This window comes from Geothrix sp. PMB-07, assembly GCF_030758935.1.
Taxonomy (GTDB): Bacteria; Acidobacteriota; Holophagae; order Holophagales; family Holophagaceae; genus Geothrix.
On the sequence record NZ_CP132333.1, the window covers coordinates 1367844 to 1425370 of the forward strand.

Below are 57527 nucleotides of genomic sequence, written 5' to 3' on the forward strand. Positions count from 1 at the left end.
ATGGATCTGGCCTCGCCCGACAGCCCCGCGATGCCCAAGGCTGTGACGAGCGCGACTGACCTGCTGGCCCTTTTCGATGGGCAGCAGATCGGCGCGCGGGCGTCCCTGGAAGCCTCCGATGAATCGACGTTCTCCCTGCCGTGGTCCCTGCGCGCCGGAGAGCAAGTCTTCTTCACGCAAACCCGCGGTGAAGTCCTGCGGACCTTCGTGATGAACCACCTCATCCACCATCGAGGCCAGTTGGAGGTGTACCTGCGTGTGAACGATGTGCCCTTGCCGGCCCTCTATGGTCCCAGCGCAGACGAAGGGGGGATGTAGGCGTTTTTAGGAACCGGTCTCAAGAGCAACTTTGGACAATGGTTGCCAAAACCAGCCGCAGCCTGCTCTAAGACCCCCTAGGTGTCGCGAGATGCCCCGGAGCTCCGGGGCATTTGTGTTACTAATGACAATAAAGTCGTTTTTAATTACCACCTATGGGTTGACTATGATCTCGAACGGGCGGATCCTTCCCTCGGATCCTCCGGGAGCTCCTTCCGGAATGGATAGACAGGACGGGGTTTCATGCCCATGGACCTACTGCACAGAGATACTCGCCCAGGCGATGCGGAGGGTTGCGCAGATTTCATGAAGGCATCTCAGGCCCCATGTCCTTGCCGGGGTGGTCGAGCCGACCGCGCCACTCCAAGCACGCCTGCACCTGGCTTCTCCCTCTTTGATCGGAGTGTTCGATGATTCAAAAGAAAGCCATGCTGATTGACATCTCCATGTGCGTGGGCTGTAACGCCTGCCAGGACGGCTGCAAGGCCGAGAACAAGCTGGCGCCGGGCGAAGAGAAGCGTCTGTCTCCGACGGCCTACACGGCCTTGAGCGAGCACAATGGCAAGTTCGTACGCCACATGTGCCAGCACTGCGACGTGCCCACCTGCGTGTCCGTGTGCCCCGTGGCGGCCTTCACCAAAACCGCCGAAGGGCCCGTGCTCTACGATGCCAACAAGTGCATCGGCTGCCGCTACTGCATGCAGGCCTGCCCCTTCAAGGTGCCGCGCTACGAGTGGAGCAGCACCAAGCCCCGCGTCCAGAAGTGCATCTTCTGCGCGCCGCGCATCACCAAGGGTCTTCAGCCCGCCTGCGCCGAGGCCTGCCCCACGGGCGCCACGAAGTTCGGTGAACGGGATGAACTGATTCTCGAAGCCCACAACCGCATCAACGCCGAGCCAGGCAAGTACGTCGCCAAGATCTACGGACAGAAGGATGTGGGCGGCACGTCCATCCTCTTCATCAGCCCCGTGCCCTTCGAGGAATTGGGCTTCGACACGCGGCTTGGCGACACGCCCATGCCGCTTCTGACGCTGAGCGCCATGTCCAAAATTCCCAACGTCGTCACCATGGGCGCGGTCATGCTCGCGGGCATCTGGTGGATCACCAACCGTCGCGCCGAGGTTCAGCACTACGAAGCCTCCCTGCAACATGACGCCACTTCCAAGACGCAGGAATAGCCATGGCCTCCTTCAAATTCCCCCGCATCACCGTGTGGAGCGTCATCGCCACCACCCTAATTACCACCGGCATCGCCGCGGCCATCGCGCGGTTCACGTTGGGCCTTGGGGCCACCACGAACCTCAGTGACACTTTCCCCTGGGGCCTCTGGATCGGCTTCGACTTCCTGGGCATCGGCCTGGCGGCGGCAGGTTTCACCATCGTGGCCGCGGTGCACCTCTTCCACGCCACGGAGTACGAGCCCATCGTGCGGCCTGCGATTCTCACAGCCTTCATCGGCTACCTGCTGGTGGTTCTGGTGCTGGTCATCGACCTGGGGCGCCCTGAGCACTTCTGGCATCCGCTGGTCATGTGGAACCCCCACTCGGTGATGTTCGAGATCACCTGGTGCGTGATCCTCTACACCACCGTGCTGTCCATGGAGTTCGCGCCCATCGTGCTCGAGAAATTCAACATGCACGCCCCCATCAAGTGGATTCACAGCGTGTCGCTGCCCCTCATGGTGATGGGCGTTCTCCTGTCCACGCTGCACCAGTCCTCTTTCGGTTCGCTCTATCTGATCGTGCCCAACCGGTTGCATCCGCTTTGGTACACCCCGCTGTTGCCGGTGCTCTTCTTCGTGTCCTGCATCGCCTCGGGCATCTCCATGGTGCTCATCGAATCCCTGATCTTCTCCCGCAATGGACGGCGCCTCCTCCCCACGGCGCTGCGGGCCAAGCTGGCCAAGATCACCGCCATCGCCCTGGCCATGTACCTCGTCATCCGTATCCAGGACATGGCCTCCCGCGGCGTGTTCCACCATGCCAAACACCTCAGCTACCACAGCATCGCCTTCTGGGCTGAGCTGCTCATCGGGTTCGCGATCCCCTGTGTCCTGCTGCTGTTCAGCCGGATCAGGACTTCCCGCCGCGGACTCTACAGCGCTTCCCTGATGGTGCTGGCCGGGTTCGCGCTCAACCGCATGAATACGGCCATCACCGGACTCGAAGACTGGCCCGCGCGGACCTACTTCCCCTCGCTGATCGAAGTGCTCATCACTCTGGGCATTGCCGCCATTGGCTTTACGGCCTTCACCCTGATCGCACGGTTCCTGCCCATTTTCGCGCCTGAACCTTTGCCAGCCCAGACCTGGAGCCACTCTGAGGATCTTCCGGGGTGATGAACGGCGCTTCCCTGGAAGTGAATGCCTAGTGCAGCAAAGGTTTGCTTTGATGGATGAAGGATTGGCGGATTGTCAAAGCTTCGATCAATTACTACCAAAGGGTTGACTATGTTTCGGCGAGGGCGGATCCTTCACATGATTCCACCCGGGACTTCCTCGCGGGCTGGATTGACAGAGCGGGAATCCATGACCATGGAACCTCCTACCGCGACACTCAACTACGCCACTCGCGCTGCCCATCGGCCGCAGGTCCTCACTTCTGGACGGGGAGTCTGAAGCATGCGCACCCGCATCGGCACCCGTCTCATCCTTGGCGCTGGCCTGACGACGGCCGTCGTCATCGGCGGCATGGCCTTCACGGTCATCCGCTCCCATACAGCGCAGCTGCTGGCGGAGCGCACCCGCAGCGCGGACCAGCTGAGCGAGACCATCAAGAGTTCCACCCATTTCGACATGCTGGAAAACCGGCGGGACAACCTGCACCGCCAGATCCGCTCTGTGGGCGGCCTGCAAGGGCAGGGCATCCGCAAGGTGAGGGTGTTCAACAAGGAAGGCCGGATCATGTTCTCTTCCGCCAGTGAGGAGATCGGCACCAGCCTGGATACCCGGGGCGAGGCTTGCTACGCCTGCCACCAGGAAGGCCGCCCCCTGGATCGGCTGGAGATCAACGCCAGGGCTCGCGTCTTCCGCGCCCCCGATGGCTCGCGCATGCTGGGGCTCATCGCCCCCATCCCCAATGAACCGTCCTGCTCCACGGCCGACTGCCACGCGCACAGTTCCAAGCAGAGCCTGCTGGGTGTGCTCGATGTCAACGTTTCCCTCGCCGAAGTGGACCGGGAAATCTCACGGAGCCGGATGGTCATCCTCTCCTCGGCGATCCTGGCCATCCTGGCGGGCAGCCTCATGCTCTGGTGGCTCAACCGCCGGCTGGTGGTGCGTCCGGTGGCGGCATTGGTGGAAGGCACCCGGCGTGTCAGCGAGGGTGATCTTTCGGCGACCATTCCGGTGAACGGGCGGCATGAACTCAGTCAGCTGGCCCGGGCCTTCAACGACATGACCAGCAACCTCGCCGATACCCACCGTCAGCTGGCCCAGGCCGACAAGCTGGCCTCCGTGGGCCGCCTGGCCGCAGGCATCGCCCACGAGATCAACAACCCGCTGACGGGTGTCCTCAGCTATGCTTCGCTGCTGCGCAAGCGCATGGAGCACGATGCCTCCGCGTGTGAGGATCTGGACGTGATCGTGCGGGAGACGGTGCGCTGCCGGGGCATCATCCGCGGCCTGCTGGATTTCGCCCGGCCCGCCGCCCCTGCCCGCAAGCCCATGGACCTCAACGATGTGATCCGCCGTTCCGTGTCCGTGGTGATGACGCAACTCTCTCTCCACCAGGTGGACCTTTCCCTGGGGCTGGCGCCAGATCTGCCCACAGTTCAGGCGGATGCGAACCAGATCGAGCAGGTGGTTGTGAACCTGCTGTTGAATGCGGCCGATGCCATTGGTGAGGCGGGTGGTCACATCCGCGCCACCACCCGGCTAGGTCCAGGCGATACCATCGAGCTCCTGCTGCAGGACAGCGGCCACGGCATTCCGGCCGAAGACCTTCCCCGCATCTTTGAACCGTTCTTCACCACCAAGGGCAACCATGGCACTGGCCTGGGGCTGGCGGTGAGCTGGGGCATCATGGAGGCCCACGGCGGCGCCCTGGAGGTCCAGAGTGAACTGGGCCAGGGCACCTGCTTCACCCTCCGGTTGCCGACCCACCCTGACCCCGAAGGCCGCAAGCCTATACTTCCCACCATCACCTAGGAGGTCGCCATGACCGCCGTATTGATCCTCTTCATGTTCGCGGCCTTCGTGGGCATCGACTATCTGGTGCGCACAAACCTTCGGCGGGTGCAGGAAAAGAAGGCGCGGCAGGCCCGCGAAGCCGTTCTGAATACCTCCATCCGTCTGGATTTCACCCACGAAGCCAAGAGCCTCAAGCGCGTCGAAGTTCCCAATCCCAAGGCCCGCATCCTCGCCGTGGATGACGAGGGCGTGGTGCTGGATTCCTTCCGCCGCATCCTGGTGCTGGAAGGCTTCAGTGTGGATACGGTCGAGCATGGGCCAGAAGCCTTGGGCCTGGTGCAGCGCAACGACTATGACTTCGTCTTCACCGACCTCAAGATGCCGGACATGGATGGCGTGGAAGTGGTGAAGGCTGTCAAGCACCTGCGGCCCGATGTGGATGTGGTCGTCATCACCGGCTACGGCAGCATCGAAACCGCCGTCCAGACGCTGCAACACGGCGCCTGTGAGTACGTGCAGAAGCCCTTTACCGCCGATGAACTGGGTGAGTTCGCCCGGAAGCTGCTCATCAAACGCCAGGCCCGCATCGAGGCCGCCAGCCTGCCCAATGTCCGTGTGGTGACCCCTGAGATGGCCGAAGTGGTGCCTGCTTCCGAGTTCTGTGTGCCCGGCGGCGCCTTCCTTTCTCCAGGCCATGCCTGGGTCACCATTGAACCTGAAGGCCAGGTGCGCGTCGGCATCGATGACTTCATCCGCAAGGCTTTGGGCGGGGTGAAGGAAGTCATCCTGCCAGAGCGCGGCAAGGTGGTGAAGCAGGGTGAGACGCTCTTCACCCTCAAGAGCGCGGCGGGGACCGTCCATGTGGCGGCGCCGGTTTCAGGCCGTGTGGAGCACGACAACGCGGGCCTGAAGTCTGATCCCGGCATGCTGACCCATAGCCCCTATGATCGCGGCTGGGTCTGCCTGCTGACGCCCACTGACCTGGCGAACGAGCTGACCAGCCTGAAGATCGGCAAGCCGGTCATCGAGTGGTACCAGGAAGAGATCACACGCCTGCGAGCGAACAAGAACCCCGAAGGAACGGCCACGCTGGACTGGGCTGCCTTCGAGCAGCAGTTCCTGGGAGCGAACGCTTCCGTTTAGGTGCGATGGCGCCTCATTGGAAGGCCACGGGGGCTCAGCTCCCGTGGCCTTCGCCCGCGTGGTAGCTGGAGCGCACCAGCGGCGCTGATTCCACCCGAAGGAATCCCATTTCCTGACCCTTCTGCTTGTAGAGGTCAAACTCAGCGGGTTCCACGAAGCGGTGCAGTGGCAGGTGCAGGTCCGAAGGGGGAAGGTACTGGCCGATGGTGGCGATGTCCACGCGGTTTGCCCGCCAATCGGCCATCAGTTCCAGCACTTGTTCGGGGGTTTCACCCAGGCCCACCATGATGCCGCTTTTGACACGCATGGCGGGGGCGTGCTGATCCCGCCACCCCGCGGTGCGGCGGAGAACCGTCAGGCTTTGGGCATAGTCGGCGTCGGGCCGCACGCGCTTGTAGAGGTGGGGAACGGTCTCCACGTTGTGGTTCAGCACGTCCGGCCTGGCTTCCAGCACCGTGAGCAGGGCCGCCTCGTTGCCGCGGAAATCGGGAATGAGCACTTCGATGCCGCAGTGCGGCGACAGTGTGCGGATCCATTGGATGGTGGCGGCGAAATGGGCGGCGCCGCCATCGGGCAGGTCATCGCGGTTGACAGAGGTGACCACGGCGAATTTCAGGCCCAGACGTGCCACGGCCTCGGCCACGCGCTGGGGTTCGCCTGGATCCAGTTCGCCTGGCCGCCCCTTGCCCACATTGCAGAACCCGCAGTGGCGTGTGCAGATGTCGCCCATGAGCATGAAGGTGGCGGTGCGGTGAATGCCCCAGCATTCGTGCAGGTTGGGGCAGCGGGCCTCTTCGCAGACGGTCACCAGGCGCTGTTCCCGAATGAGGCCCTCCACCTCAGCCACCACCTCTGGTGCCGGCACGCGGATTTTCAACCATTCAGGACGGGGACCAGGGAGAACAGGAGGGCGAGCCATAGCCCTCCATTGTGGGGGATTGGCCACGGATAAACACGGTTGAACACGGATGGATAGCATTGGTTGGAGCACATCTTGTTCTTTATCAATTTTTATCGAGGTTTGCTTGTGGCTTGATCGCTTTTTCATCGGCGATGCATGGGCCCAAGTCCCAGGTAGAATGGAGCCATGTCCGAAACACCCCAGGAAACCTCAGAAACGGCGGCTGAATCCCTGCCCGAGCCGGAGACTCAGAAAGCCCCCGAGCCGGAGGTTGCGAGGACGTTCGAGCCGCCCAAGGGCTTCGAGACCAAGTTCGCTGGCTTGGCGCTGCACCTGTCGGCCTTTGACGGCCCTTTGGACCTGCTCCTGCACCTCATCCATGAGCAGAAACTGGACATCCTGAACCTGCCCATGGCCGATGTGACGCGGCAGTACATGGACTACCTGAAGCTCATGGAGGAGCTGAACCTGGAGATCGCCGCGGAATTCGTGGCCATGGCGGCCCAGCTGTTGCAGATCAAGTCGCGGCTCATGCTGCCCCGGCCCCCACAGGAATGCGGGGAGGAAGATCCCCGCGAGGCCCTGGTGCAGCGGCTGCTGGACTACCAGCAGGTGAAGGCCGCGGCCATGGCGCTGTCGGACCGCGAATCCGATTGGCAGAAGGTGGCCTTCGCGCCAGGCATCGATCTGGAGGACCACAAGCGCGTGGAGGACGAGCCCATCCGCGCCACCCTCTTCGATCTGCTGGGCGCCTACCGCGAGGCCCTCAAGCGGCTCATGCCGCCGCCGCCGGTGCAAGTTCGCACGCAGCCGAAAACCCTGGAGCAGCGCGTCATGGAAGTCCTCAGCAACCTCCAGGATGGCCTCTGGAAGCCCTTCCAGGGCCTGCTGGGCCAGGTGCGCACCCGCGAAGAGCTGGTGCTCACGTTCCTCGCCCTGCTTGAGCTGGTGCGCACGGGCCGCATCTCCCTGGTGCAGGGTGAAACCTTCGGTGAGATCCGGGTCAAGGCTTCTGAGGCCGCGTGAGCGGCCCGATGGATTCTCTCCGCTCAGTCCATCGCAGAGCCTACGGATTGGGCTTGGCGCTGTGCGCGGGAACCCCCGCTTTCATTGCCCTGCTCCTGCTGACGCGGGTGGTGCCGCCGGGATCGCAGGCGCCGGAAGGGGGTGCTCAACAGGTGGGCTACCTCTTCACGGGGCTGGTGTTTCTTTCGGGGGCTTGGGTGTGGAGCCGCCGTGGGCGGGTGCTGAGGGGATTCAAAAGCGTTGCCGAGGCCCAGCGGCCCTCCCTGATTCTGCGCGAAAGCCTGCTCTATGCCGCGGCCTTCGAGGCCAGTTCCGTTTGGGGCCTGATTTACTGGACCTTGGTGGGTGGTCAGGCGGCCCGCCATGTCTGGGGCTTTCTCCTGCTGACCCCCATGCTCTTCCTGGCCCTGGTGCCCCGCTTCGGCCACTGGGCGAAACGCTTGGAGGCTTGAAGCATCCAGGTATGCTGGGGGATCCCGTCCGTTGAGGAGGGTTTATGCCCGAATCCGAACCCCATGACCCCACCCAGCCCGGCCTTTCGCCCGACGCCACAGTGCGCCTGCCCATTGGGGTTCCAGAGGATCCCCGCGCCACCGTACCCCTGAAAGTCGGTGACTATCTTTCCCTGGACAGCACCCAGAGGCTGCCGGTTGGCGTGCCGAAACCTCCCGCTGATCAAACTCAGAAAATCGCGTTGTCCAGGCCAGACGAGCCTCCTCTCCGAACCCAGCGGGTGGCTGTTCCGGCGGAGGCCGAAGGCCAAACCCAACCCGGCCCGGTGGCCCCTCTGGTTCGCAAGCCCCTCGGCTGGAGGCTCCCGGCGGCCCTCGTGGGCCTCGCCGCCCTCGCGGTGGCGTCCTATGCGGTGCTCACCCAGAGGCCGACGCCGCAGGCTTCCCGCGCAGAATGGGCAGTGACCCCGCCAGAAAAGGTCCCTCCTGAGGTACAGGTCTACATCGACCAGGCCAAGGCCGGAGATACCCACGCCATGCGCATGCTTGGCACCCTGTACCTCCAGGGGCTGAATGTGCCCAAGGACCGGGAAAAGGGCCTCTACTGGTATCGCAAGGCCGCCGAGAAGGGCAGCGATGCGGCCCGGACGGAACTGAGGCAGATCGAGGGCGGGAACTGACTATTCGCCCTCAGGGGCTTGGCCTGTCTGCCAGGCGAGCACCTTCTGGGAGGCCGAGGGGCCAATGGCCTGAACCAAGTCGGCCTCTACGGCTTCGCGCACCCTGGTGACGCTGCCGAAGGTCTGGAGCAGCTTCTTGGCAGTGGCGGGGCCGATGCCTGGAATCTGGGTGAGCTCCGTCTGCAGCGTACGCTTCGCCCGCAGGGCCCGGTGGTAGGTGATGGCGAAGCGGTGGGCCTCGTCGCGGATGCGCTGGAGCAGCTGCAGCACCGGTGATGATTTGGGAATCTTCAACGGTTCGCTGGAGGCGGGGCGGAACACCAGCTCCTCCTTCTTGGCGAGGCTGGCCAGCTCCAGGTGCTCCAGGCCCAGCTCCTTCAGCGCCGCCTCGGCGGCGTGCAGCTGGCCCAGGCCACCATCGATGATCACGAGGTTGGGGAATTCCTGGCCTTCATCCCGCATGCGCTTGTAGCGGCGTGTCACGGCTTCAAACATGTTGGCGAAGTCGTCGTTCTGCTCGTTGCTCATCTTGAAGCGGCGGTAGCGGGCCTTGTCAGGCACGCCGTCGCTGAAGACCACGCAGCTGGCCACCACCTCGCGGCCCTGGCCATGGCTGATGTCGAAGCACTCCAGGCGGCGGGGCAGGTGGCTGAGGCCCAGGAAGGCCTGCAGGCCTTCGAGCACGGCTTCGTTCAGGCGGGCGGGCTCGAACTTGCGCTCCAGGGCCAGCCGCGCGTTCTCCTGAGCCATGGCCAGCAGATCCACCTTCTCGCCCTTCTGCGGGACATGAATCCGGGCCTTGGTGCCGCGGAGGCCCGAGAGCCATTCGCGGAGCAGATCGCCTTCCTCGGGTTCGATTTCCACCAGGAGCTTGGCTGGCACGGGATCGGCGCTGTAGACCCGCTGGATCACCTGGGCCAGCACGGCGCCATCAAAGGTTTCGATGTCGTCCAGCAGGTATTCCTGGCGGCCCACCATGCGGCCCTCGCGCAGCATGAGGCGATGCACGCAGGCGCGCCCATCCAGCACAGCGCTGCCGTAGACATCGGTGTCATCCAGATCGGCGCTGGCCGCCTTCTGGCGCGTGAACCAGGCATCCACCTGCTGAAGGGCGTCGCGGTGCTGGGCGGCCTGCTCGTAGGCGGCGGCCTCGGCGGCCTTCCACATGGCGACCTCCAGCCGCGCCTTCAGCTCGTCGCGTTTGCCCTCGAGAAAGAGCCGCGCCTCCTTGGCCTGCTCGCGGTAGGCCTCCTGGCCCACGGCGGCGATGCAGGGCGCCGTGCAGCGGTGCAGCTGGTATTTCAGGCAGGCCCGGCCCCGCTTGCCATCGATCTCGATGTCGCAGTCGCGGATCTGGAAGAAGCGATACACCAGCTCCGCCGTGCGGTAGGCCGTGCTGGCCGGGAAGAAGGGGCCGAAGTAGAGGCTGCCATCCTTGCGCACCTTGCGGGTGACGTAGACCTTGGGAAAGGCCTCCTTCCAGGTGAGTTTCACGTAGGGGTAGCTCTTGTCGTCCTTCAGCAGGATGTTGAAGGGCGGCCAATGCTCCTTGATGAGGTTGTTCTCGAGGATGAGGGCTTCCAACTCCGTCTCGCAGACGATGAGCTCGACGTCCCAGATGCGGGCCACCAGGCGCCGGGTTTTCGCATCCAAGTGTTTCTGCTGGAAGTAGGACTTCACGCGGTTGCGCAGTACCTTCGCCTTGCCCACGTAGAGCAGGTTGCCGCCCTCATCGCGGTAGAGGTAGCAGCCGGGCCGCTGGGGCAGGTCCGCCAGCTTGCGCGCCAGGGTGGGCGATTTATCGAGGTTGGTGCGAAGGGCAGCCACGGGGATCCGGTTCAGGCCTCAGGCGGCGCGGAGGGTTTGTTCAGGACGCGCATCAACAACCAAATCCCCACGGGACCAAGGATGAGCAGGACGACGACGAGCCAATCGGGCATGGGCTAGGACTCCTTGGAATGAATGCGGAAGCCCGTCACGGGCGCATGGGCGCCGTGGCCCGGAGGCAGGGCGGCATCGTGGCCATCCCGCAACTGCGCGTAGTGGGGGCTGAGGATTTCCACGCCCGCTTCCGCGAAGGTGTCCTGGATGTGCTTGTGCAGCTCCGAGTAGAGCCAGGGCAGCCGCTCGGGGTGGCGGGTGGCGGCGTTGAGTTCGTAGGTGATGTAGAAATCGTTGAGGGCGGTCTGGAGCACGAAGGGGGCTGGTGTCTTCTCCACCAGATCCGCTCGGCGGGCTGCTTCCAACAGCAACTCGTGCACCTGCCGCCAGGACGTGCCATAGCCGATGCTCACCGTGGTATGCAGCAGCGGGCCCCCGCTGCCGATGCGGGCGCTGTAGTTCTGAATGGGGCCGCTGAGCACCGCCGCGTTGCTGAGGACGATCTCCTCCTGCTTGAAGGTGAGGAGCCGCGTGATGACCAGGGTGTGCTCCACCACGGTGCCGGTGTGCTCGCCCAGTTTCACCACGTCCCCCGTGCGATAGGCGCGCATGTAGGTGAGCACGCCGCCCGAGATGAAGTTGCCGATGGTGCCGCTGGAGCCCAGCGAGACCAGCACGCCCACGAAGAGGGAGACGGCCTTGAAGGCCTCGGAACCCGACCCTGGGAGGTAGGGCACGGCCAGCACCAGCGCGAAGGCCAGCACGCCCAGGCGCACGAGGGTATAGGTGGGCTTGGCCCACTCCGCATCAAAACCCTCCGCCCGGGTTTCGCCCCGGCCCAGGGTTTCGAAGAGCGGCTTGAGCAGGCCCAGGAGCATGCGGGTGCCGAGCACGATGAGGACCAGCACCAGGCCCCGGGGCAGGTAATCGAGCAGGGCCCAGGCGAAACGGCCCAGGGGCTCGTTGAGGCTGAGCAGCAGGCGCCCAGCCATTCCCTGGGTGGCGGTGAAGAGCCCGAAGGCCAGGGACAGCAGGATGTAGGCGAGGATCAGGGACACCAGCGCCAGGAACAGTCCCGCGATCCGATGGAGCAGGGCGCCCAGCCGCTCGGCGGGCAACACTTCCAGGCTGCCCAGGCGGAGCGCAGGCAGGTGGGCCTTCCATTCGCCCTGGAGCCGGGCCTGGAGGCCCTTGCCGCTGCGCCGGAGGCGATCCAGCAGGAACCCGCCCACCAGAAGGATGAGTGCCAGCACCAGCAGGCGGTGAAGCAGCGGAGCGCCCTCAGGAAGCAGGGCCCAGGCGCGGATGACGGGAGTCGGGGTCATGGGCCCACTTTAGATGCCCGGAGGGGCAAAGGGAATGGGCCGCCCCAGTCCTCGCCGCGCCGCAGCGAATTTGCGACACTGGAGCCATGCTGAATCTGGAAACCTTCCCCGTGGGCCCCCTGGGCTGCAACTGTTCGCTGCTGTGGGATGCGGACACGGGCCAAGGGGTGGTGGTGGATCCCGGCGGCGATGGCGCGAAGATCCGCCAGCGCGTGGAGAAGCTGGGCTTCAAGGTCACGGCCCTGCTGCACACCCATGCCCACTTTGATCACGTGGGCGCCACCCGCGAGCTGCAAGAACTCTGGCAGTGTCCGGCCCACCTGCATGGCGACGACGCCTTTCTCATCGAGGCGCTGCCGCAACAGACCGGGATGTTCGGCATGCCGGCCATTCCGCAGCCGGACATGGCCGCGCTGCATGCCGGGGATCGGCACCTGGACCTCACCACGCTGCACACGCCGGGCCACACGCCCGGCTCCTGCTGCTTCCACGGCGCCTTCGCCAAGGGGCAGGTGGTGCTGGCGGGCGACACCCTCTTTCGCGGCGGTGTCGGCCGCACGGATCTTTGGGGCGGCAGCTGGGAGTTGCTCGAGCAGAGCATCCAGCGGGAACTCTATGATTTGGCCGACGCAACGCTCGTGATCCCCGGCCACGGTCCCATGACCACCATCGGAGCGGAGGCCGCGGATAACCCTTTTGTTCGTGGTCAACGATCCAACTTATGAGCACAGCACCTTTGAAATGCATCCTCGTTCTATCCCTTCCCTGCACTTCTGTGGGGCTCATGGCTCAGACCTCAGTTGGTTCCCCGGCCCCCTTTTCCCTCCTCACCCAACAAGCTCGGACGGCTTTTACGGTAGAAGGAGCCGGGGCCAGAGCCATGGCGATGGGAGGGGCCTTCACCGCCATCGCCGACGACGCCACAGCGGTATCGTACAACCCCGCTGGATTGGCTCAACTCATCCGTCCTGAGGTTTCCGTGGTCACCCAGGGGTACAGCCGGGGAATGGATTTCACGGGGTTTACGGGTGGAAATTCTGGAGCGGCCACCGCGTTTGAAGACACCTCCAATTCTGAAAGGGCTGTCTCTCCAGGTTTCGCATCCTTCTCGGTGCCATGGAAACTCAACGGAAGAAACATCGTCTTCCTCTTGAGCTACCAGAAGGCCTTCGATTTTGCCTATAACAGCGACGTGGATTACTTGGCATCCTCCAACGGCGGAGCCACGTCTCAGGCGATCAGCCAGCAGGTTCATCAGACGGGTGGGGTGAACGTGTTTTCGGTCGCTTTGGGGGCTGAAGTCTCCCACCGCATGCTGCTGGGAGTGGCTGTTAACAGCTGGCAGGGAAGGTCGACTTTCAGCTCCTTTTCTCAGCGGACCACGTCGGGCGTGAACTTGTTGTTCGATTCCGAACTCTCGCAGGAGAGCACGTTCCATGGTTTGAACGCCACCCTTGGATTGATCTGGCGCTCCCAGTGGTTGAACATCGGCATGACCTACCGCACCCCCTTCAGGGCCTCTTATGTATTCACGAACGACTACAAGTACGTGGACTCGGTGACCGGGCTCATCAAACAGGAGACCGGCCTCGCCACTGCGGCTGAAATCAAATGGCCTGAAACCTGGACTGGGGGATTCGGCCTGCACCTTGGATCTCGAGTCCTCGTCACGACGGATTGGAGCTTCACCCCCTGGTCGCATGCCCGACTCACGGGGACGGGCACATCCTTGGATGGATCCAACTGGTTTGACCTGGAACGGGTGAGTGTGACTCCAAAGGCCACCACGAAGAGGCTGGGGGTGGAGTGGTTGGCTTGGGTTAGCCCCAGATCGGTCATTCCCTTGAGGGCCGGGCTATTCCGAGAGCCTCAACCCATCGTGGACACCTTGACCGGAGCGCAACGGGTGACTGAAGGCTGGACCCTTGGCACTGGGATCAAGTTGAAAGACCTTACCTTGGATGTGGGGTTGAAGGCCACGCATGAACACCGGTTCATTTCTCGGTTCAATACGGACGCACCCATCGGAGGCGTGGCATCCATCGCCTACGGGTTCGAGCGGCTGAGGGAGTATCGGTACTATGCGTCTTGCATTTATCAATTCGATACAGACTCCGTTCACCGTGCCATTACCTGGATCTTCGACGGAGAGTGAAGGCCATGCGACGTTCAGGGTTTGCATTCCTCCTGATCTCGGGGCCGACGTGGTTCACCTTTTATTCCGCCTACCAGGACGGGTTGGAAGCTCAGCGTCGCGGGGACCATTCACTGGCGATCCAGGCCTTCACTCGGGCCATCGCCATGGAGCCCAAGCCGGGGGAGCAGGTGAAGACCTATGGGCTCAATTTTCTTCCCACCTACTACCCCTACCTGCATCTTGCGGAGTCCTATTTCTTCTTGGGTGACACAACTGGAGCTGAAAGGGCCTTGGCGCTTGCTGATCGCCATGGCGTTGAGCCCGTGGCCGCGCGGGAATCCCTGAGGAGGCAACTTCAGAAGCGCTCAGCTGCGCTCCCGGCTCAGAATCAGCCCATGCCTTCAATACAGAAACCAGGCTCAGCGGAAATGCCACCCTCCGTTGCCTGGCCCCTTCCACCTCAGACGGCCATGCCGGCTGCTCACCTGGAGCCTGTGGCTCAAGAAGCTTCTACAGGGAAGCAGGCCGAACCGGTTCCGATCCGAGACAAGCCCACTTCGATCCCGCCCAGGTCCTCACCCCGAATTGAAGGGGTCGTCGTGGATGCGGCCCCACCGCCTTCCGCGCCTGATCAGGTGGCGATGGCTTCACCCACCAAACCGGCGAGACCCACTTGGACCTGGATGCTGGGTGCCATGACCATGGGCGCAGCGGGACTTGCCTGGATGTCGCGGAAAAGGAAACGCCCAGCATGGGATGCTCCACCGATCGGGTCGGATCCGAATCTGCATCGGGATTTCGGTCCATACCGTGCGCTGCGGCTGTTGGGGGAAGGTGGCAGCGCCTCGGCCTATCACGGGATCCATCGGGTCACTGGGGCGGAAGTGGCCATCAAGGTTCCCCACCGCCATTTGGCGCAGGATCCTCTATTCCGAGCCCGATTTCGCCGGGAAGCCTCTCTAGGAGCGAGGCTGCAACACCCTCACCTCGTGAGCATCCTCACCCCCGACATCCGGGAGGATGATCTTTGGCTCGCCATGGCTTTCGTCAAAGGCATCACGCTGGAAGGCTACTTGAGAAGGGCGGGACCGCTTCCCATTCCCCAGGTCATTCACCTCGCGATTGACATCGCAGAGGCCATTGCGCATGCCCATGAGCAGAGCGTGGTGCATCGGGATCTCAAACCCGCGAACATCATGCTCAACCAAGATGGCGCGTTGGTCATGGATTTCGGGATCGCCCGGGTGTTGGATGCGGGTGGAGTGACGTCAACCATGTTCCTTGGGACGCCTGCTTATGCTGCCCCGGAGTGTTTAGTCAATCCCCAGGTTGGACCTCCGGCGGATCGGTACGCCCTTGGGCTGATTCTTTTCGAGATGCTCACAGGTCACCCTCCTTTCAGCGGCTCGTCTCCATTTCAGATCCTCGAATCCCACCGTGTCGGCCCTTTGCCGGATCTTGCCGAGATCCGGCCCGAAACCCCACGGATGCTTGTGAATCTGGTAAAACGCCTCTGTCAGAAGGATCCCTCGGAGCGCCCTGAAGATGGGGAGACGCTCGTTTGCCTGAGGGGCATGAAGGCTATCGCATCATGGCCACCGCCTTCTGGAGTTCTTCCGGTGTAAAGGCCGTGAATCCCAGTCGGGTGGCCGCGAGGTCAGCACCATCAAGTTGATAGTAACGGCCGGGTCGGAGCTTCATTCCCCGGGCCTGACAGGCTTTGACCCAGACGTTGAAGGCCAGTGGATCAGACAAGAATCCCTTGCCCTCCATCCAGAAAGCCATGGCGCCAGATCGCCACTTCAAACAGTCACCCATCCCATGCCTAAGAGCGTCCTGGAGGGCTTCGCTGCGCTCCCCGGCGGCCTTCCTGACGCGAAGGATTTGGCGTTGGATTTCACCATCCAAAAAAAGTTCGGATAAGGCCCATTCCTGCGCGGGATCTCCTTGCCAATCGAGGTGCTGTTTCGCGCGAGCGAGGAGCGCGGCCAGAGCGCTCGGTACTACCAGGTAGGATACCCGTAGGCCTGGAGCGAAGATTCTGGAGAGGCTTCCCACATGGAGCACTTGTCCGGGATCCAGAGCTGCCAGAGATTCAGGAGCGGAAAGATAATCGTGTTCGGCGTCCAGTTCCAAGATGGGGAACCGGTAGCGCCGGGACAGCTCCAGGACCTGGGAACGGCGAGGCGTTCCCAGGCGACCCCCTGTAGGGAAATGGCACTGAGGTGTGAGGATGAGCAGTTTGAGGGGGCCTTCCTCAAGGATCGCTTCGAGGGCATCCACCTTTACTCCCTCTAGGTCCACAGGAACGCTGCGGAGATTGGCCGTGCAAGCCTGCCTGAGGGTTTCCCAGACCTCCGGATGACCCGGATTTTCGACCGCCACCACGCCACCTTGGCTTCCAATGAGGGTCTGAGCCACGAGGGTCACAGCCATGGAAGTGCTACGAAGGATCAGAATCCGGTCTGGGTCGACGCTGAGGCTTCGGTGGCTGCCCAGATGATTTGCCAGTGCCTCTCGAAGACGAGATAGTCCCAGCGGATCGCGGGTTCCCATCAACTGGGCGCCTTTGAGCCTGAGTCCTCGCTGATAGGCCCGGCCCAGGGCTTGGAAGGGGGCGAGGCGGGCGTCGCCGCAGCCATCCGAAAGGTCCATTGCCACATTGGCCGTGCTTGTGACGGGTCGAAGATGCGCTGGTAGATCAAAGCCTGGGGGGTCGGGCTTGTTCTCGGAGGGATGGCCGGCTTCAGTGGGGTGGGTGCCCGTCACGAAGAACCCACATCGTTCCTGGGAGGTGAGCCAGCCTTGCGACTGGAGCTCACGCAAGGCTGCCAAGATGGTGTTGACCGTCACACTCAATCGCTCGGACATGACCCGCACGCTTGGCAGCGCCATGCCTGGATGGAGGCGTCCCTGCAGGATGGCCTCCGTGATCGCCTCCGCGACCTGGAGATAAAGAGGGGCGTGGGAACCAGGAACGAGGTTGAGTTCCAGATCATTTCCCCGTTTCACTGTACCCCCGCAATTGTCGGAATTGTACCTCCCAGGGGAGTGGTGCTCCGTTGAAAATCAGGTTCTTCCATGACTTCTGGAGGTTCCGTGATGCCACTCAATTTGCCCTTCGCTCGACTTCTAGGCATTGCTGTGCTCGTGCTAATGAATGCCTGCACTGGGTCCCATCATGGAACGCATACGCTGCCACCCTCCACTGGGAACGTTGCCCTGTGCTTCACCGGAAATGGCATCGACGATTGGCAGGGCGTTGATATCACCCTCCAGAGCATTGAACTCACGCCCAAAGGGGGCGGGAAGCCGGTGGCGCTGTTCACGGCACCCTCGCCTGGACTCCCCATCAACCTCGCCCTGCTCGATCACACGGAACAGTTGGTGGGCAATTTCTCGGTACCCGTGGGCACCTACACTGACGCGACATTGACCATTGTGGGACCCACGCTAGGAACTCCCAGCGCTGTTGAAATCGATCCATCAGAAAACCCGTCGGTTGGATTCCCAGGCATTGCATCAGGTTCCTACGACACGTCTGTCTCACTCTTGGGCCTGGATTCCTCCACGGGAAGACCCCTCCTGACCCGCACCATCCCCCTTCAGGCTCCCCTGGTGGTTACGACGGACAAAGGGAACCTGCTGGACCTGGCTTTTGATCTCTCCAGGCCGACCTTCCTGGTGGCTCACGGGACGCCGGGTTACAACCAATGGAGCTTGGATTTGGATGGTGTGCTTAGCCAGCGCCTCATTGGGGACGTGTCCCAGGTGATCCTGCAGCCCATGTGGGGGACCATCCCATCCATCGCAACGGACGGCAGTTCCATGCTCCTTTCCCAGCGCATCGGAGCAGGTATTGTGGGAAGTGTGGTGATCCCTCAATTCCTGAAGATCCGCCCTGATGTCACCAACGGCACCCTCTTCCGGGATGGCTCTGCGGACACCAGTCGTGTCGTCAAAGATTTCTCAACGCTGTCTTCGCTGCTCTCGACCAGCCAAGTCGTGGTTTCGGGACGGCTTCAGGCAGACGGGAGCATCGTGGCTGCCCGAGTGTGGACTCCCGGGCAGGTGTTCGGAAGCCTGGTGGATGGGCATGTCATTCAGCTTATTCCCGGCCAGAACGTGCTTGTTGTGGAAGGGACATTCGGGTGGACCTCTAACGGCGGTGGTTTTGGCGGCATGAGTGGCGAGGTGGATGCTCAGACCCAATTCTTTCTGCGGAACCCAACCAAACCCGAGGCCGATGCGATCCCCATCGGTTCTGGGCCCTCCTTTCTGTCGTCTAACCGCTTGGCCAAGGGCTTCAGGGTCTTTGTTTCCTCCGGTCGGTCGGGCAAAAGTTTTGTGATCCGCACGGTGGAAATCCTGGCGGCCCGGTTCAGTGGGAGCCCATCCATGGTCACTGGAACCCAGTTCACCTGCGAGAGCCAGCAGTTTACTTATCCCGAGCCTTATACCGGGCATTACATCGTGGACCTGCCTTTTGCCAAGGGGTTCACCTGGTCGAACGACCTGTCCAAAGCAACTGACGGAGTGGATTTCGCCGGATTCGCGAGTCGGTCCGTGGATTTTGGTGGTACGGCGGGTGTCTTCGTCCCCTGGACCTCCACGGGTGCGGTTTGGGGCGATGCCGCCAATCCCAATGGATGGACCGCTCAGACTACGGAATTCCAGAGCCTGCGACTTCCTGATGGCAGCGTGGCCTCGCCTTGGATTGCCGCCGCCGGCGGTGGATCCTTCGGCTTGTCCTTGCCTGGAGGCACCCAGACCATCACGGTGGATGTGAGTGTGGCGACCACGAAGGCTTACAACAACCGTGGCATCAACCCGCCGCCGTACGGGGGGTTCGGCATTGACACTGAACCCTTTGATCTCTCGACCGCATCTGGACTCAACTCGTTCCAAAGCTATCTTGCGCGGGGGTGGCCGATCAGGGTGTTCGGATACCCGGACGGCCGCGGACACATCACAGCCACCACGATCTTCATCCAAAATCCCACTTAAGGTTCAAACCGGCAATCCCACCCTAGGTGGGCCCGCCGGGCGTAGACTGGATCATTCCATCCCAAGGAGATCCACCATGGACGCCCTGCTCACCCCCTTCGGCTGCCTCGGCCCCGTGGCGGTTTTCGTCGTGATCTACCTGTTCTCCTGCCTCAAGGTGGTGAACGAGTACGAGCGGCTGGTGATCTTCACCCTGGGCAAGGTGGACGAGCATCCCAAGGGCCCCGGCCTCTGCTTCGTGTGGCGCCCCTTCCAGACCGCCGTCACCGTGAGCCTGCGCACCACCGTGCTGGAGGTGCCCAGCCAAGACGTGATCACCCGCGACAACGTGAGCCTGAAGGTGAGCGCCGTGGTGTATTCCCGGGTGCTCGATCCCAAGCAGGCCATCATCGGCGTGGAGAACTACTACTACGCCACCAGCCAGATCGCCCAGACCACGCTGCGCTCCATCCTGGGCGAAGTGAGCCTCGACGAGTTGCTGGCGGACCGCGAGAAGCTCAGCGCCCGCCTGCGCGAAATCATCGACCGCTCCACCGAGCCCTGGGGTGTGGAAGTGAGCAGCGTGGAGCTGAAGAGCGTGGATCTTCCGGAACAGATCCAGCGCGCCATGGGCAAGCAGGCCGAAGCCGAACGCGAGAAGCGCGCGAAGATCATCGCCGCCGAGGGCGAACTGATGGCCTCCCAGCAGCTGCTGGAAGCCGCCAACAAGATCAGCCAGAACCCCACGGCCATCCAGATGCGCTACCTGCAGACCCTCACGGAAATTGCCGTGGAGAAGAACAGCACCATTGTCTTCCCCCTGCCCATGGAACTGATGAAGGCCTTCGACAAGTTCACCGAGAAATAGGGGCCCTCCAGCCCCGCCAGGCCGCGGCCTCTGCCTTCGCCAAGGTGGAGGCCGCATCATGTCCGGGGCCGTAAGCCTGGGCATCCGTGGCATCGGCCAGGGCCAGGAGGGCTTCTCGCCGCTCCGGGCGGTGCCCACTCAGGCGCAGCAGCCAGGCGCGAGCGGTTTCACCGGGGAGGGGCGGCGTGCTCTGGCGGGTGGCGCTGAGCAGGGGCCGCAGGGCTCGGATGCGCCCAGGGCCTGTGGGCGCAACCTGCCACCGGCCTCGGGTGCGCCAGAGCAGGTAGGCCGATACGAGGGCGCCGAGCCCCCATGCGACTTCCCGACGAGGCGCCTTCCAGCGCCACTCCCAGTCCTGGACTTGGCTCTGGAACCAGGAGAGGCCGGTCTGCTGATCCTGGTCTGAGAAGCGCACCACGTAGCGGTCCCACCGGTAGCGGACCGCATCGGCCCAGCGCTCGAGCAGGTTCAGGCCGCCCGCTTGCGAACCCTCTGTGCCGACACCCCGAGGTGTGGGGTCCGCCGTCCACCAGCGCCCGTCGTCCCAGTACTCCACCCAGCTGTGGGCCTCATTCTGGCTCACGCGGAAGTAGCCGCCCTCGGGAACCCAGGGCCCCAGCCGGTAGCCATTCACCACCCGCGCCGGCACACCCCGGGCGCGCAACATGAGGGCCAGGCTCGAGGCGAAGTATTCGCAATGGCCGGCCCGGGTGTGCTCAAGAAAATCCTGCAACGGGTTGGCGGCTTTGCCGGAGGGGTTCTCCAGCGTGTAGGTGAGACCTTGCAGGGTTTTCTCGAGGGCGGCCGCGAGCTGTCGTGGTGGCAGGTTGGCCGGGGCCCACTGCTGGCTCGCTCGGCGGGCTGCTTCGTGTTCCGGGTCCAGATGCGTGAGAAGGCTCCAACGCCGGGGCGACAACCGGGGTTCCCGCGGTTCACCCAGGCTGGGATTCCAAGTGGCCGTGATGGGCAGGGTGCGGGCGCGGACCGAGCGCCAGCGGATGCTCCCGCCATATCCCGCGGTCAGGTAGGGATCCCAGGGATCCAATTGGGTGAGGCCAGGGGGCAGGGCCAGCAGGCCCTGCGGATTCGGTGCGAAGAGGAACTCCGCTCTCCGGTTGCCCGCGGCAGAGCCCAGTGCATCGAAAGTGGTGGGCCGGTATTCAGATGGTTCCCACTGGAAGCCCCGCACCGTTTCCAGCGTGATGCCGCGCAGCAGGCTGAGGCCGCGACTCCATTGGGATTCACGGACAGGATCCACATCCGAAGGGGGGGTGATGCGCAGGGCTACCTCGGGGTTGGAGGCGATGGGCCCTCCGATGGATAGGTCCAGGCGGTCACCCAGTCCCGCCTGGCCGAAGGCCTGCGAGGCCCCGAGCAGGAAGCGGGGCCGCAGGCCGAGGTTCAGGCGCGGCATGATGACAAACAACCCGCTGGCCAGGATCAGCGCGCCGCCGATCCACAGCGGCACCCGGCCGTAGGGTGGGCGCGAGAATGCGCCCCTGCGCAGGGCCGCGGATGGCTCCCAGCTTTGCTGCAACAAGGCCAGGGCGGCCACGCCGAACCAGGCCAGGGTCCACAGGAGGAAGGTCACATCGCTGGGCCCCATGGCCGTGGTGAGAAACAGCACGAACCCGATCAGGACCACTTGGCGGCGCTGGGCAACCTCCCGGGGCAGGGCGAGGCGGATGGCGCCCAGCACATACAGGGTGTGAATGGCCACCATGAAGGGGCCGCCGCCCCAGGCGAGGTGGGCCAGGAAGTAGAGCAGGGCGCCGAATTCCAGCCAGCGATGGCGTGGGCCGAAATCCCAACGGAAGGCCTCGACCACGGCCGCCACTCCCAGCGGAAGGGCCATGAGCGCCAGTTCCCGGGGTTCGTAGATGCCTGCGGAGATCGTGGCACCGAGGGCGACCCACAGGGGCAGGTGGTCGATCCAGCGGCCCCACCTCACGGCCATACCCAGCTCCCCAGCACGGCTGGCTTTGAGGCGCCGGTGACCTCGGGCAGGTTGCCGGGAATGCCCAGGGCGCTGGCGGCGCCCAGCAGGGCCCAGCTCACGGCTTCCCGGGCGCCCGCGGGGAAGACAGCGTCATCTTCCAGGCGCAGCGGCAGGCGCTGGGCCAGCTCTTGGCGCAACCTCTGGTGCCGCGCGCCACCCCCGCTCACGAGGCCACGAAGGTTCGCAGGCCAAGGCCGGAGGCGCTCGGTTTCGTGCGCCACGGAGGCGGCTGTGAAAGCGGCCAGGGTGGCCAGGCGGTCGGGCCTGGGCATGGCCTCCAGGGCCTGGAATTCGGAGGCGATCCAGGCCTCGCCGAACACTTCACGCCCCGTGGATTTGGGTGGTGCAAGCTGGAAGTAGGGATGGCGGAGCCAGCGTTCCAGAAGGGGCTGGGCCACCTGGCCCGTGGCGGCAGCGCCTTCCGGATCGAAGGGCAAGTGCAGCCAGCGCTGGGCCGCGAGGTCCAACAGGGACATGGCGGGGCCTGTGTCCCAGGCGCGGGTGCGCTGTCCATCCCAGAACGTCAGGTTGGCGATGCCACCCAGGTTCAGGGCCAACCAGGGGGCCGCCCCGTGGAGCCAGCGCTCCGGCAGGGGGACCAGAGGCGCCCCCTGGCCGCCCAAGGCCAGGTCGCGGCGGCGCAGATCCCACACCACCGGGCAGCCCAGGCCTTCGGCCAGCACGTAGGGATCCGCCAACTGAAGGCTGGCGCCCTGGTCCGGGTGGTGCTGCACCGTCTGGCCGTGGAGGCTGGCCAAATCAGGGCGAAGGGACAACTGCCCACAGAGGTCGTTGGCGGCTTGGGCGTGATGATCGCCGAGGCGCCGCTGGAGGATGCAGAGGTCCGCCGGGCTCAACCGATTCGAGGCCGCGGCCAGCACCTGGTCGCGAAGAGCGGCTGGATAGGCCCAGGGATGGTGCCCCAGCAGGCGCAGGAAGGGCGTCCCCCCCTCGAAACCACCGGGGGCCACTTCGATGAGGACGGCGTCCACGCCGTCGGCACTGGTGCCCGACATCAGGCCCAGGACGCGCCAGGGCCGGTCCTCCGGAAGCGGAATGCGTGGCTGCATGCTGCTGATGATGCCAGCAAGTGCCGCGGAGCGCCGAAGACGGAACGTTTGGCTGCCCCGAACGGTCTTTCGGGATCCTGGAGGGAGTTCCTGCTACGCTTCCCCTCGCATGCTCCGTAGCCCATGCGTGGCACCCTCCACGCCAACCGGCGCGGGTCTTTCATAGGTTCATCCCATGACCATGCTTCTCATCCTCATCATCATCGGCGTCGGGCTTTACCTGGTGCTCCGGGGCAAGCAGGACCAGCCTGAACAGCTGGGCGCCTCCCGCCGGGCCCTGCCCACGGGTCCGCTGGAGCCCCACACCTTTCCCTGCCCCTACCCCAAGTGCCCCACCTGCGGCGCCTCCGGCGACAAGATGAAGCAGGACTGGGACGGTTTGCGTTCGGTGAAGTGGACCTGCGGCTACTGCGGGGCCCTGGCCGGTGTGCAGGCGCTCAAGGATGAGGAATTGCCGCCTTCAGCCCGGCGCCTGCTGGGGGTGGATGGCGGACCGATGCAGGGCTCGATGCCCATGCAGCAGGGCGGCTACGGCCAGTCCGGCGGCGGCATGGGCGGCCTGCTCACGGGCATGATGATCGGAAGCATGATGGGTGGCGGTGGCCATCATCACCATGATCACTCCGACAGCGATGGTTGGGGCGGTGGCTCCAGTGACAGCTCTTCCAGTGACTGGGGCGAATCCAACTCCAGCGGCTGGGGGGATTCCGGTGGTGGTGATTCGGGCGGCGACTGGGGCGGCGGTGATTCGGGCGGCGGTGATTCCGGTGGTGGCGACTGGTAGGTCACGCCTCTGCCGAATCGCGCGCTACAGCACTTTCGGTACCACGAAATAGCCACGATCCTGGGCCGGGGCATTGGCCAGGGCCTGCGCCTGGGTGAAGGTATCCCGAGGAATGTCCTCCCGGCGGGGCAGGGGACGGCCCAGGCCCGCCAGCATGGGTTCCACCTGGTCCAGGGGCAGCTCATCCAGGCTGGCCGCGTGGGTGAGCATGCGCTCCATGGCCCGGCGCATGGGCTCGATCTCTTCCTCCTGAAGGCTCAGCTGGGTGAGCGCGGCGCAGCGCAAAACATCGGCTCGGGTCACTTCCATGTCAGGCTCCCAGTTTCAGATCGGCATCGGCGTTCTGGATCCAAGGATCCGACTCGGGTGTCAGCAGCGCTCCCGCGGCGGCGATCATGGCGCCGTTGTCCGTGCAGAGACGGGGTTCGGGGATGGCCAGGGCTAACCCCGTTCGCGCGGCCAGGGCCGCCGCTTCGGAGCGCAGGCGGGAATTGCAGGCCACGCCCCCGCTGATGACCAGGCTGCGAGCGCCATGGAGGTCGGCCAGGCCCGGCACGGGCTTCAGAAGCCAGGTGGCGATGGCCTCCTGAAGGCTGCGGCAGAGGCCCTGCACCTCGGCATCCTCGGCCCCTCCCTCGGCCAGCCGCGGGTTCCGCTCCACCCGCAGCTTCACCCCGGTCTTCAGGCCGGAGAAGCTCCAGGAGGCCTTGCCGTCGCGGAACTTGGGTGGGGTGAAAGGCTCGGCGGCCTGTTTCGCGGCCTGGGCGCAGGCATCCACCAGGGGGCCGCCGGGATAGCCCAGGTTGAGCATGCGGGCGGTCTTGTCGAAGGCTTCGCCCGCGGCGTCATCCCTGGTTTTCTGCAGGAGTTGGAGCGAGGTCCAGTCCTGGGCCAGGTAGAGGTGTGTGTGTCCGCCGGACACCAGCAGCACCAGGGCCGGGAAAGCCAGATCCGGCGAAGCGAACCGCGCCGCGTTGAGGTGCCCCAGCAGGTGGTGGACGCCCACCCAGTCGAGGCCTTCGCGCCAGGCCACGGCCTTGCTGGCGCTGAAGGTGGCCAGCAGGCTGCCAACCAGGCCAGGCCCCCGGGTGACCGCGAGACGGTCCAAATCCTGCAGCCCGATGCCGGCCTGGGCGAGGGCTCCAGCCATGACCGCGCGCACCTGCAGCAAGTGTTCGCGGGCGGCAAGTTCGGGCACCACGCCGCCGAACGGACCGTGGATGGCATCCTGGCTTTCGCGCACCAGGGAGCGCAGCACCGGGCCTGCGGCCGTCTCCTCCACCACCGCGGCGGAGCAGTCGTCGCAGGAAGATTCCAGACCCAGGACCAGCATGCAGATAGTGTAACTTGGCAGCCGGAGCCTTCCCATGCGCAGTCCGTTGCTGATGTTGATGCCAGCCATCCTGATGGCCCAGCGATCAGCCCTGCCGCCGCAGGAGGCCTTCAACCGTGAGCTCAAGCAGAACCGCCTGGGCACCTGGCTGGTGGTGGAGGATGATGGCGCCGCCTGGGGTGCCGCGGTGCGCACAGCCCTGGACGACGACAGTTTGGTTCAGCTGAATCTGCCGTTGAAGGTGAGCTCAGGAGGGAAGAAGCCGGATGGCCTGAGCCCGATTCTCCGTGATCGCTACAACTGGCCCAAAGGTGCGCACTGGGCTCTGGTGGATGGCAAGGGCAGAATCCTGGTGGAAGGCGCCTCCCAGCCCACGGTGCCCATCCTGGTTGCGGCTGCCGAGCAGGCAGGCGTGAAATCGAGAACCCAGGAACTGGAGACCTTCCTGAGGCAGAACCCCGATCACCTGGAAGCGCGCTCGGCCCTTCTGGGCGAATTGATGGCCGTGGCCAACCGACGAACCAACAGGGCCCTGGCGGGCGCCGCCACGTCCAAAGACAAACCGGCAGGAACGACCGCTGAAGCGCCTGAACCAATCCGCCTGCTGGAGCCGGATCAGGATGAAACCTTCTGGTCGGCCGCTGTTCAGCAGATGGACCAGATCCTCCAGAGCCGGTGGGAATCCGTGGGAATGGAGCTGGGGGTGCGCCTGAGGAGTTCGGCAGCAGAGCATTCCCCTTCCATGGTGGCCCTTTTGAATCGGTACCGGAGCGATCTGGAGGAGGCTGTTCGGCGCAGACCGAACGGTGTCGAGGCCTGGATGCTCTGGCTGCAGGCTTCCCAAAAGTGTGGTGGCTGGCCGTTGGTGCAGCTGCTCCAAACCGTGCAGCCCCTTCCCGGCACATCGCCTGGAGACTGGCCTCCGAGCATGGCCCTGAGTGAGTTCGTGAAGGATGCCCGGGCACGGAAGGACTGGCCGGCCATCCGTGAAGTCATGGAGGCCCGCTGGGAGGACGTGCGGGCTGGGGAGTACCGCTGGGGCGGCGGCGAGATGATCTGGAACCGCATGATTTCGCCCCTGATGGAGGCTCTTGTCTCCTTAGGTGACGTGGGCGCCGCGGATCAGCTGATGAATGAAGTCATGGGCATGGAGGCCTGGTCTGGCCTGTCCGCACAGGCCAGGGATCTGGCCACGCGCTTGAATCGGCCCGACTTGGCCGCCCGCTGGGGCGCTCTGTCCGCGAAGGGCCGATGACTCGATGATCTTGGTACCCGCGCGCGTCCAGCTCAACCGGCCTCTCCCGCCCCTCACCTACCTGGCCCCGGAAGGTCTTCCCGCCGGGGTGCGTGTGCGGGTGAAGGTGCGCAACAGCGTGGCCGTGGGGCTGGCCATGGGCATGGACCCTGCGCCACCTGCGGCGAGGCTGCGCCCCATCGAGGCCGTGCTGGATCCCTTTCCGCTCTTGCCTGCAAAGCTGCGGGAGCTGCAGGCCTTCGCGGCCCGTTACTACGGTTGCCTGGAAGCCCAGCTGCTGCCCCTGAGCCTGCCGCAGGCGTTGCTGGCCCAGTGGGAGGCGGACGAGGATGGACAGCGATTGTCCTTTCACCGCGATCGCGGCGCCTGGGATGTGCTGGCGGATCTAGGCGAGGCCTGGCACCGGGACCCCTCCATCCTTCCGACGCTTCTGCACCGGACCGCCCTGCGTGGTTCCGGCTTCACGGAAGTTCGCCTCACGGGTGCGCCGCACCCGCCCCGGGTGACGCCTGCCCAGGCCAAGATCCTCCTGGCGTTGGAGGAGGCTGGCGGCGCCCTGATGGAACTCGAGCTGCTGGAATCCGCGGGCGTCGGCGCTTCCGTGCTGGGCACCCTGGAAAAGCGCGGCCTCGTCGCCCGCATGAAGCGGGTGGATCTGCTGGCGCAGCGTCGGGAGGCTGGCACCGATCGCACAGTCGTGCTCAGCGAAGAACAGTCGGCGGCACTGGAAGCGGTGACCCTCGGCGCCTTCGGAGTGCATCTGCTGCAGGGCGTCACGGGTTCCGGCAAGACCGAGGTCTACCTCGCCTTGGCTGAGCGTGTGCTGGCTGCGGGGCGCCGCGTGCTCTGGTTGGTGCCCGAGATCGGTCTCACGGCCCGGCTGCTGGATCGCTTGGAGGCGCGCTTCCCCGGGCGTGTGGCGGTGGGGCACGCCGGCCTCAATGTCGGGGAGAAACACGGCGATGTGGTGCGCCTGCTCTTCAATGGCGCGGATCTTTTTGTGGGCGTCCGCAACGCGGTCATGGCACCCCTGCGCGACATCGGGCTCATCATCGTGGATGAAGAACACGAGGGCTCCTACAAGTCCGAAGAGCACCCTCGCATCCATGCGCGGGACCTGGCCATCAAGCGGGCCCAGCTGGAGGCGTGCCCCATCGTCCTGGGCAGCGCCACGCCCAGCCTGGAGAGCTGGCAGGCGGCGAAGGTGGGCCGCTACCGCCTGATCCAACTGAGACAGCGGCCCGTGGGCGTCACCCTTCCGAAAGTGGAAATCGTGGATCTCCGCGACACCTACCGGCTATTGCGGCGCAAAGTGATCCTCTCGCCCACCCTTCAACAGGCCCTCACCGACACCCTGGCCAAAGGGGAGCAGGCCCTGCTGCTGCTGAACCGGCGTGGCTACGAGAACTTCTGGATGTGCCGCGCCTGTGGGAAGACGCTGGGCTGCCCGCACTGCGCCATTTCGCTCACCTATCATCGAGGTGATTACCGCCTGCGCTGCCATCTCTGTGGCCACGAAACCGTGCCGCCTGAGGCCTGTCCCGATTGCGGCGCGGACCACCTTCGGGGCGTCGGTGAGGGCACCGAGCAGGTGGAGGAGCACCTCACGCAGCTGTTCCCCTCGGCTCGCATCCTCCGGTTGGACCGGGATACCACCCGTCGCCGCGGCTCCCTTGAAGCGGGTCTTCTGGCTGCAGAGGCGGGTCAGGTGGACATCCTGGTGGGTACGCAGATGCTGGCCAAAGGGCATACGTTCCCGGGGCTCACCCTCGTGGGCGTGCTCAATGCCGATCAGGGCCTCAAGGTGGCCGATTTCCGAGCCTCAGAACGCACCTTCCAACTGCTCACCCAAGTGGCGGGACGGGCCGGGCGTGCCGAGCGTTCCGGTCGCGTGATCCTCCAGACCTATTCACCCGAGCACCCCGCCATCAGCTTCGCCCTGGCCCAGGACTTCGAGGGCTTCGCTGCCTCCGAACTGCCTTTCCGCGAGGGGTTGGGCTACCCCCCCTTCACGGCCCTGTCCCTTTACCGGGCCGAGGCCGACTCGCTCTCCGAAGCCCGCCAAGCCCTGGAGGGTTTTCGCCAGCGGTTGTCTGTGCCCGGTCTCCGCGTGCTCGGCCCCCTCGAAGCCCCCGTCCCAAGAATCCGAGACCGCTGGCGCATGCACCTGCTGCTGAAGGGGACTCGCGGCGCCCTAAGTGAAGTGCTCGCCCGCCAGCCGCTGGATCCGGCGGGTGCCGTCAGCCTGGACCGGGATCCGATTCAATTTGGATGATGTATAAAAAGTATACACACAAAGAGAGGGGATTTCGGTTTTAAAATTTGGAATATATTTAAATGTTTGATATATTTTTACTTATGATTAAAGTAAATTTGTCGGTCTCCAGGTCGATCCTATACCTCGATGAAAGGCCATCCCATGAAAACATCCCTTCATCCGGAAAGTTCGCGGGGTTACTCGCTCACTGAACTTCTTGTTGTATTTGCAATTGTCGGAATCCTTGCGATTGTTGGTATTTCGATGCTTGGTGATCGAAAAGGCAACGCTGTCCGGGGAGTCATGGATGAGATTGAAGGTGTTTTGCTTAGCGCTCAACGAAATAGCGTGGCAACCGGGACGGATGTAAACCTTTTCGCGACAGGTGACTGGGTCGCGGGAACATTGACCATTGACGGTCGCCGCACAGATCCAGCGGATGCGAGTAAACGTCTTGGCTCAACCAGTGAATTGTTTCAATCCCACTATACTAGGGGACAGACCATTCATACATATGCTGGAGTAGCAACGGTTGCTGGATATACGACTGCGTTGGGAGGGGCACCCGGTTTGGTGACGGTCCCTCCCGGAGATTCAGAACCATTTCTGACCGCTTTGGGTAACAATCTGTGCCCAGGAACGGACAAGACCGTGGTGATCAGTGGCGCCACAAAGCGCTTCCAGACTGGTTTTTGTGTCTTTGTAACGGGTCTTCGAGGTGGTGGGGTTGTTAGGGGAGGTCCCGTTGGCGTCATTGTGGTTCCGGGGAACATGGCAAATGTATTTAAATTCTATAAGCCAGAAGGTGCAACAACCTGGAGGCGTTTATGAACACTGAACATACCTCAAGGCTTTGGCGTACCCGGCAATATGGTTTCAGCATGATCGAGTTCTTAATTACGGCCTTTGTTTTGGCTGTTGGCGTTCTAGGGCTCGCATTGCTACAAGTTATGTCCATACGTTCTAGTTCAGGTAGTAGAGCTCTTAATACGGCAGTAATGGTTGGAGAAGGGGTTCTCGAGTCCATTCAATCCGAAGGACGACAGCGAATGCTCTTTCTTAAATTTTCCGGTACTGCGCCTGCAACAACCTATTTTGGTCCGGATCCCATCACTCAATACTACGCCTTTGATGGTACGTTGATGGCGAGTTCAACCAACTCCTTCTTCACGGCTGTCATTTCTAGCGTCGACGTCGTGGCAATAAGTGCCGCGGGCGGTACGAAGCGTTTCACCTTGGTGCTTACATATACTGATACACCGAACCCCGCCAATCCGACGGCCACCATCACGCGAACCGTGACACTTACGAGGCAGGTGGCTTATGCGTAATCGACTGATATCCCCTAGGGGCTTTTCGTTGGTGGAGTTGCTGGTTGCTTTGGTCTTCACCGGGATATTGATGGCCGGAATGTCCTCGGTATTCAAATCGAGTCTTTCTTCGTTTGTCACCTCAGGTGAGGGAATATCTTCAGCAAGAAGGAACCGTTTGGCCATGGATCTACTAAGTGACGATCTCAATTCGGCCGGTCAGTATCTTGCGCTTGAGGCCCCACCTCGCGGCATCATGGACGCGAATCCAGGGTTTTTGATCAATCCGAAGGTTCCCTTTCCTGGGACTGATATCCCTGTCGCTGATGCAGTTACTGACGAGTTATTATTTTATTATGACGAACCCCTCCCATTCGAGGGCACATTCAAATCGGATACGCTCGGGACGGCCTCATATGTGGCAAGCGGTGCTGCTGCCCCTGTGGGCGGTGGGGTTGATCTTAAATTTCTCGGAAGTGACCAAGCTGCTCAGGTTAAAGCTGGTATGATGTTGATTACTAGGGGCAACTACGAACACAAAAAGGTGATTTCGGCATCCCCTGGTACAGATGGGAAAACCACTACGGTTACTCTTGATGGGCTCTTCGGCGAAAAACACTTGGCCACCGAGGGGGTTCTCATTGCCAAGCCCGCCCAGTACGTCCGGTATCGAATCTTTAGTCAAAATTGGGATCCCCAGAAACCGACGGGGATTGGGATACCTTGCTTGGTTCGAGAACAAGGCAATTATCCCGGTAGTGGGCCTTTTGTCCCAGATGCCACATTGACTACGATCGTGGCTGAGAATGTATCTCGGTTTACCGTCTCCCTAAGTGCGGACCGCGGTACAACTTGGACAACGGGTAATAGCTGGGCTGAGATCAAGGCGTCCTTGAATTCCCAACTCACTACTGCAGGTGCTCCCGGATTTAATGCGGTTGAAAACAGTCCTCATTGGTTTAGGTCGGTGCCGCTATTGGTGAGAGTTAACGTGACCACTCGCACAGCTCAGGCCCGGGCAGAGTTTTCGGCTACCAGTACTGCCTTGGCCTACAAGGAACAAACTCAATCCTTAATACTCCTGCCTCGTCATTTTGGTCTCAATTTTTAATTTAGGTGTCTTATGCAAACTTGTAATCGCACAGCATTTGACGCCCAAAAGGGTGGGATCACCATTGTGGTTGCTCTGATGATGCTGGTATTGCTAACCGTTTCTGGTGTATCTCTAGCCCGCAATTCCTTGAGGGAAATTATCATTTCGGGGACCTCTCGCCAGGGCACGGAGGTTCGCAATGTGGCCGACAATGGTCTCGAGTGGTCTTGCTATTGGTTAACGCCTGATACGACGGGATTGGCTAAAGCGGCTCCCGATACAGCGGCTAGCGCTTTTCGGACCCAGGTGAAGACTCTAAGTGCGAGTATGGATCGTTCCGGAGAAGTGCTGCCTATTTCCGCGGTAGGAGTAATGACTCACTCCGGGAGCGATGGGGCCACGCGTGCCTTTAACCTTTCTCTAATCCGAATGGGTAAGCAGCAATTGGATTTAACAGGCGGGGCTCCAAGCACAGGGGCCGGTGGGATAAGCCAAACAATACCGCCGGAATTACTACCAGATATTTGGTCAATTCGTTCCACGGGCACATTAAGTGTATCTAGTGTGACTTTTCAACACATCAGAGAAGCCTGGGTGACGGCTCCGCCCCAAGGGCAGTAGGTTTCTTCTATTTCGCGAGATCGTTACTTTCCCGCATCGAGGTCCATCATGTGCCGTATCCAACTCCTTCTGAGAAACCTGCTCTCCCCACTTTTGGCCATGGTTGTTGTCTCACCCTTGGCTGCGCAATTGAATCCCAAATGGCAAGCTCCCAACTCACCTGATTTTCTGGATCTCTACCAGAGATCCAGTGCCACAAAGGTAAAGCCTGAGATTGCGACGATATTCGACTTCTCCGGGTCAATGCAATGTATGATGTACCATCCCTGCTATTTCAATAACGACCCGAATGATAATGGTGATCTCTCGGGAATTACTTTTACACTTTCGGGCCCTGCGGGGGCGATGAAGGTGACTGCTTCGGTAGGCCTGGCCTGGTACACAAGTGCAATATTGATTCGCCCCGACGGCTCGCAGGTGACTGAAGCCAATGTAAATACGACGGCTACCGGCACTGGTCTATGGGGTGATAAAGCCCTTAACGGAGCTTCCACCCAGGCTTGCGATGTTCGCAATTGGGTTCGGGCTGCCTCCCATATCCGTCTTACTGGAATGGATGGAACACGCACTCGCACCATCGACTTGCCGATCCCATGGAAAGTTATGGATCGCAATTCCACTGGCTATCCGTTGAGTTCTATGACTGTGATGGACTCATACAGCGAGGTCGATGCCAATGGGGTGACCACTACCTATGGAAGTGGGAGTTCTATCGAGGTAGACACCCGATACAAGATTCAAACTGGTTTTGGTGATATCGCACCTAGCACTGACGTCCAGGATAACAACATCGTGCTTTCTGGCAACCCGGGTGATATTGTCACCACAACCAAGTATATGGTCCGCCTGAATAAAAAATACATTGATTGGCTTTTTAGTGGGAAATACCAGAATACGGATAGCACGCTACCGGATTACAGTGCCTCCTTGAGTGGCAAGTACATCATTTTTGATGCACTTGATATGTCGAATGTCGGGTTACAAACGCGTTTAGAACAAGGCAAAGGCTTTGGCACATTCACCCTTCCAAGTGAAGCTGCCCTAAAAGCTAATGTTGTTCCCGCCAGAGACCGGGTGCAAGCCGTGAAAGAGGCCGCCATTCGGACTTGGATCAATTACCAGACCCGGGTTCTTTGGGCTTTCCGCTTTCTGGATGATGAGGTGGAGGCTGGCGGTACCACGCCCGCAACCAGAATCAACTATGACTCTAGATCGACAATTGGTACTGCAGGCGTTCCTACCACTTGGACGAATGGCAATGCTTCCGGCTGGACACTGCTAAACAAGAATTCTGTCCAGGGTATGCAGCGAATCGCGGCCTTGTTCCCTTATACCAATACGCCACTTTGTTATGCTACTGCACGTGCTCTCGCTCAGTTTACGGATCCAAACAACGTATTTGGGGACGCAGAAACAGGGGCAGATGCACCAGTTGAATGTCAGAAACGCTTCTTGATTATTTTCACAGATGGTGTACCAAGCTCTGACAATGGTAGTGAGAAAAAGCAGGACACACCATATTTGACAACTCTTGGTGGAAACACAGGCAGCGCCCAGGAAGGAAATGCTCGGCTTATTGCCGCTAAAACAAATATCAATCCGGGCAACAGCTGGTGGAATATCTTTACCTATGCCGCTGCTGCGGCCCACCTCTCCGATGACACCAAGACGGCCTACGGCGCTGATCTACCGATTACGAGCTTCATGGCGCCTCCTTCAGCCTATCCTACCGGTAGCGACGTACCCAGCGCTTTTCTACCATTCGCGGTTACCAAGCGGCTGACAGTGCCAATTCCTCAACCTTATAGATTGATCACCACGATGACGATTGGGGTTAGCCTAGGTGGGAAATATACCGATGCGAACAGCCCCAAGCAGCGCCTGTTTTTGTCCGCTGTTTTTGGTGACCCGGAACGCACCAGTTGGGATATCAGCAAGCTCAAGCCGTTTACTTTGAAGGATCCGACCAAGCCGGATGATCCAACTAACTCCAAGTCAACTGACAGTGTGTATTTTTTCGATGCAACAACACCAGATGCTATAGTGAGTGGATTGGGGTTTGCATTCAAGGCGGCTGGTGCAAAATCTCAAACGGCTTCTACTTCTGTACCAGTCATTCCTTGGATTGGTGGTGGGTTAAGCCAACAGATTTACATGGCTTCTTTCACTGTGCCTAGTGGCGGTGGCCCGGTATGGTCAGGTGACTTGAAAATGTTTCCAACAAAGGACGTAACTCAAACGGATGCCACGACCGGGTCCAAAGTCCAAACCCAAATTCTAGACAACACTGGCACAGAAATCACTGGTGATCTCAGCGTTGTTAACAACCCAGGATGGTCGGCCTCTGCGTCATTGCAAGCGAAAGGGTGGATCAATCGTAAAATATTCACTCGCCTCGAATCTGATGGAACCACATCAAATCCGACAATTTACTCTATTCCTACCGGGATTACGCTTGCGCAGCTAAGTACAGGTGGCGCGCATATTAAACTGGCGGCAGTAATCGCAGGGGCTGACCCGGCCACAAAACTTAAAAACCTACAATGGATGATGGGCGCGAATCTAACAGATGTCACAAAGACGCGCCCTAATATTATGGGGGATGTGCTCGATAGTGCGCCGTCCTTTTTGGAATACGCCTCACCTACCGTTGCCTCTATGCCAACGAGCCTTTCAACAGCTTGGGGTGACAGCAGCAAGGCGAACAAGCATTTCCGAGTCATCTTTGTTGGAACCAATCAAGGGGTTATTCATGCTTTTGGTGAAGTGACTTGGGACAATACAATTGGCACTGCCCCGAGTACTTCCGTTATCAAGGCCGGTGTTGTTGACGAATTGTGGGCCTTCATTCCTACCGATATCCTCAAGTACTGTGACTATTATCAGACACCGGGAAATCCACACCGTTTCGGAGTTAATGGTACGCCCTATCTCTATTTCTTGGATCTCCCTGCCAGTGGTAAGCGCAGTGGAAACGGCATGATGGATGCCGTTGGCAGTGGTGAGCGGGCCACCTTGATTATGGGGCTTGGGAAGGGGGGGCGCAGCTACTATGCTTTGGATGTTCGTGACCCTTTTTCTCCGAAACTTGGTGGGAGCGGTAACTACGGCTGGGCCTTGGTGCCTGATGAACCCTTTAGTTATGCGGGCACTACGGATGCCGCCATCAATAAACTCGTTCAAAACATGGGTTGGTCTACTTGCCAGCCTACCATTGGGCGCGTTCTGACCGGGTCTGGCGCCACTCAAATCATAAAGGATGTTGTATTTTTGGGAGGTGGGTTCAGTCTCCCCGAAATCGAAACCAACTATCCATCTGCCAATGCGAAAACGCCATTGGGCCGTTCGGTGTTTGCTCTTGATGTGACGACTGGCGCCGTTGTCAGCGCCTGGGATCTAACGGGGAATGGTCCGGTTGCGGCGGGCGTCGTGCCAATGCAAGTGACACCATACGCTGGGCTGACGGAACGAGCCTACTTTACCGACTTCTTTGGCGGACTCTGGGCTCTCGGCTCCACCGCAGATAATCTCGTCACGGGTATGTCCGGGTTCCGGGTAGATTCCGCCAACATTGGTAATTGGTCGACTTCCCCTCGCCCCGTTTACCACCAGGATCGCCCGGATGGACTATTGAGCACTTTGCCCGCACCCTTCCTCGTGTCCAACTTCTACCCAAGGACTTCGGCGCCCTTTGTGACACCACTTACGGTTGGTATTGCACTTGTGAGTGGTGACCGCAACAACCCGATGGATAAGCTGTATTCGGGCACCTCGGTTAATTCCAGGCCCACTCAGCATCGCTTGACGGTGGTATTCGATCGGCAAGATAGCTTCAAGCTGGGAATTGATTCCGCGGGTGGCATTACGACAGACGAATTGGCGAATATGAGCGATCAAACGAGTCCTTCTGCAACGGTAATTCAACCCGGCAGCGCCGATTTCTATCTCAAAGATAAATATGGATATTACTTGAATTTCCCGACGAGGGGCGCAACCGAAAGTTATGTCGCTAAGGGGTTGGTGACTCCCATAGTACTTAGTGGCAAGTTGTTCTATAGCTATTTCTCCCCCACGGGTTATGCGGATAGCAACCCGTGCAGCAACGGAACTGGTTCCACGCGCACGGTTCAGGTCTGTAATGTCATGACTCCAACCTTCCCGGGTACAGGCGCTGCTTGGGATTCGAGCATGAAAGTTCAGGGATGTGCTTCGGGTGAAATTTTTACCTGGGTCGGTCTTGCGAGTCGCTTCTCCCCAAAGAGCATCCTTTCTGCTTTGCAGGCTGGAATGCTCCCAGCGGCAACTGACCCAACAACGACTGTGCCTAATCTGAAAATCAAATCCTTCGACGGATCATTAGACAAAGCCTTTGCGGGACCAAAGGTCTGGCGAACGGTACGATGATGTTTCCAAAATTGTCTGCGGTTTAAGTGATGTTCACTGGTGCTGCCGCTGAGGCTTGATTCTCGACAGTTCGATTTTCTTGATTAACCTTTTTCGACCCAACACCCATAGGGAGGCATCATGAGTCCCTCATTTCCATTCCAAGCTGTGCAGGTACGTGGGAATGTGTGCCGACGTTCCAATGCCTTAATTTTTGGCATCCTGCTTCAAGGCCTCCTTCTAGGTATGTTGGGACTGAATACCGCCTGCGGTGGCGGAGGCACCGCCAAAACGGATGGCGGTACCACCACACCTCCAACACCACCCGCCAGTGCTTTGGTGACCGGCGTGGTGACTAATTACAAATCAAACCGGCCAATTGCTGGCGCATTGGTGTCGGATGGCCAAGTTTCTACCACCACGTTTACGGATGGCAGCTATTCGCTGGTTGTTTCCCCCGCAGGTCGGAAACAGATTTCGATTACTGCTCCCAATTTTGGCGAAACCCATCGGATTTCAAGCCTTCTAGCCGGAGGGAAGATTCAGGTTGATGCAGCTTTGCTGCCTTCTACCCACATCGACATTCTGAATTTGGCCACCGGCGCGACCCTTTCTGTGCCAGATGGTCCTGCGCAGGTGGTTCTTCCTGCCAACAGTCTGGTAGCCCTCGGAGGGGCTCTTCCGAGCTACCCCGTGACCGCAAGCCTCACCCCAATAGACCCTTCGACGGAGCCTGCGCTGATGCCCGGCGATTACCAGTCCACCACGGGTGAACAAATCGAAAGTTTCGGCGCTCTGGATGTCACGTTCACGGATAGTAAAGGAGCACGTCTAAATCTGGCCTCCGGGCAACTTGCCATGATCCGTATTCCTTTGGCGTCGGCCTATTGGAACGGTGCTCCCCCTGCTACCGTGCCTGCTTTCTACTATGATTCAACCCAAAACCGTTGGGTGAAAGAGGGGACGCTAACTCTAGCCGGTGAGGGGTTGGGTCAGTATTACGAAGGTACCGTGGCCCATTTTTCCACTTGGAATGCAGATATGGCGTCTGCCACGACTTGCGTTACAGGTACAGTTGTTAGAAATAACGGAACTGCCCCAGTGGCCGGTGCCGTGGTCGTGGCTAAAGGTGTTGATCCTGCTGTAGATCCAACCAATGGTTACCTTGGGAGCTATAAGACCGTCACCGCAGCTGATGGATCCTTTACACTTTATGTGAAAGCGAATGCCAAAACAATAATTACGGCTACTGCGGTGTCTGCTAATGGGCTTCCCCTTACTAGCCCATCCCCTGATATGGTTGTTACCACGGGAACGACTTGTACAACTATTCCCGGTAGTATAATTAATGGAAGCATTAAATATACAGGAAAACTCATTTGTGACGGGTATCTTAATCTGACGGGAACCATTCGAGATTTTTCGCCCTCTGAGCCTTTTACTAGCAAGACTGCTACGCCGCCAGTATATGTCTATCCTGGGGATGGTAATTTAGCCAACCTTGTTCCCTACTATTTGTCGGGTACAACCAAGGTATACGTGCCTTTTGATCCCCTAAAGCCCTGGATCAACCCTGATTTTGAATGTAAATATGGAAGTCAGTGGAACGGCATGGTCAAGACCGACCTCGGCCCTGACAATAAGCCCGTATATAACAATCCTTCCTTTTCGAATAGTCTCATTCATAGTGAAGCGACTTTTAAGGCATGGTGGACTGATTTTCCGTCACCACACGGACCTAACGACCTGCAACCCTATCAAATGCAATATACTATCCCGTTGCAAGAGACTGATCCTGTCAATAACCCCGGTGTTTATACCTATATAAATGATGCTCAATTCCCGATTGATAACAAGCTCCAGGGGAATTACATCTACAATAACCCTGGCGATGGCTATACTACTGGTACAAATGGGAATGCTCAAAAAACCAGTGGTCATAATTTCCATTACACCTATGAGATTCACACTACCTTTACCTATAAAAAGGGGCAAACATTCACCTTCACGGGGGATGATGACGTATGGGTTTTCATTAATAAGAAATTGGTCATTGATCTCGGCGGGGTTCATAACTCCATTTCTAAGTCCGTTAATCTAGATGACCTTGGCCTAGTCGTTGGCCTCAATTATCAATTTGATTTTTTCTACTGTGAAAGGCATACGACGGATTCACACATGCGCATCACAACTTCCATCGCCTTTCCAAATACGACCGTCCCCAATTGATTCCAGTATTTTACCCGCAATTTCAGGGGGCCCTTTAGGGCCCCTTTTCATGCCAGCCCCCGTCGGTGGTACCCTGATCTTGTGCCGGAACCCTCTCCCATCGCCCGCCTGCGCCCCAAAAAGGCCTTTGGCCAGAACTTTCTGGTGAACGAGGGGGCCATCTCGTCCATTGTGGGCTCGGCCCTCGGTTCGAGTGCTTCGCGCCTGTTGGAAATTGGGCCGGGGCCGGGGGTGTTGACGGAGCGGCTGCTGGCGGATGGGAGGCCTCTCTGGGCCGTGGACCTGGATCCGGAGGCCTGCGATTTGCTGGCACATCGGTTCGGCTCTGAGCCCCATTTCCACCTGCTACAGGGGGACGCGGTTCGCCTGCCTTTGCCCGAGGGAGAGGCCTGGTCAGTGATTGGGAACCTGCCCTACAACGCGGCCACGCCCATCCTGGCCCGGCTGCTGACCGAAGGCATCCCCTGGGACCGCATGGTGCTCATGTTCCAGTTGGAGGTGGCCCAGAAGCTCATGGGCGTGCCCGGCACCAAGGCCTACGGCCCGCTGTCGGTGCTGGCCCAGCTTTGCGCTCGGCTCACCCGGTTGGTGAAGCTGGGCCCTGGTTCCTTCCGTCCGGCACCCAAGGTGGATTCGGCCGTGGTGCTCTTCGAGCCGGTGCAGGAACCGCCTTCTCTGGCGGAGCGCCAAGCCCTGCTCGCGGTGCTGCACCGTTCCTTTGCCCATCGCCGCAAGACCCTGGCCAACAACTGGCAGGGAACCCTGCCCGCGGCGGCTCTGCTGGAGGCGGGGCTCGACCCCACGCTTCGCGCCGAAGTGATCGCGCCTTCCGCATGGCTGAAGGCAATCCGCATCCTGTTGATTCAATACCCGGAGGTGTTCCCATCGTCATGCCCGTAGCTCCCGAATTCGAAGCCTGGACCGAAGCCCCCGCCGCCGGGGAACTGCGGCTGATCCCCATCGGGGGGCTCGGCGAATTCGGCATGAACGCCTTGGTGGTGCATGACGCCCAAAGCCTTTTCCTGGTGGATTGCGGTCAGCTGTTCCCATCGGATGACCAGCCGGGCATCGACTCCATCGTGCCGGACTTCGCCTATCTGGAGCCCTTCGCAGACCGGCTGCAGGCCGTGCTCCTCACCCATGGCCACGAGGATCACATCGGCGCGCTGCCCTATTTTCTGCGCCGCTGGCCTGTGCCTGTGTATGGCACCGCTTTCACCCTGGGACTGGTGGAAGGCAAGCTTCGCGAGCATGGCCTCGATCCGGAGTTGCTGCGCTCCGTGAAGGATTATGGCCGAGTGAAGGTGGGCGACATCGAGGCCGAGTGGATTCCCGTCACCCACAGCATTCCCGATGCCTGCGCGCTGGCGCTGCACACACCCCAGGGGGTGCTGGTGCATTCCGGCGATTTCAAGCTGGACCCTGAGCCTCTGGACGGCCGACTCACGGGGCTGGAGCGCCTGCAGGCGCTGGGCGACGCAGGTGTGCGCCTGCTCATGGCGGATTCCACCAATGTCGGCCGACCAGGGCGCTCGCCTTCGGAATCCGTCTGCCGCGAAGGACTGGAAGCGGCCTTCGAGCAGACCAAGGGACGCCTCTTCGTGGCGACTTTCAGCTCGAACATCCACCGGCTGCAGACGTTGGTGGATCTGGCCTACGAGTTCCGCCGCCGGGTGGTGATCCTGGGGCGCAGCCTGGACCGCAACATGACCCTGGCCCGGTCGCTCAAGCATCTGCACCTTCCGGATGACATTCTCGTGGACGCCAAGGATGCGCATCTCTTCGACAGGGATGAGCTGCTGGTGCTTTGCACGGGCAGCCAAGGTGAGCCCATGAGCGGGCTGGCCCGGCTGCTGCGGCGCGAAGTGAAGGGCCTGCCCATGGAGCCCGGTGATCGTCTGGTGGTGAGCGCCCGGGCCATCCCCGGCAACGAGGTGGCCATCTCCCGCATGCTGGATGATGCCGAACGGCTTGGCGCGGAGACCTCCCTCGAAGGCCTCGGCCCGGTCCACGCCTCCGGTCACGGCAGCCGCGATGAACTGGCCGATCTCATCCGGGCCGTGCGGCCCAATCACATGGTGCCTGTGCATGGCACCTACCGGAACCTCCGCGCCCATGGCGCCCTGGCCGCCTCGCTGGGCTGGCCTTCCGAGCGCATCTCGCTGTTGGATGGCGGCCTTTGTCTGCGCCTGCTCGAGGATGGCCAGGTGGACATGGTCGGCGCTGTTCCCGTGGGCAAGTGCTTCGTGCATGAAGGCGTGGACCACATGGTGGACGCGCGCGTGGTGAAGGATCGCCTCATCCTGCAGGAAGATGGTGTGGTGTTCGCGACGCTTCTGGTGGATCCGCAGACCGGCGAGCTGGCCGCCAATCCCACCATTCTCAGCCGGGGGTTCGTCATGCTGTCAGACGACGATGCCTACGCCGACCTGCTGGCGGGTGTGGCGCGGCAGGCCTACGAACAGGCACCCGCTGCTGTCCGAGCAGATGGCGAGGCGCTGCGCGACACCCTGCGCCTGGCTCTGCGCCGGATCATTCGGAAGACCACCCAGACTCGGCCCCTGGTGATTCCAGTCATTCTGGAGGCGCCCCAGGTTTAGGCTTTAGGGCCGCTGGACGCCTCGCCGAAATGGGCGTCCGGGGCGGTTGATGAGCCCTTGTTTGATGGCGTCGGCCATGCGCCGCTGCATGTCCTCTACCTGGAGGATCAAGCGGACCTGCTGGGCGGGGTTGAGCTTGGCGCGGATGTCGTCTTCGAATTTCAGCTTCAACTCCATCTGCTGCCGCCGCAATTCAACGTACTGATCCAGCAGAGGCCTGACCTTGGCGCTCTTGTCCTCCTCGGCGCCGGGCCCCAGCAGGATGTCGTTGAAACGATGCCGCAGCTGCTGAATCTGTTTCGTCTTTTCAAACTGATCCTGGTCGTAGCGTGACCAACGGTCGACCACGGCTTTGGCCTGAGGTTCCGGCAGCCCCACCGTCTGCTGCAACTGATCCATGCGGAATCGCAAGAGAGGGCGGTCCTCCTCACCCTGAGCCCGGCTGGGAAGGGCCACAAGGCAAAGGGCGGAGGCGAGGATGAGTGGGCGGAACATGATCACCTCGGAGAGGGCTGGGGGGTGTCGAGATGCTTCAAGAGTGCCTTCATTTCCTCAGGGTTCAGCGTCTGGACTTGGGCGACGTCCTCTTCATGATCATGGAAAGGCGTATCGGAATCAGTGGTTTCAACGATCTCGGGTTGCCGGGTCGCTTCCACATAAGGGGTGCGGTTGGCCTGACCGGCCCAGAAGGCGCCCCCGCCCACAGCCACAAGCAGGGCCGCGGCCGCCATCCAAGTGAAGGGCGTGACCCGGTGGTGCAGAAGCGGGCGGGCGGGCAGCTTGCGCAGCACCCGCTCAGGCAGGCGTTCAAAGTAGCCCATGGGGGCGAGCGCCTCGGGGGCTTCTTCTTGGGCCAGATAGGCCACGCGGGCCTCGGAGCAGGCTCGGCAGGTGCGCATATGGGCCTCCGCGTTGGCGCCGGGATCGAGGGGATCCAGCAGCACGGCATCCAGGGTTCGGGTGCAGGCTTCGGGAGTGGGAAGGGGCAGGTTCATGGCCGACCTCCTTTCACGTATCGGGTGAGATTCTGGATGGCATGGAAGATGTGGGCCTTCACACTGCCCACGGAGGTGCCCATTTCCTGGGCAATCTGTTCGTATTTCCAATCGTGCTGCAGCTTGAGGGTGAGGGCTTCCTTCTGACGCTTGGGCAGCTTGGGCAGGGCTTCCCGCAGCAATCGGCGCGCCTCCTGATCCAGCGTGGCGGTGATCTGCGTCTCCTCCACGCGCAGGGCGGCGTGGTCGGCCACCCCATCGGGGCCTTCGAGGCTTTCGTGTTCCTTGGTCACCCGCTCCCGGTAGTTCAGGGCCTGGCGGGTGGCGATGGTGATGAGCCAGGTGCGGAAGGAGGATTCAAAGCGAAAGCCGGGCAGGGCGCGGAAGACGCGGATGAAGGTCTCCTGCACCACGTCGTCAGCATCCTGGTGGTTCTTCAGGATGGAAAAAGCCTTGCCGTAGACATCCCGCGAGAAGAGGCGCACCAGGGAGCCAAAGGCCGCCTGATCACCCCGCTGAGCCTCTTCCACCCAGATCCGGACCTCCGGGGAGTGGTACGGCGAGCTGGGGTCGGGACTCCGCTCGCCGGTCAGGGGTGCCGTTTGGGTCATCAAGGTCTCACTCAAGGTGGCAACCGCCATCATGTTAGGCTCCGACGGCGGGGATCAAGCCAAATCCGCCCTCAGTGGATGGACCCGGGATGGGCACCTGAGGTTGAATGGACGAAGGACACGGATGCCCGAATCATTCCGTTCCCAGGAGCTTTCATGCGTGACCGCATCACCCCCTTGTTGTCTGAGGCGCAGATCCGAGACCGGGTCCAGCAGCTCGGCGCCCAACTGGTGAAGGACTACGCGGGCAAGGATCTCGTGGTGGTGGGCCTGCTGAACGGGGTGTTCCCCTTTTTCGCCGACCTGGTGCGGGCCATGGCGATGGATTTCGACATCAGCTTCATGCAGGTTTCCAGCTATGGCGGCGGATTGGAGAGCACCGGCGAGGTGCACATCCTCAAGGACCTGGACCGCAGCATCCAAGGCCGCCATGCCCTGGTGGTGGAAGACATCGTGGATACCGGCCTGACCCTCTTCAAGGTGAGCAACCTGCTGAAGGACCGAGAACCCCTCAGCCTGAAGATCTGTACCCTGCTGGACAAGCCCTCCCGCCGCAAAGTCGCGGTGCCGGTGGATTACGTCGGCTTCACCATCGAGGATCACTTCGTCGTGGGCTATGGGCTGGATCTCGATGGCAAGCTCCGCAACCTGCCCTATGTGGGCATCTACCACCCGTGACCATCTCCCGCGCCGGGGCCCTGTGCTTCGCCCTGATGCTTGCCTCCGGTTGCGGCTACCACCGCCTCGACCGGCAGCAGCGGTCGGCGGCGTGGGCCAAGCGGGGGGAAACCATCCGCCTGGCGCGCTTCCGCAACCTCACGCCACGGCTGGGGCTTGAGGACCGCTTCACGCGGGCCCTGGAAAACCGCCTGGTGGCTGCCAGTCCTTGGCGGCTGGTGGCCCAGGGCGAGCCCTCACGATGGGTCTTGCAGGGCACCCTCGAGGACTACAAGTCGCGGCCCATCGGGTTGACCCTCGGCAATGACAAAACCAAGGCCAGTGCCGGCTCCGCCTCCCGCGTGGAAGTGGCGGTGGTGGCCAGCGTCGAGTTGCTGGATGGCCAGACGGGCGCGGTGGTGCTGTCGCGCCGGGGACTCACCTTCTCGAACCAGTACCGCGTGGATCAGAATTTCGCCAGCTTTGAAAGCCGCGAAGTGCAGATCATTGAAAGCCTGGCGGACGATTTCGCCGAAAGCTTCCTCACCCAGCTGCTGGAAGGGTCGGAGTGATGGCGGCGCCTGCGGCCTGGCTGAACCAGAGCTTCGCCCTCGTCCATGGCGAGGATGGCGATGCGCGGCGGGCTGCCGTGGAGGGCTGGAAGCAGAAACACGTGGACCCGGAATGGGCTGATTTCACGCTGACCGTTTGCGCCGAGGGCTGTCCCTGGGCCGAAGTGATGGCGGCCCTGCAGGAGGCTGCACCCCTGGGGGCGGAGGCCCGCACGGTGTTGGTGCCTGCCGCCGACAACTTGTTCAATCGGGCGAAGGAGCTGCCGGCCTCGGTCAAGGCGATGTTGGAAAAACCGCCGACTGGGGTGAACCTCCTGCTGGTGGCCTGGTCTACCTTGCCTACCGCGCCGGGGAAGGCGCTGGGTGCCAAACCCTGGACGGACTGGACCAAGGCGGGCCGCGTCTTGAAGGTGGGAGCCCTGGAGCCCCTGGAGATCGCAGGCTTCATCGAGACCGAGGCCAAGCGGATGGGGCTGGTGCTGCAAGGCGCTGCGAGCACCCTGCTGGCCCAGCGGCAGGGCGGCAACCCCGGGATGCTCAAGCGGGCCCTGGAAGTGCTGGACCTCCTGGCGGAGGACCGCCGCGTGAACGAGGCCATGGTGGATCAGGTGACCTTCCGTTTGGCCGAGCAGAAGGCCTTTGCCTGGTCCGGGGCTTGGCAGAAGGGCGATGCGGCCGGTGCCCTCAGAGCCCTGCGCACGGCCCTGGAGGATGGCGACGAGCCCTTGATGATGCTCGGGCAGGTGCGCCGCGAGGTGGACCGTCTGCTGAGGCTGGTGGAGGCGGAGGCCGCAGGGCTCAAGGGAGGAGAACTGCTCACGGCCCTGGGCCTGTCCCCCAAGCAGGCTTTCCTGCTGGATGGCTACCGCGGGGCTTTGGCCAAGCTCAAGCCCAAGGGGGCCAAGGCCCTTCTGGGGCGGGTCAATCAATGCGAAAAGGATCTGAAAGGCATGGCGATCTCCCGCAGCGAGGCGCCGCTCCTGGATCTGACTTTGGCGCTCTGCCGCGCCTGGGGCCGGTGAGTTCCAATCCGAACCGGACATTGATCACTTGAGCGTGAGGTTCGCAGGGCGGATCATGGAAGTCCGATTCCCGGAGGGCCCATGTCCGAATGCGTCATTCCCAACCTGACTTCCCACGAGGTGGTGGAATCCAAATCGGTGCTGCCCGAGGGATGGAAGGCGGACCTGTCGAACCTGAAGGCCCTCGACTTGACCCAGCCTGTGCTCGAACTGCTGCGGCGCACCACCAGCCGCCTGCCCCAGGATGTCATCGAGGCCATCGTGAAGGGCCGCGACGCCGAGGAGGAGGGCAGCCGCGCCTTCAACACCCTGAACGACATGGTGCGCAACATCAACCTGTCCGATGGCCAGGTGACGCCCCTCTGCCAGGACACGGGCTCTATCATCTTCTGGGTGCGCCATCCCTTCGGGTTGAGTCAGCGCGCCGCCAAGAAGCAGATCCGCGAAGCCGTGGCTCAGGCCACCAAGAATGTGTGGCTCCGCCCCAACTGCGTGGAGTCTCTCAGCGGCAAGAACAGCGGCAACAACATGGATCCCTTCCATGAGCACCACCCCGCCATCCACTTCGAGGAATGGGACCGGCCGGAGGTCGAAATCTCCGTCATGCAGAAGGGCGGCGGCTGCGAGAACGTGGGCGCCCAGTACCGCCTGCCGGATGCCGCCATCGGCGCTGGCCGCGACATCAAGGGCGTGCGCAAGTGCATCATCGATGCCGTGGTGAAGGCGCAGGGCCAGGGCTGCAGCCCCGGCATTCTCGGCGTGGCCATCGGCGGGGACCGCGTCACCGGCTACGAGAAGAGCAAGGAGCTCATCCTGCGCAAGCTCGGCACCCCGAACGCCGATCCCAAATTGGATGCCCTGGAGCAGGAGCTGACCAAGGATCTGAATACCCTGGGCATCGGCCCCATGGGCTACGGCGGCAACACCACGGTGCTGGGCCTCATGGTGGAGGAAATGTACCGCCACCCCGCGAGCTTCTACGTGAGCATCAGCTACATGTGCTGGAGCAGTCGCCGCGGCACCGTCACCCTCGCGGCCAGCGGCCAGCCCTCCTACGATCTGTGAGGCTCCCATGATCCGACTCACCACCCCCATCACCGAAGACCAGATCCGCCAGCTCAAGGTGGGCGACGAGGTGCTGCTCAACGGTCGCGTCGTCCTCAGCCGCGACATCGGCCATAAGTTCATGAAGGAACAGAAGCCCGAGTGGCTGAAGCCCATCCTCGAAAACATGGTCATCTACCACTGCGGGCCCGTCGTCAGGAAGAATGAGGACGGCACCTGGTCCTTCGTGGCCGCCGGCCCCACCACCAGCATTCGCGAGGAACCTTACCAGGCCGATGTCATTGAAACCTACAAGGTGCGCGGCGTCATCGGCAAGGGCGGCATGGGCAAGAAGACCAGCGAAGGCCTGCAGAAGACCGGCGCCGTCTACCTCCACGCCACCGGCGGCGCGGGCAGTCTGCTGGCGGAGCGCGTGAAGCGGGTGGTGGACGTGAAGATGCTGGAGGAGTTCGGCAGCCCCGAGGCCTTCTGGATCATCGAGGTCGAGGACTTCCCCCTGGTGGTCACCATGGACAGCCACGGCGGCAGCCTCCACGAGATCGTCGCCCAGCAGAGCCAGGAGCGCGCCAAGGCGCTGATGGCCTGAAAACGGGGCCTTCGAGAGCCCCTCTCCCGGGATAACCTGGAGAGATGGCTCAGACCTACCTTCAGCTTCGCCTCGATCTGGCCGCGGCCCTGGCCGTGTTCCTGGATCCCGAGGAGGCGCACGCCGAGTGCATCCGCTGGTTTGAGGAAGGGCTTGGCCTTTCCCGCAGCTGGATGGCCATCCACGGGGCCGAGCAGGTGCCGGAGGAGGCGCGGCGACAGGTGAGCGAATGGGTGCGGCGCCGTCGCACAGGTGAGCCTTGGGCCTATATCCTGGGCTGGAGCCTCTTCCGGGATCGCCGTTTCCAGGTGACGCCAGCCACCCTGATTCCCCGCCCGGAAACCGAACTGCTGGTGGAAGCCGCACTGGACGTGGGGGGGAGGTTGAAAGTCGACCGGTGTGTCGATGTGGGCACCGGCAGCGGCATCATCGCCGTAAGCCTCGCCCTGGAAACCAATTGGCAGGTATCGGCTTCGGACTTCAGCCAGGACGCCTTGATGGTGGCCGAACAAAATGCTCGGGCCTTAGGGGCTGCGGTGTGGTTTCACCACGGAAGCCTGTTGGATCCCATCCCGGAACCTCTCGGCCTGGTGGTGGCCAACCTCCCCTACGTGGATCCGGCGGACAGGCTCACCCTCCAGCGGGAATTGGCTTTCGAGCCGACTTCGGCCCTCTTTGCCCCAGATCGGGGCCTTGCCCTTTCGGAGGCTCTCCTGGTCCAGGCCAAGGCCCGGCAGGCTCCGGCCTGTCTCCTGGAAATCGGCGCCGGGCAGGGGGGAGAGCTTTGCCGTCGAGCCATGGGGGCAGGCTGGGCTAAAGCCATGGTTCATCAAGATTTTGCAGGGCATGACCGAATTCTGGTGGCCCTGGCCTAGGAGCCAGTCCAGGTCATCGATAGGGGCTGCATTGACGGCAAAGGGCCTCCAGGCAAGGAGGGGGGGCGCAGGGCGGTGCAGGTTCACCGTTCAAGCCCACCGACACAGCATGGGGGCCCTTTGCCATCAACCCTCCGGGCTGGGGTGGCAGCCGTCGGGATGCGGCGTCAGCCTCCTCGTCCTTGGAACCGCCAAGGCCTTCGTCGCCTTCCTTGCCTCCCTCGGCTGGCGCCCCAGTGCAGCCCCCACCCATGACTTGGACGGGCTCCTAGCGTTTGGCACCATCCTCGCTCCAGCTAGGACTGGAGGTGCTCCATGAGGAAAATGCTGCCCATCACCCTGCTCCTGCTGGGATTCGGCTGCTCGATCCCCAAGCGCCACGATGCCAACTTGGCCAAAAAGCCTGCCATTCCCTATGTGGAAGAGGCACCAGCCATGCAGCCTCTGAACGAGGGCAGCCTGTGGCGGGACCGCCCCATGGTGGCCGACCTCCGAGCTTTCCGGGTCAACGACCTGGTGACGCTGAAGATCAGCGAAAGCACCAACGCCATCACCAAGGCGGATGTGACCACCAACCGTACGGGGAGCAACAAGCTGAGCAGCCCGAACCTCTTCAGTGCCCTGGCTGGCTTCGGCATCGGCAGCAGCAACTCCGACAAGTCCACGGGAACCGCCAGCAAGTACGCGGGAACCGGCACCACCGGCCGCAGCGCCACGTTCACCACCACGGTCACGGCCCGGGTGGTCAAAGTGGTGGGCAATGGCAACCTCATCTTTGAGGGTTTCCGCGACATCCAGCTGAACAACGAAACCCAGCGCCTCTATGTGGCCGGGATGCTCGATCCCCACATGCTGGATGCGACCAACAGCATCACCTCCGGGCAGGTGGCCGAGCTCCGCATCGGCTACGGCGGGCAGGGGGTGGTGGATGAAACCCTCAAGCCGGGCTTCATCAGCAGGCTTTTGGCTTATGTCTGGCCGTTCTAGGAGATTCCCATGCGCTTCGCAGCTCTCTTCCTGGCGGCCCTCACCCTTTGCGGGGCGGATCTCGCCAAGACGGACAAGAAGATCGAATCCAAGCTCCGGGATGTGGCCCGGCTCCAGGGCGTGCGCGGCAACCAGTTGCTGGGCTATGGCGTGGTGGTGGGTTTGGATGGCACTGGCGACAAGGACCAGACGAAGTTCACGGTGCAGTCGCTCACGAATCTCATGTCCCGCCAGGGGCTGACGGTGAACCCCACCACTGTGAAGGTGAAGAACGTGGCGGCGGTCATGGTCACGGCGGAATTGCCACCCTTCGCCCGGGCCGGTTCGCGCCTGGATGTCACGGTTTCCAGCACTGGCGATGCGAAATCTCTGGCAGGTGGCACCCTGCTCATGACCGCCATGCAAGGGCCCGATGGGCAGACCTATGCCGTGGCGCAGGGGCCCCTGCTGGTCGGTGGCTTCAGTGCCTCGGCTGGCGGCGCCTCGGTGACGAAGAACCATCCCACCGTGGGCCGGGTGCCCGACGGCGGCATCATCGAACGCGAGGTGGGTGGCGACTTCAATGCCCGTGCCACCCTGCGCTACAGCCTGATGGAAGAAGACTTCACCACCGCCATCCGGGTGGTCCACACCATCAATGAGGAACTGGGCGAAAAGGTGGCCAGGCCCTTGGACGCGCGCACGGTTGAACTGACCATCCCCAAGGAATTCCAAGGCCGAGCCGTGGAGCTGGTGGCACGGCTGGAGAATCTGAATGTGCAGCTGCAGCCCAAGGCCCGGGTGGTGGTGAACGAACGCACGGGCACCGTGATCCTTGGCTCAGACGTGCGCATCGGTGCCGTTAGCATCGTCCAGGGGGGGCTGAGCATCATGGTGAGTTCTACCCCTCTGGTGAGCCAACCTGCGCCCTTCAGCCAGGGCAAGACGGTCCAGGCCACCAAGAAGGATGTGACCGCGGTGGAGGACAAGCCCAAGACCGTGACCGTTGAACCCGGTGTAAGCGTGGGCAAGCTGGCCGAAATGCTGAATGGCATGGGTGTGAGCCCGCGGGATCTGGTGGCCATTCTGCAGGCCATCAAGGAAGCCGGCGCGCTCCAGGCTGAACTGAGGGTGCTGTGATTACCCAGGGGTTGCCGACGTTGAATCCGGTGGCTCAGGCCCAAGGGGCCCAGGCGCTGCCAGATGCCGACGAGAAAACGGAGAAGGCGGCTCGGCAGTTCGAGGGCCTGCTCATGGGCCTCCTCTTCCAAACCATGCGGAAGACGGTGCAGCCCTCGGGGCTCTTTGGGGACTCCGGCCAATCCCGATCTACGTACGAGTACCTCATGGATCAAGCCGTGGTCGACCGGGCGGTAACTACCGGCCATGGCTGGGGTTTAGCTGATCGACTGAAAGCTGCATGGACCCAGGCTGAAAAAAGCGGCCATGAAAAAGAACTCCCAAGGGGTTGAAGGTTCTTGGCAAACTGCCGATAGAACCTTGTCGAGGTCATCATGCGCATCAGCAGTAAATCGAGCGGTGTGGGCAGTGCCCAGGGGGTGGCGGGTGCCAAGGCATCCGGCGTTTCCTCGTCAGCCCCTGTCGCCGCATCCGCTGCGACGGATGCGATGGATGCAGTCCAGGTTTCTTCCGCCGCCCGGCTTGTCGCTGTGGCCCAGGAGGCCTTGGCCGTGGTGCCGGACGTCCGGATGGAGAAGGTGGAAGCCATCAAGAGCCAGCTCGATACTGATTCCTATAACCCCGATGGAGAGGCTGTGGCCGAAGGGCTCATCAAGGAACATTTGGCGTCAGGACGCCATTCCTAGCCCCCAGGCCCTCAAGGTGAGGGCATGATCAGTCCCCTGGGACAACGTCAGATCCTTCAGACCGCTGCGGTTGAGACGGTCAGGCAGGCCATGGAGGGGGGCTTCCAGGTTCAGCGGGAACAGGCCCGGCGGCAGGCCTTCGACGCCAAGCTGGCCGAGGCCATGGATGATGTTTCGGATGTGAATGGCGCGGATGGCCTGAAATTGACCGAGCACGGCGCGCAGGACCAGCCAAGTGATCGGCAGCACGGTACGGGCGCCTCCGAAGATCCCGAAACCGAGGAGGAGCGCGGAGGCCCGGCAGAGGGTGCCCGGCTACACCTGGATCTCTTGGCCTGAGGCTTGCCCTAAGGCCATGGAGGAGGCCTTCCATGCTGCATGCCGTGCCGGAACTACTGGATGCCCTTGAACGCAAATTGATGGAGGGCGAAGACCCCTCACCCCTCCTTGCCAACATCCGGTGGTCCGAACTCGTGTGGTGGCCGGAAGATCTGAAGAGCGCCCAGGTCCTTAAACAGCGCATTGCCTCCATTCAGACCCTCCTCATGGGGCTTCAGGCGCCCCTGCGCGCCACCCTCGTCGGCTTGTCCGGCGCCCCTGCCTATGGACGCAGCGGCATTGCTGCCGACGCTCCCATGCTCACGCCCCGCCTGCACGAAAAGGTGTAGCCATGCCTGGCCTCAATGCAAGTCTCTACATCGGCCTTTCCGGGATGCAGGCCCAGCAGGCCGCGCTGGGGGTGGTGGGTCATAACATCGCGAACGTGAATACCCCGGGGTACACACGGCAACGGGCGGACATGTCGGCGAATCAATCCATGATGCAAGGAAACGTGTACTTCGGATCGGGCGTGTCGTTGAACACGGTCACGGGCATCCGGGACCGCTTCCTGGACCTGCAGATCTACCGGGAGACTGCCAAGGGGGCTGGAGCTTCAGAACGCTATTCAGGGGTGGATGCCATCGCCTCCAGTGTTGGAGACACTGGAACCACAGGCATTTCTGCGCAGATCCAGGATTTTTTCCAGAGCTTCCAATCGCTTGCTGCCCACCCGGAAGATCCCTCCCTCCGCACGAACGTGGTCGGCAAGGCTCAGACCATGGTCACGGGCTTGCAGTCGCGCTACAGCCTGCTTGATGCGCAGCGCAATATCGCAGATCAGGCGGTGGGAAGCCTCGTGACTGCGGTGAATACCCTCACCAGCCAGATCGCCAACTTGAACCAGCAGATCACAACAGAAACCGTGCCCGGTTCCAATAACGATGCCCGGGATCAGCGGAAGGCGCTGACCGATAAGCTCGCCGAGTTGGTGGGCATCAACGTGTTTGAAGGCTCCAAGGGGGAATACCAGATCACGCTGGACACGGGTGCGGCGGTTCTGGTGAGCGGGGGCAGATCCTACAACCTCCAGACTACGCCTGGCGGGGCGGCTCTGGACAACCATCTCCGGGTCAACTCAGTCATGGGCGGGAGCTTGGTCGACGTCACCGCCGGGATCAAGGACGGCCAGTTGGGTGCCAAGCTCGATTTGCGAGACAACATCCTGGTGGGCTTCCAGCGACAGCTCGATCAAATCGCGGCCGGCGTGGCGCGGCAGGTGAACCAACTGCACCGAACCGGCTATGCCGCCGATGGTGTCACCACTGGCAACGACTTCTTCCAGGGGGGCGTGGCCAATGGCGGGACGGGGCTTCCTACCACGGTCTCCGCAGCCACTTTCTACAAAGGCATGGTGAATGCGCTCTCAGTGAATGCAGCCATCGTGGGGAACCCTTCGCTCATCGCCGCCGCCTCTGCGGCCGGAGTTAAGGGTGACAACTCCCGGGCGAACGCCATTGGAAACCTTCAGGCTGCCACTGCCACGGTGGATACCAACGGAGACGGCGTGCCGGATGCCGGCCCCTTCAGCAATGTGGTGGGCAGCCTCATCAGTGATGTTGGCACCCAGTCCCAGACCTACCGTGCCCAGACGGACACTCAGCAGAACCTGGTTTCGGCGCTCCAAACCCAGCGCGACAGCGTTTCGGGGGTGGACCTGAACGAGGAGGCCGCAAACATGATGAACCTCCAGCGGGGGTACCAGGCCTCCGCGCGTTTTCTCAGCGTCATCAATCAGCTCACCGATCAGCTGGTGAATCAATTCGGCAAATAAGCCTGAAAGCAGGTGAACCATGGCCCTTCGCACACCGAGTACCAACCAAACCCAGCAATCGCTTCTGGCCCTTCAACGCACCAAGGAGCGGCTCGCGCTGAACCAGACGCGGATCTCCACGGGCAATCGCCTGACGGGCCCGGGGGATGACCCCACCGCCTCCGCGGCTGTTCTCAGCCTAGGCAATTCCATCGATGCGAATACCCAGTTCATCAAGCAGGCGGATTCGGCTCTTGGCTACCTGTCCATGTCTGAGGATGTGGTGGCAGCAGCCATCGAACGGGTGCAGCGGCTGGGGGAGCTGGCGGCGGAGGGTGGAAGTGCGGCTTCGTCTGAAGTGGATTCCATCCGTACCGCGCTCATTGATTTGGCGAATACCAAGGGCCAGGGGAAGTTCCTGTTCGCTGGAACGGCCACTCAGGGTACCGCTGCGCATCCACTTCCCTTCGAGGATGCAGCACCTCCGGCCGGCCCCATCAACTATTGGGGGAATGCGGGATCCATCAGTCTCAACGTAACCAACACCACGGTGGTGGCGACCAATCTCCCCGGTGATTCGGTGTTTTTCGGATCAGGAGGCCAGGGCTCAAGCACTGACATCTTCAAAGTCGTTACCGATCTCCGGGATGGATTGGCCACCAATAACGCCGCGCTCACCGCCACGGCCACAACCAACCTGACGGCCTGCCTCGACAGCCTCACCAAGGCTCAGGTGGATCTGGGTGGCAAACAGTCGCAGCTGCTCGCCCTCAAGGACACCCTGTCGGGATTCAATGTCTCCCTGCAAGGATTGCAGAACACGCAACAGGATACGGACTATCCCCAGGCTGCCACCGAGTATGCGAGCGACCAAGTCATCCAGTCCGCCAGCCTCAGCGTGCTGGCGAAAGTCAACAAGACAAACCTGTTCGATTACCTCGCCTAGTTCGATTCCCTCAGGTGGGCTTCCAGGCTGGCCAGCGCCCGTTGGCGGTGGGCTGCGCCCTTGGCCGCCTTGACTGCTCGCAGGCCTCCGGATCGCTTCAGCCCTCGGATATCGATTTCCCCGTCTGGCAGGGGTGGAAGCAGGCCAAGCATGGCGTTGGTGGGGCCGAAATCCTTGGTGGACGCGTGCGCCAGGTAGTGGAGGAGGCTTCCCAACACCGTTTCCTTGGGGAAGGGAAGAGCCGGTAGGTTTCTTGCCGCACGATTCACGGCGAAGGCCGCTGCCAGACCACCCGCGGCGGATTCAAGGTAGCCCTCCACACCGGAGAGCTGGCCGGCCACCCAGAGGTTGGGAACAGATTTGACATGCAGTGTCGAATCTAGAACCTGCGGCGCCTGGAGGTAGGTGTTCCGGTGGATGCTTCCGAACCGCGCGAACTCGGCCTGTGCCAGACCGGGAATGAACCTGAAGACTTCCTTCTGGGCGCCCCACTTGAGGCGGGTCTGGAAGCCCACGAGGTTGAAGTGCTCACCGGCCAGCGTGTCCTGGCGCAGTTGGACCACCGCGTGAGGCCAGTGGCCGGTGCGGGGGTCGTCCAGCCCAACGGGTTTCATGGGGCCATGGCGAAGCGTTTCCCGTCCGCGGTCGGCCATGACTTCGATGGGCAGACAGGCCTCGAAGTAGGGGGTGTCCAAATCATGCAGAGGCGCGCGCTCCGCTGCCAAGAGAGCATCGAGGAAGGTTTCGTATTGGCTCTTGTTCAGCGGGCAGTTGATGAAGTCGGGGCCGCCCTTGTCGTAGCGCGCGGCCATCCATGCGATATCCATGTCAATGCTGTCGCGATCAACGATGGGGGCGATGGCATCGTAGAAATGCAGTTGCCCGCAACCCGTGATCGCCGAGAGCCAGGCGGTCAACGGTTCGCTGGTGAGAGGTCCAGTCGCGAGGATGGTCGGGTGATTCAGATCGGGATCGGTGGCGTGCGCTGTCTCCCAGCGAATGTTTGGATGCGTCCTCAGGGCCTGCGTGACGGCCGAAGAAAAGGCCACGCGGTCCACGGCGAGGCTGTTGCCAGCGGGGACGCGGGTGTCTTCCGCGCAGCGCAGGATCAGTGAATCCATGCGCTGCATCTCTGCTTTCAGGATGCCCGTGGCCGAGTTGGGATCATCGCTCTTGAACGAGTTGGAGCACACCATCTCGGCGGCCTGATCTGTCGTATGGGCTGCCGTGTGGCAGAGCGGACGCATCTCTGTGAGAAGCACCTGGTGCCCGCGATTGGCCAACTGCCATGCGGCTTCAGAGCCAGCCAGTCCTGCTCCGATGATGTGGATCACGCAGCCTCCATGAGGGGCCTATCCTATCGGCAAGGCGGATGGGGCGGCAGTTGTTGGCTTGGAGGCGGATGCGCCATAGAATCCTGCCCCCGCTTGTTGCAGCAGAAAGCCTTGGTTTTCAGTGCCTTTCTCTGGGTGGATGCAGGCCCGGCGCAGTACTGCGTAAATTTTCTCTTGCACTTTGGGATGTGGGTGTTAGTCTAAATGTCCTGCGCAGTTGAGGCTGCGAGGTGCCACGGGAAGCCAAGTTGCTGAAGTGGACTGTGTTGAGGCACAGGGGCGTCTTTGAAAACCGGATAGAAGATAGGAAGCCTTTGAGGGTTCTGTGGGGCGTCTAAGGATGTCGCACGGAATTCAGAACAATTTTTCGACCAGAACATTTATCCAAGGGGTGAGAGCCCTGAGGAGCAAGAGTTCAGAATGAAACTTGAGAGTTTGATCCTGGCTCAGAATGAACGCTGGCGGCGTGCCTAACACATGCAAGTCGGATGTGCCGCAAGGTGCATGGCAGACGGGTGAGTAACGCGTAGGGAATCTACCTCTTTGTGGGGAATAACGCTCCGAAAGGAGTGGTAATACCGCATGAGACCGTGGACTGGGATGTCTACGGTGAAACCTGGGGACCGCAAGGCCTGGGGCAAGGAGAGGATCCTGCGTCTGATTAGCTAGTTGGCGGGGTAATGGCCCACCAAGGCGACGATCAGTAGCCGGCCTGAGAGGGTGATCGGCCACACTGGAACTGAGACACGGTCCAGACTCCTACGGGAGGCAGCAGTGGGGAATTTTGCGCAATGGACGAAAGTCTGACGCAGCAACGCCGCGTGGGTGATGAAGGTCTTCGGACTGTAAAACCCTGTCGTCAGGGACGAAGGTTAGGGGGTTAATAACCCTTTAGCTTGACGGTACCTGGAGAGGAAGCCCCGGCTAACTCTGTGCCAGCAGCCGCGGTAATACAGAGGGGGCAAGCGTTATTCGGAATTATTGGGCGTAAAGGGCGCGTAGGCGGTTTTTTAAGTCAGATGTGTAATCCCCGAGCTTAACTTGGGAACTGCATCTGAGACTGGAAGGCTAGAGTACTGGAGAGGGTGGTGGAATTCCTCGTGTAGCGGTGAAATGCGTAGAGATGAGGAGGAACACCAGTGGCGAAGGCGGCCACCTGGACAGTAACTGACGCTGAGGCGCGAAAGTGTGGGTAGCAAACAGGATTAGATACCCTGGTAGTCCACGCTGTAAACGATGAACACTTGGTGTGGAGGGAGTTGACCCCTTCCGTGCCGGAGCTAACGCGTTAAGTGTTCCGCCTGGGGAGTACGGTCGCAAGGCTGAAACTCAAAGGAATTGACGGGGGCCCGCACAAGCGGTGGAGCATGTGGTTTAATTCGACGCAACGCGAAGAACCTTACCTGGGCTTGAACTGCAGTGGACCGGTGCAGAGATGTGCCTTTTCGCAAGAACTGCTGCAGAGGTGCTGCATGGCTGTCGTCAGCTCGTGTCGTGAGATGTTGGGTTAAGTCCCGCAACGAGCGCAACCCTTACCCGTAGTTGCCAGCGCGTCATGGCGGGAACTCTACGGGGACTGCCCGGGTTAACCGGGAGGAAGGTGGGGATGATGTCAAGTCCTCATGGCCCTTATGTCCAGGGCTACACACGTGCTACAATGGGCGATACAAACCGTTGCAAAGTCGCGAGATGGAGCTAATCGGAGAAAGTCGTCCTCAGTTCGGATTGTAGTCTGCAACTCGACTACATGAAGGTGGAATCGCTAGTAATCGTGTATCAGAATGATACGGTGAATACGTTCCCGGGCCTTGTACACACCGCCCGTCACATCACGAAAGCCGGGAGCACTTGAAGAGGCTGTGGTAACCCGCAAGGGGGCTAGGTCTCAATGGTGAACTTGGTGATTGGGGTGAAGTCGTAACAAGGTAGCTGTAGGAGAACCTGTGGCTGGATCACCTCCTTTCTAAGGAGAGTCACTTTTAGGAGTGACGATAGGTCAACGCTTCCGATCGAATTTCTATCCGGTTTTTAAAGACGCTCGTGATGTTTGACGAGCGTGTTTGGGCGTCCAGATTGGGCCCGTAGCTCAGCTGGGAGAGCGCCTGGTTTGCATCCAGGAGGTCGTCGGTTCGATCCCGGTCGGGTCCACCAGCGCCTTCAGGTTGCACAACGGGGGCCTATAGCGCTCCTGAGTGCACCAAGCACAAGGGCCTATAGCTCAGTCTGGTTAGAGCGCACGCCTGATAAGCGTGAGGTCGGTGGTTCGAATCCACCTAGGCCCACCACCATTTCGCAGGAATGCGAAATAGGACGGAATCGACAAAGTCGATTGTCGCCCGAAGGGGGCCGTGCAGGATGCGAGGCATCACGACGAATGCTTGAGTTGAGTTGAAGTCCCGAGGGATTTGAATCCAGCTCAAGACTGACTCAAGGGTCGGTTGCCGAAAGGCAGAGTTGTTTGACATTTAAATAGAAGGAATAGAGAAGGGTATCCACAGCGTTGAAGTGACGTTGTGGGATTAGCGAGGCAAGTTTTAGCGAAAATACTCTCGTGGGTCTGAAGTCAATGTAATTCATTGATGGAAGGCCAAGTTACAAAGGGTTGACGGTGGATGCCTTGGCAGATGACAGCGATGAAGGACGTGGTAAGCTGCGAAAAGTCTCGGGGAGTTGCACGCGAACGGTGATCCGGGAATGTCCGAATGGGGAAACCCAACTGGGTGAAAGCTCAGTTATCTCTCAGCTGAATTCATAGGCTTTGAGAAGCGAACGTGGGGAAGTGAACCATCTCAGTACCCACAGGAACAGAAAACAACAGTGATTCCGGTAGTAGCGGCGAGCGAAACCGGAAGAGCCCAAACCTCATACGTGTAAGCGGCAGGCGTTGCGTATGGGGGGTCGTGGGACCTACAGGTCAGGGCTGCCCCCTGGCACAGAGTTACAAAACCTCTAGTTAGCGGAACGGCATGGAAAGGCCGGCGATACAGGGTGATAGCCCCTTATGCGAAAGCTACGAGGACTCTGAGTGGTGTTCCCAAGTATGTCGGGGCACGAGAAACCTTGACAGAATTTGCCGCGACCATGCGGTAAGGCTAAATATGTTCATCTGACCGATAGTGAACCAGTACCGTGAGGGAAAGGCGAAAAGAACCCCGATGAGG

Annotated in this window: 50 protein-coding genes, 2 tRNA genes and 2 rRNA genes (2 of these 54 cut by a window edge); 42 read left to right on the top strand and 12 right to left on the bottom strand. The window is 61.4% G+C overall.

Annotation, left to right across the window (positions count from 1 at the left end):
- The 5 genes from Q9293_RS06005 to Q9293_RS06025 form a co-directional block, all read left to right on the top strand.
- On the top strand, positions 1-318 hold the 3' portion of the coding sequence (locus tag Q9293_RS06005; protein WP_306251033.1) for a DinB family protein. The gene continues 189 nt to the left of window position 1, outside the view; only the last 318 of its 507 coding nucleotides appear in the window; its start codon lies off the left edge, out of view; its stop codon occupies positions 316-318.
- A 410-nt stretch (positions 319-728) separates the two neighbouring features.
- Positions 729-1496, top strand: coding sequence for a 4Fe-4S dicluster domain-containing protein (locus Q9293_RS06010; protein ID WP_306251035.1), 768 nt, complete (start codon positions 729-731; stop codon positions 1494-1496).
- Between the two features lie 2 nt (positions 1497-1498).
- Positions 1499-2656 (top strand): NrfD/PsrC family molybdoenzyme membrane anchor subunit, encoded by a 1158-nt coding sequence (gene nrfD, locus Q9293_RS06015; protein WP_306251038.1) that lies wholly within the window; start codon positions 1499-1501, stop codon positions 2654-2656.
- A gap of 282 nt (positions 2657-2938) precedes the next feature.
- Positions 2939-4465, top strand: a complete 1527-nt coding sequence (locus tag Q9293_RS06020; protein ID WP_306251040.1) for a sensor histidine kinase — start codon at positions 2939-2941, stop codon at positions 4463-4465.
- A gap of 9 nt (positions 4466-4474) precedes the next feature.
- Entirely contained in the window at positions 4475-5590 is a 1116-nt protein-coding gene (locus Q9293_RS06025) for a response regulator (protein WP_306251042.1), read from the top strand.
- A gap of 34 nt (positions 5591-5624) precedes the next feature.
- On the opposite strand, the gene lipA is transcribed toward Q9293_RS06025, so the two are convergent.
- Positions 5625-6455, bottom strand: a complete 831-nt coding sequence (lipA, locus tag Q9293_RS06030) for a lipoyl synthase (protein ID WP_306251044.1) — start codon at positions 6453-6455, stop codon at positions 5625-5627.
- Between the two features lie 222 nt (positions 6456-6677).
- Here lipA and Q9293_RS06035 point away from each other — a divergent pair, with 222 nt between their 5' ends.
- The 3 genes from Q9293_RS06035 to Q9293_RS06045 are packed head-to-tail and all read left to right on the top strand — an operon-like array spanning position 6678 to position 8649.
- Positions 6678-7517 (top strand): ScpA family protein, encoded by an 840-nt coding sequence (locus Q9293_RS06035; protein ID WP_306251047.1) that lies wholly within the window; start codon positions 6678-6680, stop codon positions 7515-7517.
- A 53-nt stretch (positions 7518-7570) separates the two neighbouring features.
- Positions 7571-7969 carry a hypothetical protein gene (locus Q9293_RS06040; protein WP_306251049.1) on the top strand — a complete coding sequence of 133 codons (399 nt, stop codon included), beginning with the start codon at positions 7571-7573 and terminating at the stop codon, positions 7967-7969.
- 44 nt (positions 7970-8013) lie between these two features.
- Entirely contained in the window at positions 8014-8649 is a 636-nt protein-coding gene (locus Q9293_RS06045) for a tetratricopeptide repeat protein (RefSeq protein ID WP_306251051.1), read from the top strand.
- On the opposite strand, the gene uvrC is transcribed toward Q9293_RS06045, so the two are convergent.
- Positions 8650-10476, bottom strand: coding sequence for an excinuclease ABC subunit UvrC (gene uvrC, locus Q9293_RS06050; protein WP_306251053.1), 1827 nt, complete (start codon positions 10474-10476; stop codon positions 8650-8652).
- A gap of 116 nt (positions 10477-10592) precedes the next feature.
- Positions 10593-11855: a mechanosensitive ion channel family protein gene (locus tag Q9293_RS06055; protein WP_306251055.1), complete on the bottom strand. Its 1263-nt coding sequence runs from the start codon at positions 11853-11855 to the stop codon at positions 10593-10595.
- Positions 11856-11941: 86 nt separating this feature from the next.
- On the opposite strand from Q9293_RS06055, the gene Q9293_RS06060 reads away from it, so the two are divergent.
- From Q9293_RS06060 to Q9293_RS06070, 3 genes are all read left to right on the top strand, one after another.
- Positions 11942-12580 carry an MBL fold metallo-hydrolase gene (locus Q9293_RS06060; protein ID WP_306251057.1) on the top strand — a complete coding sequence of 213 codons (639 nt, stop codon included), beginning with the start codon at positions 11942-11944 and terminating at the stop codon, positions 12578-12580.
- Between the two features lie 155 nt (positions 12581-12735).
- Positions 12736-14010, top strand: a complete 1275-nt coding sequence (locus Q9293_RS06065) for an OmpP1/FadL family transporter (RefSeq protein ID WP_306251058.1) — start codon at positions 12736-12738, stop codon at positions 14008-14010.
- A gap of 707 nt (positions 14011-14717) precedes the next feature.
- Positions 14718-15617 (top strand): serine/threonine-protein kinase, encoded by a 900-nt coding sequence (locus tag Q9293_RS06070; protein WP_306252417.1) that lies wholly within the window; start codon positions 14718-14720, stop codon positions 15615-15617.
- Here Q9293_RS06070 and Q9293_RS06075 read toward each other — a convergent pair.
- Positions 15574-17004, bottom strand: a complete 1431-nt coding sequence (locus tag Q9293_RS06075) for a PLP-dependent aminotransferase family protein (RefSeq protein ID WP_306251060.1) — start codon at positions 17002-17004, stop codon at positions 15574-15576. The two genes, Q9293_RS06070 and Q9293_RS06075, sit on opposite strands and share 44 nt — an antisense overlap.
- Positions 17005-17094: 90 nt before the next feature.
- On the opposite strand from Q9293_RS06075, the gene Q9293_RS06080 reads away from it, so the two are divergent.
- Positions 17095-18999, top strand: coding sequence for a DUF4382 domain-containing protein (locus Q9293_RS06080; RefSeq protein WP_306252419.1), 1905 nt, complete (start codon positions 17095-17097; stop codon positions 18997-18999).
- Between the two features lie 76 nt (positions 19000-19075).
- The gene (locus tag Q9293_RS06085) at positions 19076-19846 is read left to right on the top strand and encodes a slipin family protein (protein ID WP_306251062.1); all 771 of its coding nucleotides are present in this window, start codon (positions 19076-19078) and stop codon (positions 19844-19846) included.
- Here the strand turns inward: Q9293_RS06085 and Q9293_RS06090 are convergent.
- Entirely contained in the window at positions 19833-21803 is a 1971-nt protein-coding gene (locus tag Q9293_RS06090) for a DUF3488 and transglutaminase-like domain-containing protein (protein ID WP_306251064.1), read from the bottom strand. The two genes, Q9293_RS06085 and Q9293_RS06090, sit on opposite strands and share 14 nt — an antisense overlap.
- Positions 21794-22915 carry an anhydro-N-acetylmuramic acid kinase gene (locus tag Q9293_RS06095; protein ID WP_306251067.1) on the bottom strand — a complete coding sequence of 374 codons (1122 nt, stop codon included), beginning with the start codon at positions 22913-22915 and terminating at the stop codon, positions 21794-21796. The genes Q9293_RS06090 and Q9293_RS06095 overlap by 10 nt, the downstream gene beginning before the upstream one ends.
- 175 nt (positions 22916-23090) lie before the next feature.
- Between Q9293_RS06095 and Q9293_RS06100 the strand changes: the two genes are divergently transcribed.
- Positions 23091-23699, top strand: coding sequence for a hypothetical protein (locus Q9293_RS06100; RefSeq protein WP_306251069.1), 609 nt, complete (start codon positions 23091-23093; stop codon positions 23697-23699).
- A gap of 24 nt (positions 23700-23723) precedes the next feature.
- On the opposite strand, the gene gatC is transcribed toward Q9293_RS06100, so the two are convergent.
- Together gatC and tsaD are read right to left on the bottom strand one after the other, a co-directional pair.
- Entirely contained in the window at positions 23724-24008 is a 285-nt protein-coding gene (gene gatC, locus Q9293_RS06105; RefSeq protein WP_306251071.1) for an Asp-tRNA(Asn)/Glu-tRNA(Gln) amidotransferase subunit GatC, read from the bottom strand.
- A 1-nt stretch (position 24009) separates the two neighbouring features.
- On the bottom strand, positions 24010-25032 hold the full coding sequence (tsaD, locus tag Q9293_RS06110) for a tRNA (adenosine(37)-N6)-threonylcarbamoyltransferase complex transferase subunit TsaD (RefSeq protein WP_306251074.1): 1023 nt from the start codon (positions 25030-25032) through the stop codon (positions 24010-24012).
- 34 nt (positions 25033-25066) lie between these two features.
- On the opposite strand from tsaD, the gene Q9293_RS06115 reads away from it, so the two are divergent.
- From Q9293_RS06115 to Q9293_RS06155, 10 genes are all read left to right on the top strand, one after another.
- Entirely contained in the window at positions 25067-26287 is a 1221-nt protein-coding gene (locus Q9293_RS06115) for a hypothetical protein (protein ID WP_306251076.1), read from the top strand.
- Positions 26288-26291: 4 nt separating this feature from the next.
- On the top strand, positions 26292-28562 hold the full coding sequence (gene priA / locus Q9293_RS06120) for a primosomal protein N' (protein WP_306251078.1): 2271 nt from the start codon (positions 26292-26294) through the stop codon (positions 28560-28562).
- A gap of 144 nt (positions 28563-28706) precedes the next feature.
- The gene (locus Q9293_RS06125; protein WP_306251080.1) at positions 28707-29375 is read left to right on the top strand and encodes a Tfp pilus assembly protein FimT/FimU; all 669 of its coding nucleotides are present in this window, start codon (positions 28707-28709) and stop codon (positions 29373-29375) included.
- Positions 29372-29875 (top strand): prepilin-type N-terminal cleavage/methylation domain-containing protein, encoded by a 504-nt coding sequence (locus Q9293_RS06130; RefSeq protein WP_306251082.1) that lies wholly within the window; start codon positions 29372-29374, stop codon positions 29873-29875. Before Q9293_RS06125 ends, Q9293_RS06130 begins: the two co-directional genes overlap by 4 nt.
- A 31-nt stretch (positions 29876-29906) precedes the next feature.
- On the top strand, positions 29907-30965 hold the full coding sequence (locus tag Q9293_RS06135; protein ID WP_306252421.1) for a hypothetical protein: 1059 nt from the start codon (positions 29907-29909) through the stop codon (positions 30963-30965).
- An 81-nt stretch (positions 30966-31046) separates the two neighbouring features.
- Entirely contained in the window at positions 31047-31568 is a 522-nt protein-coding gene (locus Q9293_RS18660) for a hypothetical protein (protein WP_372342200.1), read from the top strand.
- A gap of 48 nt (positions 31569-31616) precedes the next feature.
- The gene (locus tag Q9293_RS06140; protein ID WP_306251084.1) at positions 31617-35972 is read left to right on the top strand and encodes a hypothetical protein; all 4356 of its coding nucleotides are present in this window, start codon (positions 31617-31619) and stop codon (positions 35970-35972) included.
- Positions 35973-36092: 120 nt separating this feature from the next.
- On the top strand, positions 36093-38180 hold the full coding sequence (locus Q9293_RS06145; protein WP_306251085.1) for a fibro-slime domain-containing protein: 2088 nt from the start codon (positions 36093-36095) through the stop codon (positions 38178-38180).
- An 81-nt stretch (positions 38181-38261) separates the two neighbouring features.
- Positions 38262-39080: a 16S rRNA (adenine(1518)-N(6)/adenine(1519)-N(6))-dimethyltransferase RsmA gene (rsmA, locus tag Q9293_RS06150; protein ID WP_306251087.1), complete on the top strand. Its 819-nt coding sequence runs from the start codon at positions 38262-38264 to the stop codon at positions 39078-39080.
- Positions 39071-40780, top strand: coding sequence for a ribonuclease J (locus tag Q9293_RS06155; protein ID WP_306251090.1), 1710 nt, complete (start codon positions 39071-39073; stop codon positions 40778-40780). The genes rsmA and Q9293_RS06155 overlap by 10 nt, the downstream gene beginning before the upstream one ends.
- Before the next feature lie 3 nt (positions 40781-40783).
- Here Q9293_RS06155 and Q9293_RS06160 read toward each other — a convergent pair whose 3' ends face one another.
- Genes Q9293_RS06160 through Q9293_RS06170 form a run of 3 tightly spaced genes read right to left on the bottom strand, consistent with a single transcriptional unit; the run spans position 40784 to position 42419 of the window.
- Positions 40784-41275, bottom strand: coding sequence for a hypothetical protein (locus Q9293_RS06160; RefSeq protein WP_306251092.1), 492 nt, complete (start codon positions 41273-41275; stop codon positions 40784-40786).
- A gap of 2 nt (positions 41276-41277) precedes the next feature.
- On the bottom strand, positions 41278-41775 hold the full coding sequence (locus Q9293_RS06165) for a hypothetical protein (protein WP_306251094.1): 498 nt from the start codon (positions 41773-41775) through the stop codon (positions 41278-41280).
- Complete coding sequence (locus Q9293_RS06170; protein WP_306251096.1) at positions 41772-42419, bottom strand: RNA polymerase sigma factor; 648 nt, start codon at positions 42417-42419, stop codon at positions 41772-41774. Before Q9293_RS06170 ends, Q9293_RS06165 begins: the two co-directional genes overlap by 4 nt.
- 123 nt (positions 42420-42542) lie before the next feature.
- Here Q9293_RS06170 and hpt point away from each other — a divergent pair, with 123 nt between their 5' ends.
- The 14 genes from hpt (at position 42543) to Q9293_RS06240 (ending at position 53032) form a co-directional block, all read left to right on the top strand.
- A complete protein-coding gene (gene hpt / locus Q9293_RS06175) occupies positions 42543-43064 on the top strand; it encodes a hypoxanthine phosphoribosyltransferase (protein ID WP_306251098.1) in 522 nt (173 codons plus the stop codon).
- A complete protein-coding gene (gene lptE / locus Q9293_RS06180) occupies positions 43061-43615 on the top strand; it encodes an LPS assembly lipoprotein LptE (protein ID WP_306251099.1) in 555 nt (184 codons plus the stop codon). Before hpt ends, lptE begins: the two co-directional genes overlap by 4 nt.
- On the top strand, positions 43615-44637 hold the full coding sequence (gene holA / locus Q9293_RS06185; protein ID WP_306251101.1) for a DNA polymerase III subunit delta: 1023 nt from the start codon (positions 43615-43617) through the stop codon (positions 44635-44637). Before lptE ends, holA begins: the two co-directional genes overlap by 1 nt.
- Positions 44638-44718: 81 nt before the next feature.
- Positions 44719-45702, top strand: a complete 984-nt coding sequence (locus tag Q9293_RS06190) for a fumarate hydratase (RefSeq protein WP_306251103.1) — start codon at positions 44719-44721, stop codon at positions 45700-45702.
- Between the two features lie 7 nt (positions 45703-45709).
- On the top strand, positions 45710-46288 hold the full coding sequence (locus tag Q9293_RS06195) for a FumA C-terminus/TtdB family hydratase beta subunit (protein WP_306251105.1): 579 nt from the start codon (positions 45710-45712) through the stop codon (positions 46286-46288).
- Positions 46289-46332: 44 nt separating this feature from the next.
- Positions 46333-47163, top strand: coding sequence for a peptide chain release factor N(5)-glutamine methyltransferase (prmC, locus tag Q9293_RS06200; protein WP_306251107.1), 831 nt, complete (start codon positions 46333-46335; stop codon positions 47161-47163).
- A 315-nt stretch (positions 47164-47478) separates the two neighbouring features.
- Positions 47479-48150, top strand: coding sequence for a flagellar basal body L-ring protein FlgH (locus tag Q9293_RS06205; protein WP_306251109.1), 672 nt, complete (start codon positions 47479-47481; stop codon positions 48148-48150).
- A 9-nt stretch (positions 48151-48159) separates the two neighbouring features.
- Positions 48160-49269 carry a flagellar basal body P-ring protein FlgI gene (locus tag Q9293_RS06210; RefSeq protein WP_306251111.1) on the top strand — a complete coding sequence of 370 codons (1110 nt, stop codon included), beginning with the start codon at positions 48160-48162 and terminating at the stop codon, positions 49267-49269.
- Positions 49266-49601 carry a rod-binding protein gene (locus Q9293_RS06215; protein ID WP_306251113.1) on the top strand — a complete coding sequence of 112 codons (336 nt, stop codon included), beginning with the start codon at positions 49266-49268 and terminating at the stop codon, positions 49599-49601. Before Q9293_RS06210 ends, Q9293_RS06215 begins: the two co-directional genes overlap by 4 nt.
- 42 nt (positions 49602-49643) lie before the next feature.
- Positions 49644-49955, top strand: a complete 312-nt coding sequence (gene flgM, locus Q9293_RS06220; RefSeq protein WP_306251115.1) for a flagellar biosynthesis anti-sigma factor FlgM — start codon at positions 49644-49646, stop codon at positions 49953-49955.
- A 24-nt stretch (positions 49956-49979) separates the two neighbouring features.
- Positions 49980-50294 carry a hypothetical protein gene (locus Q9293_RS06225; RefSeq protein ID WP_306251117.1) on the top strand — a complete coding sequence of 105 codons (315 nt, stop codon included), beginning with the start codon at positions 49980-49982 and terminating at the stop codon, positions 50292-50294.
- A gap of 32 nt (positions 50295-50326) precedes the next feature.
- Complete coding sequence (locus Q9293_RS06230) at positions 50327-50623, top strand: hypothetical protein (protein WP_306251119.1); 297 nt, start codon at positions 50327-50329, stop codon at positions 50621-50623.
- 2 nt (positions 50624-50625) lie between these two features.
- Entirely contained in the window at positions 50626-52107 is a 1482-nt protein-coding gene (flgK, locus tag Q9293_RS06235; protein ID WP_306251121.1) for a flagellar hook-associated protein FlgK, read from the top strand.
- Positions 52108-52126: 19 nt separating this feature from the next.
- Positions 52127-53032: a flagellin gene (locus tag Q9293_RS06240; protein ID WP_306251123.1), complete on the top strand. Its 906-nt coding sequence runs from the start codon at positions 52127-52129 to the stop codon at positions 53030-53032.
- Here the strand turns inward: Q9293_RS06240 and trmFO are convergent.
- Positions 53029-54366, bottom strand: a complete 1338-nt coding sequence (trmFO, locus tag Q9293_RS06245; protein WP_306251125.1) for a methylenetetrahydrofolate--tRNA-(uracil(54)-C(5))-methyltransferase (FADH(2)-oxidizing) TrmFO — start codon at positions 54364-54366, stop codon at positions 53029-53031. The two genes, Q9293_RS06240 and trmFO, sit on opposite strands and share 4 nt — an antisense overlap.
- 423 nt (positions 54367-54789) lie before the next feature.
- Here trmFO and Q9293_RS06250 point away from each other — a divergent pair.
- The 4 genes from Q9293_RS06250 to Q9293_RS06265 all read left to right on the top strand — a co-directional run.
- Positions 54790-56329: ribosomal RNA gene (locus tag Q9293_RS06250) — 16S ribosomal RNA — on the top strand.
- A gap of 112 nt (positions 56330-56441) precedes the next feature.
- A tRNA-Ala gene (locus Q9293_RS06255) sits at positions 56442-56517 on the top strand.
- Positions 56518-56573: 56 nt separating this feature from the next.
- A tRNA-Ile gene (locus Q9293_RS06260) sits at positions 56574-56651 on the top strand.
- A 300-nt stretch (positions 56652-56951) separates the two neighbouring features.
- Positions 56952-57527, top strand: a 23S ribosomal RNA gene (locus Q9293_RS06265); it runs 2361 nt beyond the window's last position.
- The 16S and 23S rRNA genes sit together here with 2 tRNA genes alongside, the layout of an rRNA operon.

Bases quoted from the DNA above. Each gene is read 5' to 3' on its own strand.
- Q9293_RS06010 (WP_306251035.1), top strand. From the start codon at position 729: ATGATTCAAAAGAAAGCCATGCTGATTGACATCTCCATGTGCGTGGGC.
- nrfD (WP_306251038.1), top strand. From the start codon at position 1,499: ATGGCCTCCTTCAAATTCCCCCGCATCACCGTGTGGAGCGTCATCGCC.
- Q9293_RS06020 (WP_306251040.1), top strand. From the start codon at position 2,939: ATGCGCACCCGCATCGGCACCCGTCTCATCCTTGGCGCTGGCCTGACG.
- Q9293_RS06025 (WP_306251042.1), top strand. From the start codon at position 4,475: ATGACCGCCGTATTGATCCTCTTCATGTTCGCGGCCTTCGTGGGCATC.
- Q9293_RS06035 (WP_306251047.1), top strand. From the start codon at position 6,678: ATGTCCGAAACACCCCAGGAAACCTCAGAAACGGCGGCTGAATCCCTG.
- Q9293_RS06045 (WP_306251051.1), top strand. From the start codon at position 8,014: ATGCCCGAATCCGAACCCCATGACCCCACCCAGCCCGGCCTTTCGCCC.
- Q9293_RS06055 (WP_306251055.1), bottom strand. From the start codon at position 11,855: ATGACCCCGACTCCCGTCATCCGCGCCTGGGCCCTGCTTCCTGAGGGC.
- Q9293_RS06060 (WP_306251057.1), top strand. From the start codon at position 11,942: ATGCTGAATCTGGAAACCTTCCCCGTGGGCCCCCTGGGCTGCAACTGT.
- Q9293_RS06065 (WP_306251058.1), top strand. From the start codon at position 12,736: ATGGCGATGGGAGGGGCCTTCACCGCCATCGCCGACGACGCCACAGCG.
- Q9293_RS06070 (WP_306252417.1), top strand. From the start codon at position 14,718: ATGTCGCGGAAAAGGAAACGCCCAGCATGGGATGCTCCACCGATCGGG.
- Q9293_RS06080 (WP_306252419.1), top strand. From the start codon at position 17,095: ATGCCACTCAATTTGCCCTTCGCTCGACTTCTAGGCATTGCTGTGCTC.
- Q9293_RS06085 (WP_306251062.1), top strand. From the start codon at position 19,076: ATGGACGCCCTGCTCACCCCCTTCGGCTGCCTCGGCCCCGTGGCGGTT.
- Q9293_RS06090 (WP_306251064.1), bottom strand. From the start codon at position 21,803: ATGGCCGTGAGGTGGGGCCGCTGGATCGACCACCTGCCCCTGTGGGTC.
- Q9293_RS06095 (WP_306251067.1), bottom strand. From the start codon at position 22,915: ATGCAGCCACGCATTCCGCTTCCGGAGGACCGGCCCTGGCGCGTCCTG.
- Q9293_RS06100 (WP_306251069.1), top strand. From the start codon at position 23,091: ATGACCATGCTTCTCATCCTCATCATCATCGGCGTCGGGCTTTACCTG.
- gatC (WP_306251071.1), bottom strand. From the start codon at position 24,008: ATGGAAGTGACCCGAGCCGATGTTTTGCGCTGCGCCGCGCTCACCCAG.
- tsaD (WP_306251074.1), bottom strand. From the start codon at position 25,032: ATGCTGGTCCTGGGTCTGGAATCTTCCTGCGACGACTGCTCCGCCGCG.
- Q9293_RS06115 (WP_306251076.1), top strand. From the start codon at position 25,067: ATGCGCAGTCCGTTGCTGATGTTGATGCCAGCCATCCTGATGGCCCAG.
- priA (WP_306251078.1), top strand. From the start codon at position 26,292: ATGATCTTGGTACCCGCGCGCGTCCAGCTCAACCGGCCTCTCCCGCCC.
- Q9293_RS06125 (WP_306251080.1), top strand. From the start codon at position 28,707: ATGAAAACATCCCTTCATCCGGAAAGTTCGCGGGGTTACTCGCTCACT.
- Q9293_RS06130 (WP_306251082.1), top strand. From the start codon at position 29,372: ATGAACACTGAACATACCTCAAGGCTTTGGCGTACCCGGCAATATGGT.
- Q9293_RS18660 (WP_372342200.1), top strand. From the start codon at position 31,047: ATGCTGGTATTGCTAACCGTTTCTGGTGTATCTCTAGCCCGCAATTCC.
- Q9293_RS06140 (WP_306251084.1), top strand. From the start codon at position 31,617: ATGTGCCGTATCCAACTCCTTCTGAGAAACCTGCTCTCCCCACTTTTG.
- Q9293_RS06145 (WP_306251085.1), top strand. From the start codon at position 36,093: ATGAGTCCCTCATTTCCATTCCAAGCTGTGCAGGTACGTGGGAATGTG.
- Q9293_RS06155 (WP_306251090.1), top strand. From the start codon at position 39,071: ATGCCCGTAGCTCCCGAATTCGAAGCCTGGACCGAAGCCCCCGCCGCC.
- Q9293_RS06160 (WP_306251092.1), bottom strand. From the start codon at position 41,275: ATGTTCCGCCCACTCATCCTCGCCTCCGCCCTTTGCCTTGTGGCCCTT.
- Q9293_RS06165 (WP_306251094.1), bottom strand. From the start codon at position 41,775: ATGAACCTGCCCCTTCCCACTCCCGAAGCCTGCACCCGAACCCTGGAT.
- Q9293_RS06170 (WP_306251096.1), bottom strand. From the start codon at position 42,419: ATGATGGCGGTTGCCACCTTGAGTGAGACCTTGATGACCCAAACGGCA.
- hpt (WP_306251098.1), top strand. From the start codon at position 42,543: ATGCGTGACCGCATCACCCCCTTGTTGTCTGAGGCGCAGATCCGAGAC.
- holA (WP_306251101.1), top strand. From the start codon at position 43,615: ATGGCGGCGCCTGCGGCCTGGCTGAACCAGAGCTTCGCCCTCGTCCAT.
- Q9293_RS06190 (WP_306251103.1), top strand. From the start codon at position 44,719: ATGTCCGAATGCGTCATTCCCAACCTGACTTCCCACGAGGTGGTGGAA.
- Q9293_RS06195 (WP_306251105.1), top strand. From the start codon at position 45,710: ATGATCCGACTCACCACCCCCATCACCGAAGACCAGATCCGCCAGCTC.
- prmC (WP_306251107.1), top strand. From the start codon at position 46,333: ATGGCTCAGACCTACCTTCAGCTTCGCCTCGATCTGGCCGCGGCCCTG.
- Q9293_RS06205 (WP_306251109.1), top strand. From the start codon at position 47,479: ATGAGGAAAATGCTGCCCATCACCCTGCTCCTGCTGGGATTCGGCTGC.
- Q9293_RS06210 (WP_306251111.1), top strand. From the start codon at position 48,160: ATGCGCTTCGCAGCTCTCTTCCTGGCGGCCCTCACCCTTTGCGGGGCG.
- flgM (WP_306251115.1), top strand. From the start codon at position 49,644: ATGCGCATCAGCAGTAAATCGAGCGGTGTGGGCAGTGCCCAGGGGGTG.
- Q9293_RS06225 (WP_306251117.1), top strand. From the start codon at position 49,980: ATGATCAGTCCCCTGGGACAACGTCAGATCCTTCAGACCGCTGCGGTT.
- Q9293_RS06230 (WP_306251119.1), top strand. From the start codon at position 50,327: ATGCTGCATGCCGTGCCGGAACTACTGGATGCCCTTGAACGCAAATTG.
- flgK (WP_306251121.1), top strand. From the start codon at position 50,626: ATGCCTGGCCTCAATGCAAGTCTCTACATCGGCCTTTCCGGGATGCAG.
- Q9293_RS06240 (WP_306251123.1), top strand. From the start codon at position 52,127: ATGGCCCTTCGCACACCGAGTACCAACCAAACCCAGCAATCGCTTCTG.